The organism is Cyanobium sp. BA5m-10 (genome assembly GCF_024346255.1).
Taxonomy (GTDB): domain Bacteria; phylum Cyanobacteriota; class Cyanobacteriia; order PCC-6307; family Cyanobiaceae; genus Cyanobium_A; species Cyanobium_A usitatum.
This window is the reverse complement of record NZ_JAGQCP010000024.1, coordinates 1-43727: the sequence shown is the minus strand read 5'-3', so window position 1 is coordinate 43727 and position 43727 is coordinate 1. Positions and strand designations below refer to the sequence as shown.

Annotated in this window: 49 protein-coding genes and 1 other RNA gene; 26 read left to right on the top strand and 24 right to left on the bottom strand. The window is 64.3% G+C overall.

The window, feature by feature from the left end:
• The coding region (locus KBY85_RS09795; protein WP_254961322.1) for a peroxiredoxin at window positions 1–434 on the top strand (434 nt) is incomplete at its 5' end.
• 43 nt (window positions 435–477) lie between these two features.
• On the opposite strand, the gene csaB is transcribed toward KBY85_RS09795, so the two are convergent.
• Window positions 478–1560, bottom strand: coding sequence for a polysaccharide pyruvyl transferase CsaB (gene csaB / locus KBY85_RS09790; protein ID WP_254961321.1), 1083 nt, complete (start codon window positions 1558–1560; stop codon window positions 478–480).
• A gap of 49 nt (window positions 1561–1609) precedes the next feature.
• On the opposite strand from csaB, the gene KBY85_RS09785 reads away from it, so the two are divergent.
• The 4 genes from KBY85_RS09785 to psaK are packed head-to-tail and all read left to right on the top strand — an operon-like array spanning window position 1610 to window position 3636.
• A complete protein-coding gene (locus KBY85_RS09785) occupies window positions 1610–1915 on the top strand; it encodes a DUF2499 domain-containing protein (protein WP_254961320.1) in 306 nt (101 codons plus the stop codon).
• Window positions 1912–2241 carry a DUF3593 domain-containing protein gene (locus KBY85_RS09780; RefSeq protein WP_106501637.1) on the top strand — a complete coding sequence of 110 codons (330 nt, stop codon included), beginning with the start codon at window positions 1912–1914 and terminating at the stop codon, window positions 2239–2241. The genes KBY85_RS09785 and KBY85_RS09780 overlap by 4 nt, the downstream gene beginning before the upstream one ends.
• Window positions 2241–3323, top strand: coding sequence for a transporter substrate-binding domain-containing protein (locus tag KBY85_RS09775; RefSeq protein ID WP_254961319.1), 1083 nt, complete (start codon window positions 2241–2243; stop codon window positions 3321–3323). Before KBY85_RS09780 ends, KBY85_RS09775 begins: the two co-directional genes overlap by 1 nt.
• A gap of 55 nt (window positions 3324–3378) precedes the next feature.
• Complete coding sequence (psaK, locus tag KBY85_RS09770; RefSeq protein WP_106501635.1) at window positions 3379–3636, top strand: photosystem I reaction center subunit PsaK; 258 nt, start codon at window positions 3379–3381, stop codon at window positions 3634–3636.
• A 24-nt stretch (window positions 3637–3660) separates the two neighbouring features.
• Here the strand turns inward: psaK and KBY85_RS09765 are convergent, their stop codons facing one another.
• Together KBY85_RS09765 and dxs are read right to left on the bottom strand one after the other, a co-directional pair.
• Window positions 3661–4911, bottom strand: a complete 1251-nt coding sequence (locus KBY85_RS09765) for an NAD(P)/FAD-dependent oxidoreductase (protein ID WP_315859978.1) — start codon at window positions 4909–4911, stop codon at window positions 3661–3663.
• Complete coding sequence (gene dxs / locus KBY85_RS09760; RefSeq protein ID WP_254961315.1) at window positions 4859–6787, bottom strand: 1-deoxy-D-xylulose-5-phosphate synthase; 1929 nt, start codon at window positions 6785–6787, stop codon at window positions 4859–4861. The genes KBY85_RS09765 and dxs overlap by 53 nt, the downstream gene beginning before the upstream one ends.
• A 73-nt stretch (window positions 6788–6860) precedes the next feature.
• Here dxs and ilvA point away from each other — a divergent pair, with 73 nt between their 5' ends.
• The 3 genes from ilvA to KBY85_RS09745 are packed head-to-tail and all read left to right on the top strand — an operon-like array spanning window position 6861 to window position 9281.
• Window positions 6861–8432, top strand: coding sequence for a threonine ammonia-lyase, biosynthetic (gene ilvA, locus KBY85_RS09755; RefSeq protein ID WP_254961308.1), 1572 nt, complete (start codon window positions 6861–6863; stop codon window positions 8430–8432).
• A 28-nt stretch (window positions 8433–8460) separates the two neighbouring features.
• Entirely contained in the window at window positions 8461–8970 is a 510-nt protein-coding gene (scpB, locus tag KBY85_RS09750; RefSeq protein ID WP_254961306.1) for an SMC-Scp complex subunit ScpB, read from the top strand.
• Between the two features lie 23 nt (window positions 8971–8993).
• Window positions 8994–9281, top strand: a complete 288-nt coding sequence (locus tag KBY85_RS09745; RefSeq protein ID WP_106501631.1) for a YggT family protein — start codon at window positions 8994–8996, stop codon at window positions 9279–9281.
• Here the strand turns inward: KBY85_RS09745 and KBY85_RS09740 are convergent.
• Window positions 9275–9727: a hypothetical protein gene (locus tag KBY85_RS09740; RefSeq protein ID WP_254961304.1), complete on the bottom strand. Its 453-nt coding sequence runs from the start codon at window positions 9725–9727 to the stop codon at window positions 9275–9277. The genes KBY85_RS09745 and KBY85_RS09740 overlap by 7 nt on opposite strands.
• Window positions 9728–9783: 56 nt before the next feature.
• Window positions 9784–10113, bottom strand: a complete 330-nt coding sequence (locus tag KBY85_RS09735) for a nucleoside triphosphate pyrophosphohydrolase family protein (protein ID WP_254961303.1) — start codon at window positions 10111–10113, stop codon at window positions 9784–9786.
• A gap of 56 nt (window positions 10114–10169) precedes the next feature.
• Here KBY85_RS09735 and pyk point away from each other — a divergent pair, with 56 nt between their 5' ends.
• From pyk to ftsH, 4 genes are all read left to right on the top strand, one after another.
• On the top strand, window positions 10170–11954 hold the full coding sequence (gene pyk, locus KBY85_RS09730; protein ID WP_254961302.1) for a pyruvate kinase: 1785 nt from the start codon (window positions 10170–10172) through the stop codon (window positions 11952–11954).
• Window positions 11955–11977: 23 nt separating this feature from the next.
• Window positions 11978–13207 (top strand): ABC transporter permease, encoded by a 1230-nt coding sequence (locus tag KBY85_RS09725; protein WP_254961301.1) that lies wholly within the window; start codon window positions 11978–11980, stop codon window positions 13205–13207.
• A 130-nt stretch (window positions 13208–13337) separates the two neighbouring features.
• Window positions 13338–13616, top strand: a complete 279-nt coding sequence (locus tag KBY85_RS09720; RefSeq protein WP_254961300.1) for a DUF1830 domain-containing protein — start codon at window positions 13338–13340, stop codon at window positions 13614–13616.
• Window positions 13617–13674: 58 nt separating this feature from the next.
• A complete protein-coding gene (ftsH, locus tag KBY85_RS09715; protein WP_254961299.1) occupies window positions 13675–15591 on the top strand; it encodes an ATP-dependent zinc metalloprotease FtsH in 1917 nt (638 codons plus the stop codon).
• Here the strand turns inward: ftsH and KBY85_RS09710 are convergent, their stop codons facing one another.
• Window positions 15592–15897: a hypothetical protein gene (locus KBY85_RS09710; protein ID WP_254961298.1), complete on the bottom strand. Its 306-nt coding sequence runs from the start codon at window positions 15895–15897 to the stop codon at window positions 15592–15594.
• Between the two features lie 162 nt (window positions 15898–16059).
• Here KBY85_RS09710 and KBY85_RS09705 point away from each other — a divergent pair, with 162 nt between their 5' ends.
• Both KBY85_RS09705 and KBY85_RS09700 read left to right on the top strand, forming a co-directional pair.
• On the top strand, window positions 16060–17139 hold the full coding sequence (locus KBY85_RS09705) for an ecdysteroid 22-kinase family protein (RefSeq protein WP_254961297.1): 1080 nt from the start codon (window positions 16060–16062) through the stop codon (window positions 17137–17139).
• On the top strand, window positions 17132–17878 hold the full coding sequence (locus tag KBY85_RS09700) for an outer membrane protein (protein ID WP_254961296.1): 747 nt from the start codon (window positions 17132–17134) through the stop codon (window positions 17876–17878). Before KBY85_RS09705 ends, KBY85_RS09700 begins: the two co-directional genes overlap by 8 nt.
• A gap of 45 nt (window positions 17879–17923) precedes the next feature.
• Here the strand turns inward: KBY85_RS09700 and clpP are convergent, their stop codons facing one another.
• Window positions 17924–18514, bottom strand: coding sequence for an ATP-dependent Clp endopeptidase proteolytic subunit ClpP (clpP, locus tag KBY85_RS09695; protein ID WP_254961295.1), 591 nt, complete (start codon window positions 18512–18514; stop codon window positions 17924–17926).
• A gap of 76 nt (window positions 18515–18590) precedes the next feature.
• On the opposite strand from clpP, the gene psb29 reads away from it, so the two are divergent.
• A complete protein-coding gene (gene psb29 / locus KBY85_RS09690; protein ID WP_254961294.1) occupies window positions 18591–19307 on the top strand; it encodes a photosystem II biogenesis protein Psp29 in 717 nt (238 codons plus the stop codon).
• On the opposite strand, the gene KBY85_RS09685 is transcribed toward psb29, so the two are convergent.
• From KBY85_RS09685 to petN, 4 genes are read right to left on the bottom strand one after another with little or no spacing between them, the layout of a single operon-like run.
• Window positions 19267–20562 carry a hypothetical protein gene (locus KBY85_RS09685; RefSeq protein WP_254961293.1) on the bottom strand — a complete coding sequence of 432 codons (1296 nt, stop codon included), beginning with the start codon at window positions 20560–20562 and terminating at the stop codon, window positions 19267–19269. The two genes, psb29 and KBY85_RS09685, sit on opposite strands and share 41 nt — an antisense overlap.
• Window positions 20559–21866, bottom strand: coding sequence for a CofH family radical SAM protein (locus KBY85_RS09680; RefSeq protein ID WP_254961292.1), 1308 nt, complete (start codon window positions 21864–21866; stop codon window positions 20559–20561). Before KBY85_RS09680 ends, KBY85_RS09685 begins: the two co-directional genes overlap by 4 nt.
• The gene (locus KBY85_RS09675; protein WP_254961291.1) at window positions 21863–22015 is read right to left on the bottom strand and encodes a hypothetical protein; all 153 of its coding nucleotides are present in this window, start codon (window positions 22013–22015) and stop codon (window positions 21863–21865) included. The genes KBY85_RS09680 and KBY85_RS09675 overlap by 4 nt, the downstream gene beginning before the upstream one ends.
• Before the next feature lie 20 nt (window positions 22016–22035).
• Window positions 22036–22137 carry a cytochrome b6-f complex subunit PetN gene (gene petN / locus KBY85_RS09670; RefSeq protein ID WP_254961290.1) on the bottom strand — a complete coding sequence of 34 codons (102 nt, stop codon included), beginning with the start codon at window positions 22135–22137 and terminating at the stop codon, window positions 22036–22038.
• Window positions 22138–22207: 70 nt separating this feature from the next.
• On the opposite strand from petN, the gene clpS reads away from it, so the two are divergent.
• Together clpS and KBY85_RS09660 are read left to right on the top strand one after the other, a co-directional pair.
• Window positions 22208–22504: an ATP-dependent Clp protease adapter ClpS gene (gene clpS, locus KBY85_RS09665; RefSeq protein WP_396121843.1), complete on the top strand. Its 297-nt coding sequence runs from the start codon at window positions 22208–22210 to the stop codon at window positions 22502–22504.
• On the top strand, window positions 22504–22821 hold the full coding sequence (locus KBY85_RS09660; protein WP_106501619.1) for a DUF2103 domain-containing protein: 318 nt from the start codon (window positions 22504–22506) through the stop codon (window positions 22819–22821). The genes clpS and KBY85_RS09660 overlap by 1 nt, the downstream gene beginning before the upstream one ends.
• Here KBY85_RS09660 and KBY85_RS09655 read toward each other — a convergent pair.
• Entirely contained in the window at window positions 22776–23174 is a 399-nt protein-coding gene (locus KBY85_RS09655) for a hypothetical protein (RefSeq protein WP_254961288.1), read from the bottom strand. The genes KBY85_RS09660 and KBY85_RS09655 overlap by 46 nt on opposite strands.
• Window positions 23175–23255: 81 nt before the next feature.
• Here KBY85_RS09655 and KBY85_RS09650 point away from each other — a divergent pair, with 81 nt between their 5' ends.
• Window positions 23256–23903 (top strand): NAD(P)H-dependent oxidoreductase, encoded by a 648-nt coding sequence (locus KBY85_RS09650; protein ID WP_254961287.1) that lies wholly within the window; start codon window positions 23256–23258, stop codon window positions 23901–23903.
• A gap of 8 nt (window positions 23904–23911) precedes the next feature.
• On the opposite strand, the gene ssrS is transcribed toward KBY85_RS09650, so the two are convergent.
• From ssrS to KBY85_RS09630, 4 genes are all read right to left on the bottom strand, one after another.
• A non-coding RNA gene (ssrS, locus tag KBY85_RS09645) (6S RNA) lies at window positions 23912–24093 on the bottom strand.
• A gap of 15 nt (window positions 24094–24108) precedes the next feature.
• On the bottom strand, window positions 24109–25281 hold the full coding sequence (locus tag KBY85_RS09640; RefSeq protein WP_254961286.1) for a 5-(carboxyamino)imidazole ribonucleotide synthase: 1173 nt from the start codon (window positions 25279–25281) through the stop codon (window positions 24109–24111).
• 51 nt (window positions 25282–25332) lie between these two features.
• Window positions 25333–26328 (bottom strand): hypothetical protein, encoded by a 996-nt coding sequence (locus KBY85_RS09635; RefSeq protein WP_254961285.1) that lies wholly within the window; start codon window positions 26326–26328, stop codon window positions 25333–25335.
• 63 nt (window positions 26329–26391) lie between these two features.
• Window positions 26392–27282, bottom strand: coding sequence for a carbohydrate ABC transporter permease (locus KBY85_RS09630; protein WP_254961284.1), 891 nt, complete (start codon window positions 27280–27282; stop codon window positions 26392–26394).
• A gap of 37 nt (window positions 27283–27319) precedes the next feature.
• Between KBY85_RS09630 and aroB the strand changes: the two genes are divergently transcribed.
• Complete coding sequence (gene aroB, locus KBY85_RS09625) at window positions 27320–28423, top strand: 3-dehydroquinate synthase (RefSeq protein ID WP_254961283.1); 1104 nt, start codon at window positions 27320–27322, stop codon at window positions 28421–28423.
• On the opposite strand, the gene KBY85_RS09620 is transcribed toward aroB, so the two are convergent.
• From KBY85_RS09620 to KBY85_RS09605, 4 genes are all read right to left on the bottom strand, one after another.
• Window positions 28420–29730: a Rieske 2Fe-2S domain-containing protein gene (locus KBY85_RS09620; RefSeq protein WP_254961281.1), complete on the bottom strand. Its 1311-nt coding sequence runs from the start codon at window positions 29728–29730 to the stop codon at window positions 28420–28422. The two genes, aroB and KBY85_RS09620, sit on opposite strands and share 4 nt — an antisense overlap.
• Window positions 29731–29794: 64 nt before the next feature.
• Window positions 29795–30607, bottom strand: coding sequence for an ABC transporter permease (locus KBY85_RS09615; protein ID WP_254930771.1), 813 nt, complete (start codon window positions 30605–30607; stop codon window positions 29795–29797).
• Window positions 30604–31338, bottom strand: a complete 735-nt coding sequence (locus tag KBY85_RS09610) for an ABC-2 family transporter protein (protein WP_254930774.1) — start codon at window positions 31336–31338, stop codon at window positions 30604–30606. The genes KBY85_RS09615 and KBY85_RS09610 overlap by 4 nt, the downstream gene beginning before the upstream one ends.
• 50 nt (window positions 31339–31388) lie before the next feature.
• Window positions 31389–32381, bottom strand: coding sequence for an ATP-binding cassette domain-containing protein (locus tag KBY85_RS09605; protein WP_254961323.1), 993 nt, complete (start codon window positions 32379–32381; stop codon window positions 31389–31391).
• A 95-nt stretch (window positions 32382–32476) separates the two neighbouring features.
• Here KBY85_RS09605 and KBY85_RS09600 point away from each other — a divergent pair, with 95 nt between their 5' ends.
• Genes KBY85_RS09600 through KBY85_RS09590 form a run of 3 tightly spaced genes read left to right on the top strand, consistent with a single transcriptional unit; the run spans window position 32477 to window position 35822 of the window.
• Window positions 32477–33172 carry a DUF4079 domain-containing protein gene (locus KBY85_RS09600; protein WP_254961280.1) on the top strand — a complete coding sequence of 232 codons (696 nt, stop codon included), beginning with the start codon at window positions 32477–32479 and terminating at the stop codon, window positions 33170–33172.
• Window positions 33172–35127 carry a glycosyltransferase gene (locus KBY85_RS09595; RefSeq protein WP_254961279.1) on the top strand — a complete coding sequence of 652 codons (1956 nt, stop codon included), beginning with the start codon at window positions 33172–33174 and terminating at the stop codon, window positions 35125–35127. The genes KBY85_RS09600 and KBY85_RS09595 overlap by 1 nt, the downstream gene beginning before the upstream one ends.
• The gene (locus tag KBY85_RS09590; RefSeq protein WP_254930768.1) at window positions 35124–35822 is read left to right on the top strand and encodes an SDR family oxidoreductase; all 699 of its coding nucleotides are present in this window, start codon (window positions 35124–35126) and stop codon (window positions 35820–35822) included. Before KBY85_RS09595 ends, KBY85_RS09590 begins: the two co-directional genes overlap by 4 nt.
• On the opposite strand, the gene KBY85_RS09585 is transcribed toward KBY85_RS09590, so the two are convergent.
• On the bottom strand, window positions 35782–36960 hold the full coding sequence (locus tag KBY85_RS09585) for an SAM-dependent methyltransferase (protein ID WP_254961278.1): 1179 nt from the start codon (window positions 36958–36960) through the stop codon (window positions 35782–35784). The two genes, KBY85_RS09590 and KBY85_RS09585, sit on opposite strands and share 41 nt — an antisense overlap.
• 47 nt (window positions 36961–37007) lie before the next feature.
• On the opposite strand from KBY85_RS09585, the gene KBY85_RS09580 reads away from it, so the two are divergent.
• Entirely contained in the window at window positions 37008–37829 is an 822-nt protein-coding gene (locus KBY85_RS09580) for a TPM domain-containing protein (protein WP_254930766.1), read from the top strand.
• A gap of 5 nt (window positions 37830–37834) precedes the next feature.
• Here the strand turns inward: KBY85_RS09580 and KBY85_RS09575 are convergent, their stop codons facing one another.
• The 3 genes from KBY85_RS09575 to KBY85_RS09565 all read right to left on the bottom strand — a co-directional run bounded on the left by KBY85_RS09575 (window position 37835) and on the right by KBY85_RS09565 (window position 40804).
• A complete protein-coding gene (locus KBY85_RS09575) occupies window positions 37835–38620 on the bottom strand; it encodes a glycoside hydrolase family 104 protein (RefSeq protein ID WP_254961276.1) in 786 nt (261 codons plus the stop codon).
• A 202-nt stretch (window positions 38621–38822) separates the two neighbouring features.
• Window positions 38823–39896, bottom strand: a complete 1074-nt coding sequence (locus tag KBY85_RS09570) for a hypothetical protein (protein ID WP_254930764.1) — start codon at window positions 39894–39896, stop codon at window positions 38823–38825.
• Entirely contained in the window at window positions 39890–40804 is a 915-nt protein-coding gene (locus KBY85_RS09565) for a TIGR04168 family protein (protein ID WP_254961275.1), read from the bottom strand. Before KBY85_RS09565 ends, KBY85_RS09570 begins: the two co-directional genes overlap by 7 nt.
• A 47-nt stretch (window positions 40805–40851) precedes the next feature.
• On the opposite strand from KBY85_RS09565, the gene nadA reads away from it, so the two are divergent.
• From nadA to KBY85_RS09550, 3 genes are all read left to right on the top strand, one after another.
• Window positions 40852–41805: a quinolinate synthase NadA gene (nadA, locus tag KBY85_RS09560; protein ID WP_254961274.1), complete on the top strand. Its 954-nt coding sequence runs from the start codon at window positions 40852–40854 to the stop codon at window positions 41803–41805.
• A gap of 65 nt (window positions 41806–41870) precedes the next feature.
• The gene (locus KBY85_RS09555) at window positions 41871–42827 is read left to right on the top strand and encodes an aldo/keto reductase (protein WP_254930761.1); all 957 of its coding nucleotides are present in this window, start codon (window positions 41871–41873) and stop codon (window positions 42825–42827) included.
• 12 nt (window positions 42828–42839) lie between these two features.
• The coding region (locus KBY85_RS09550; protein ID WP_254961273.1) for a ligase-associated DNA damage response exonuclease at window positions 42840–43727 on the top strand (888 nt) is incomplete at its 3' end.

Sequence of the window (43727 nt, the reverse complement as noted above, 5' to 3'; positions counted from 1 at the left end):
TGGCTGGCATTGCTCCAGCTGCCGGTGGTGAGGCTGTAGCAACACGACTGAACCTTGCCGATTTCCAGGGCAAATGGTTGGTGCTCTACTTCTATCCCCGTGATTTCACCGGGGGCTGCACCATCGAAGCTCGTGGTTTTCAAAAAGACCTGGCCAGCTTCCGTGCCGCCAGTGCGGCCGTGGTTGGGGTGAGTGCCGACGATGCCGAATCCCACGCCGATTTCTGCAGCAGCGAGGGGCTGGCATTTCCCTTGCTGTCCGATCCAGCTGGCACGGTGAGCCGCGCCTATGGCAGCTGGATCGCTCCCTTCTCTCAGCGCCACACCTTCCTGATCGACCCCTCGGGCATATTGCGCTCCACCTGGGTGGCGGTGCGTCCCAGCGGCCACAGCGCCGAAGTGCTCACCAGCCTGCGGGAGCTTCAGGCCAGCTGATCAGGCGCTAACGCAGCCAATTGGTCATAAACCAGCCGATAGGTCATAAAACAGCCAGTGGCGCCAAACATGCAAATACTTGCTGGTGTACTTCGCTCTGCTGACGCAGCTCCAGCAGCCTTGAAGCGGGTGGCGGGATGTCGAGCGACCTATCCCAGCTGGCCAGCAGCCCAGGGCCGGGCGCAATATCCAGATTTTGACAGGGGCAGCCCAGGTTGGCGGCGGCGGCTGCCACCTTGGGGTCGTAGCTGAGGGCGGCGCAGGGCGCGCCGGAGAGGGCCGCCAGGATCAGGCCGTGCAGCCGCATCGCCACCACCAAGCCAGCGCCGCTGCATATGGCCATCGCCTCCTGGGGCCGCTCAGCCAGCACCTCCCGACTGCGGGCTGCCAGCCCTGGCGGCAGCAGCTGCTCGCGGCGCAGCTGCTCCAGCAGGCCCCGGTCCTGGTTGGCGTGGAAAGGCAGCCAGATCACCTCCCGCTCGTGGCTGGCGGCCAACTGATCCAGGGCTGCCAGATAGGGCCTCCAAGCTGAACCCTGCAACTGGCGGGTGGGGCGGAAGCAAAGCACCAAGGGGCCGCCCCTACCCCGCCATTGCTGGGGAGGTAGGCCCCAGACCGGATCGCTGCCCACGGGTCCATCACGCCCCAGGCTCCTGGCCAGGGCCGCCGACTCCGGGTCGCGCCAGCTCACAGCCGTTGCCAATCGCAGCAGGCGGCCCACCAGCAATCGGCTGCGCCTCCGCTGCAGGGGTCCCAGCCCCTGGCCCCAAAGCAGCACAGGCTTGGCCTGCAAGCGGGCGGCCCCAATCAGAGCTGCGTAATAGAGCAGGCTCTTGAAACTGGTGGAATCCTGCAACAGGCTGCCGCCGCCAAGCACCAAGGCATCACAGTGCCGCAGCGCCTTGAGCACCAGGGGCAAGCTGCGGCGCGCCACCGTATCAACCCCGAAGCGCTCCCGCACGAGGGCACCGTCGTGGGCCGTAACCGTGGCGATACAGCCAGCTGGCAACTGGGCCAGCAACACCTCCAGCAGGGCGTCGTCGCCCAAGTTGTGCTCGCCGTAATAGCCGCAAAGCAACAGCCGCTGCGCTGACTGATCCGTCTTGGCCGGCCTGATCACGCGCACCTAAACCAGGTATCAGACGCACAGCTTCTCACCCTGTCAAGATCAGTCAATGCATTCCCTCTCCCTACCCACCTGGTGGATTCACGTCACCTCGGTGCTCGAGTGGGTGGTAGCGATGGTGGCCGTGCAGCGCCTGGGTGTGGCGCGCCGGGAGGGCGGTTGGCGTTGGTTGAGCCTGGCAATGTTGCCGGCCTTGGTAAGCGCCATGGCTGCCTGCACCTGGCATCTATTTGACAACAGCCCAAACCTGCAGGGCCTGGTGGTGTTTCAGGCGGGCCTCACCACCATTGGCAACGCCGCCCTAGCCCTAGCAGCCTGGAACCTGCTGCGCCAGCAGCGGCAGACGACGCCATGAGCGGCCCCCTCGGCTGGCTTGCCGGCATCGACCCCACGCCTTTGTTCGTGTTGTCGCTACTCCCCTATCTGGCCTTCCTTTGGTGGGCAGGGCGGATTGAGGGGTTCCCAAAGCTGGCCCTGCGGGGCTTTCAATTCACCCTGGTGTTTGTGGCCGTCACGATTGCCGCCGCCATCGTGGCCCAACTGCGCTACGGCGAGCTGCTGGCCAATGTGGATTCCTTGCATGGGGGAGCTGAATCGCTGCTCACGATCTCCAACCTGCTGGTGGTGCTGGGCTTCAGCGGCATTGGCGCCGTAATCACGGCCCAACCGCCCCGATCCTGATGCTCTGGCTTCTGGCGATCGCCGTCAGCCTGGCCGCTGGGCCGAGCCAGGCTGCACCCGTATTGAGAGTCGGCGTAGCGGATGGCTCCCAGCCCTGCTCCTATCGCCAGCGGGGCAGCTGGAGTGGCATGGCCGTGGAACTGTGGCAACAGGTCGCCGACCAGGAGCAGATCCCCTATGTACTTGTGCCAGCAGACAACACAACCGAGCTCCTGGCGGCCACCAAGCGCAACGAAGTGGACGTTGCGATCGGCTGCATCACCATCTCACCAGAACGCATCCGTCAGAACCGCTTCAGCCTGCCCTTTCAGGAATCGGGCTTGGGGGTGATGGTCAAACGCAACCAGCTGGAGCTCGGCAGTTCCCTGCTGCGCAGCCTGCTGGCACCTGATCTGATCAGGCTGCTGGTGGCCTACGTGGTGCTGATAGGCCTGTTGAGCGTGGCTGTCTGGCAGGTGGAGCGCAACGGCAGCAAACCCAGCAGCTGGGAGATCGGGCCGCGACGCGCCTTCGCCCTGATCTTTCAGGTGCTAGCCACCGGCCCTGGCACAAACACCGTGGTTGTTAGTACACGGGGCCACACCTTTGTCTTTATGGCCTACTTGGTGCGGATCATCACGGCCTCGCTGCTGGTCAGCTACGTCACCTTGAACGTCGTGCGGGGCAACCAGGAATTGGCGAGCCACAACATCCGCAGCGTCAACGATCTCGCCGGCCAGCGGGTTGCCGTGCGGCGTGGCACCGTCAGCGACGACCTACTGCAAAGACTCAACGACTCCGGCCTGCAGCCACCGATTCAGCTGCGCGAGCTCGATCAGGTGATCCGTGCCGACAGCCTGCTGGCTGCTGATGCCGTGGATGCGGTGCTCGCCGACGACATCCAGCTCGACTTTTTGCTGCAGCAACTGCCCCACAAGCTCTACGGGTTGGCGCTGCGCAACCTCAACCCCCAATCCCAGGCATTCGCCCTCTCACCAGGCATCAGCGAAGACCTGGAAACCCGGATCAATGAAGCGCTTGGCAGGCTCAAGCGCGATGGCGTAGTCACCCGGCTGCGGCAGCAGGCAATGAACAAGTCTTAAGCCGGGTCATCCATAGGCGGTGCTGCCCGGAAGATGGGGCGTTGGCACCTGCTCCATGATCGCTCCCCTCCTGGCCCTTGCCCCCGCCACCATCACCTGGTCACCCAAGGTGGCGTTGGTGATGATTGTCTGCAACGTGATCGCCATCGCCATTGGCAAGGCCACGATCCAACATCAAAACGTTGGTCTGAAGCTGCCCAGCCCCGGCCTATTTGGCGGTTTCAGCCACGGCGCCATGCTCGGCACCTTGAGCCTCGGCCACATCCTCGGCATGGGCGCCATCCTTGGCATGGCCTCCCGCGGCGTGGTCTGAAAACCTGGGTTCCACCCTCAGGGCTCAGCGCCAACCCAGCAAGTAGGGCAGCGCTTTAAGCCCGTAGTGCTCAAAGCGGTAGTCAAACAACAGGGCGGAGAGATCCTCCGCCCGCCGGGTTTGCAAACCAGCCAGCAGGCGCTCCAGGCGCGCATCGGCCCTGGCATCAGCCAGTCCTAGCCAGGTGCGCCTAGCTAGGCGACCACTCAGGCTCCAGCGCCAGCCCAACTCCCGCCTTAGCAGGATCTGGTATTGGTCTAGGACGGCCAAGCCAGCTGGCTTGGCCAGGGCCTCCAGCAGCAGCGGTGCCAGCACCCTGGCACTGGCTAGGGCGTGGCGGATGCCCTCCCCACCCAGCAGGTTGGCCGTGCTCACCGCGTCACCTAGGCCGATCAACCTGCCCAGCCGGTGTGGTTCATGGCGGCGGACCGTGCTGCGAATGCGGCCCCCATGGCGATCGAGCACCTCGGTTTGGCCTAGGCCGCAGCGCTGCACCAGGGCGCCCAGCTCCAGAGCCAGCGCTGGCTGGGCACGGCTGGGATCGGCCAAGCGGCACACCCCCACCTTGAGCTGGCCAGGTGCCATCGGAAATACCCAGCCGTAACCCTGCCGCACCCAGTCGCTGCCAAGGAAAAAACTGAGCCGGTCTGCCCAGGACCGGTACTGCTCGGGATGCACCTGCAACAACCATTCCACCCCCAGGCCGGCCACCAGCGGATCGGCCAGCTTTGCCTGCTCGCCAATCAAGGCTCGGCCCTCGCCGCTGGCATCCACCAGCCAGCGGCTGCGCAGCAAGCGGCGACCAGCAGCGCCATCGCGCACCACGGTGCAAACGCCAGCGCCATCTTGATGCCAGCCAATAGCCGTAACGCCGAGCTGCAGGCGGGCGCCCCAGGCCTGGGCCTGGCCAGCTAGCCACTGGCGCAGGGCGCCAAAATCGAGCACGGCGCCGAGGGGTTGCTCTGCGCTCCACAGCCGCCGCTGCTCGCCTGGTCCCACCAGCTGCCAGCCACTCCAGCGCGCCGCCACAACGTGAGCGGGTATGCCAAAGCGATCGAGGGTCTCAAGCGGCAGGGCCGCACTACTAAAAGCCGCCTGCCCCAAATTCTTAAGCCGATCAACCAACAGCACATCAACCCCAGCCTGGGCAAGTAGGCGGGCTAGCTCAGCACCCGAAGGGCCAGCACCCACCACAAGCACCTCGCAGTCGTAGGGCTCCGGTTCAGACAGCAACGGGCGCAGCTGCAGCAGGGAGACTGCTTTGAAGGGGAGCACCAAAACGGCTGATGATCCGCTCCGCCATCTGGGGCGGGGTGAGACCGAGGCTCTGCTTGCTCTGCTCCGGGCTGGCGTGGTCCACGAGCACATCGGGGATGCCGATGCGCAACACGGGCACCAGCACGTCGTGGTCGCTGAGGGTTTCCACCACGGCGGCACCGAAGCCACCAGGGAGGGCGCCCTCCTCCATGGTCACCACCTTGCCGATGCGCTTGGCCATGGGAAGAATCAAGGCCTCATCTAGGGGCCGCAGGAAGCGGGCATTGATCACGGCCGCCCGCAGACCCTTTTCCTGCAGCAGTCCGGCCGTAGCCATCGCCGGAGCCACCATGGCGCCATAGGCCACGATCAGCAGGTCGTCGCCGTCGGTGAGCAGCTCGCCCCTGCCGATCTCTAAGGGTTCAAAACCCTCTTCTGCCAGAGGCACCCCCTCGCCTTCGCCGCGGGGAATGCGCAGGGCGCAGGGGCCGCTGTGGTGAATTGAGGTCACCAGCATGCGCTGTAGCTCAGCCTCATCCTTGGGGGCCATCACCGTGAAATTGGGGACAGCGCGGAAGTAGCTGATGTCGTATTGCCCCTGGTGGGTAGGGCCGTCGGCGCCAACGATGCCGGCCCGATCCAGCACAAAAGTGACCGGCAGGTTCTGGATGCCGACGTCGTGAATCAACTGGTCGTAGGCGCGCTGCAGGAAGGTGCTGTAAATCGCCAGCACTGGCTTGAGCCCTTCGCAGGCCATGCCAGCCGCCATGGTCACAGCGTGCTGCTCGGCGATGCCCACATCAAAATATTGATTGGGTAGGGCCTTCTCCAGCAGATCAAGGCCGGTGCCGGTGGCCATGGCAGCGGTAATACCCACCACGGTGGGGTCCTGTTCGCAGAGCTTCACCAGTGTCTGGCCAAACACCTTGCTGTAGCTGGGCGGCTTCGGCTTGCTGGAGGGATAGGCCTTGCCAGTGGCCAGATCAAAGGCGCTCTGGGCGTGATAGCCCACCTGATCGGCCTCGGCGTAGGCGTAGCCCTTGCCCTTGGTGGTGGCCACATGCACCAGCACAGGCCCCTCGGTGCGGTGGGCCTGTTCAAAGGTGCGCACCATGCCGGCGATGTCGTGGCCATCGATGGGGCCGATGTAGGTGAAGCCCAGCTCCTCAAACACCGCACCCACCTTGGGCACCGCCAAACGCTTCATGCTCTCTTTGAGCGTCTTGAGCTCGTTGGGCAGCTCACCGTGCAGGAAGGGCAGTTGCTTGATCGCCTCCTCGGCATTGCCCTGTAGAAATTGCAGGGGTGGGCTCAGCCGCATGCGGTTGAGGTAGGTGGAAAGGGCCCCCACCGGAGGGCTGATAGACATGTCGTTGTCGTTCAGCACTACCAGCAGCTTGGTTTTCGGCAGGTGGCCGGCGTGGTTAATCGCCTCTAGAGCCATGCCACCAGTGAGGGCGCCATCGCCGATCACCGCCACACATTTGAAGTCTTCCACGCGGCGATCGCGGGCCAAGGCCATGCCTAGGGCCGCCGAAATCGAGGTGCTGGCGTGTCCGGCACCGAAATGGTCAAAACGGCTCTCGCTGCGCTTGAGATAGCCGGCCACCCCGTTCTTCTGGCGCAGGCTGTCGAAATCCTTGTAACGGCCAGTTATCAACTTGTGGGGATATGCCTGGTGACCCACGTCCCACACCACTTTGTCGTGGTCGAGATCGAGGGTTTGATAGAGGGCGAGGGTCAGCTCCACCACTCCCAGCCCAGGGCCTAGGTGCCCGCCGCTGGTGCTCACCACCTCCAGATGGCGCTCACGAATCTGGCGGGCAATGGCTTCAAGCTCTGCCGTGCTCAGGCCGTGCAGCTGATTCGGGTGACTCAGCTCGCTGAGATGCATGCACAACCCTGGAGGTGGGGTGCAATCTAGGCCTTGGCTTCCGCCCAGGGGTGCGGATTGCGACACTGGTGGGATGAGCGAGGCCCCTGAGAGCTATCTGCAACGGATCCTGCGGGCGCGGGTCTACGACGTGGCCATTGAGTCGCCACTCGATCCTGCGCCAAATCTCTCGGCGCGCCTGCACAACCGGGTGCTGCTGAAGCGTGAGGATCTGCAGCCCGTGTTCAGCTTCAAGCTGCGCGGCGCCTACAACAAAATGGCCGGCCTCTCGCCTGCCGAGCTGGAGAGGGGCGTGATCGCCGCCAGCGCCGGCAACCATGCCCAGGGAGTGGCGCTAGCCGCCCAGAAGTTGGGCTGCAGGGCCGTGATTGTGATGCCTGTCACCACACCGGAGATGAAGGTGAAAGCGGTGGCGGCCCGGGGCGCCGAGGTGGTGCTGCATGGCGACAACTACGACGCCGCTTGCACGGAAGCCACGCGCCTGGGCCTTGAGCGGGGGCTCAGCTTCATCCATCCCTTTGACGATCCCGATGTGATCGCCGGTCAAGGCACGATCGGGTTGGAGATCCTGCGCCAGTGCTCCTCGCCGCCTGACGTTATTTATGTGGCCGTAGGCGGTGGCGGTTTAATCGCTGGCATTGGGGCCTACGTCAAAACCCTCTGGCCCCAAGTTCAGATCGTTGGCGTTGAGCCGGTGGACGCCGATGCCATGACCCGCTCCCTAGCCGCCGGGGAGCGGGTGCAGCTTGAGCAGGTGGGCCTTTTCGCCGATGGCGTGGCGGTGCGCCGCGTCGGTGAGCTCACTTTTGAATTGGCGAAGCAAACGGTGGATCGCATGGTGACAGTCGACACCGACGCCATCTGCGCGGCCATCAAGGACGTGTTCGAAGACACGAGATCGATCCTGGAGCCAGCCGGCGCCCTCGCCGTAGCAGGCATGAAGCGCGATGTGGTGCAACAGGGCTTGCACGGCCAAACCTTGGTGGCGGTTGCCTGCGGCGCCAACATGAACTTCGACCGGCTGCGCTTCGTGGCCGAGCGCACTGAGATCGGCGAAGACCGCGAAGCGATGCTGGCGGTGGAAATCCCCGAGCAGACCGGCAGCCTGCGGCGCTTCTGTGGCGTGCTGGGCCAGCGCAGCCTCAGCGAGTTCAGCTACCGGCTTGCCGATCCCAGGGTTGCTCACATTTTTGTAGGGGTGCAAACCAGTGGCACAGCCGACGAGCAGCAACTGATCAACGACGTGCAGAACGCCGGCTTCCCCTGCCTCGACCTCTCCAACAACGAGCTGGCCAAGCTGCACCTGCGTCACATGGTGGGCGGCCGCCTGCCCGCCAGCGCCGGCCCGGCTCTCGCTCATGGCGAAGAGCTGCTCTATCGCTTCGAGTTCCCCGAAAAACCAGGCGCCCTGATGGCGTTCGTAAACGCCTTACACGCAAACTGGAACATCAGCATCTTTCACTACCGCAACCACGGCGCCGACGTGGGGCGGATCGTGGTGGGGGTGCAGGTGCCTCGCGCTGACAGACCCGCCTGGCAGGAGTTCCTCGATGGCCTGGGCTATCAGCACTGGGACGAATCGGCCAACCCTGCCTACAAACTGTTTTTAGGCCCCAGCTCAGCGCCCCTGCCAGCCCTGGCATGAGCCAAAAAAGCTGCGGTAACCTGCGGCCATGCAAAGCACGGGGCTGATTCAGGGCCTATCCCTGCCCGCCCGGATGGAGGCGATCCTCTACTTGAAAGGCCGGCCCCTCAGCCTGGCAGAGCTGGCTGAGATCGCTGCGGTTAGCCGAGAGGAAGCGGAGCTTGGCTTGATCACCTTGATCACCGACTACGCCCACCGGGATACGGCCTTGGAAGTGCGCCAGGAGGGCAACCGCTACAGCCTGCAGCTGCGCGATGGGCTGGCCGACCTGGTTCAAAACCTCCTGCCCGTGGACCTATCCACGGCCGCCCTACGCACCCTGGCCACGATTGCCTTAAAAAAGCGGATCTTGCAATCGGATCTAGTCGAGTTGCGCGGCTCCGGCGCCTACGACCACGTCAAGGAGCTACTGGCCCAAAATTTCATCGAGCGCAAGCGCCAAAGCGAGGGCCGCTCCTACTGGCTCACCCTCAGCGAGAAGTTCCACCGCACCTTCGCCATCAAAGCTGAGGCTGACCTCTGGAAGCAAGCTGCCTAGAGTTGGCCCACTAACAAAATTCCATGGACGCCCTGAGTTTCCTGCTGCAGGTTCTGGCCCAGACCCTCAGCATCTACACCCTGGTGTTGCTAGTGCGGGTGTTGCTGAGCTGGTTTCCCAATCTCGACTGGAGCAACCCCGTGCTTTCGACGGTGAGCTCGATCACCGATCCCTACCTGAATGCCTTCCGCGGCCTGATTCCGCCCCTAGGCGGCCTGGACCTTTCGGCGATCGTGGCCTTCATTGCCCTGCAACTGGTGCAGAGCCTGCTCGAAGGCGCCAGCGTTTCGGTGCTCGGAGCTGGTTACTGATCAGCTAATGCCTGTTCAAGGGGCAGCAGCTCGTCATCCACACCAGCACGGCTGCGCACAGGAGCGCTGAAACCCCTTGCCTTGACATTGCGGAAGCTGAGTGGTCCAGGGGTGCCAGCCGGCACCGATAGGCGCAGGGCAAAGGCAGAGGTGCCAGGTGGCACATCACCGATCGAACCCACCCGGGTGCGGTTTTGCAGCACCGGCTCGCCACTTGAATCAACGATCAGGGCAAATACGTCGGTGTCAACAACGGGCTTGCGGGTGGGATTCACCACGCTGCCGCGCAGGGCGTAGCAGCTGGCACCAGCCGGGCGCCGCAATTCTGGCTGGGCACCGATGTCCTCGGCGGGGCAGGGTTCGATGCTCAGCTCAGATACCTGGAGATCTGCTGCCCAGGCAGGAGCTGGCAGCACCAGCGCACCAATGACTAGGAGAGCGAGCAACCGCGCCAGCCACTTTGCGAGCTCATGCCGTGGCCCAAGCTCAAAACCTTGCTTACTCAACGCCTGTCACCACTGCCTCCAATCACGTTACGGGCGGCGCGGCTGGCCAGTTTGTCGAGGTTGGCCTGGGCAATTTGCTCTAGCTCCAGGCCAAGTTCTGTAGCGAGCTGGGCCACGTACCAGAGCACATCACCAAGCTCGAGCTGCAGGTCTGCAATCACCTCAGGCGAAAAATTGCCCTGACGGTCGCGCAGCACTTTTTTGACCTTGTCGGCCACCTCGCCAGCCTCACCGCACAGCCCCAGGGTGGGATAGATGGGGTTGGCGCCGGCATCTGGGTAGCGGGCCGTGGCGCGGCAACCCTCTTGGTAATGCTGAAAATCCACTAACGACAGCCCATTGCAGGCCTGGATGGTAGTTTCCAGTCGTCTGTTGGCGTTTCATGCCCCAGCCCGATCTCATGCGTCGCACCAAGATCGTGGCCACGATCGGGCCTGCCACGGAATCCGCCGAACGTCTGCGCGAGTTGGTTGCCGCCGGCGCCACTACTTTCCGACTCAATTTTTCTCACGGCGACCACAGCGAGCATGCGGCTCGCATCGCCACGATTCGCCAGGTGTCAAAGGAGCTGGGCATTGAGCTCGGCATCCTTCAAGACCTACAGGGTCCCAAAATTCGTTTGGGCCGCTTTGCCGATGGGCCGATCACCCTGGCCAAGGGCGATCACTTCACCCTCACATCCAGGAATGTGGCCTGCAATCAGAAGATTGCCACCGTCACCTACGCATCTCTGGCAGATGAGGTGGTGCCAGGCAGTCGCATCCTGCTGGATGACGGTCGGGTGGAGATGGTGGTCGACAGCGTCGACAAGCCCGAGCAGACCCTGTTCTGCAGCGTCACCGTTGGTGGAGTGCTCTCAAACAACAAGGGGGTGAATTTTCCCGATGTGCAGCTCTCTATCCGTGCCCTCACCGAGAAAGACCGCATTGATCTGGCCTTTGGGCTGAAGCAGGGGGTTGATTGGGTGGCCCTCAGCTTTGTGCGCAACCCCTCAGACATGCGCGAGATCCGCGAACTGATCCGCAGCCATGGCCACGAAACCCCCGTGGTGGCCAAGATCGAAAAGTTCGAGGCCATCGATCAGATCGACGACATCCTGCCCCTCTGCGACGGGGTGATGGTGGCTCGGGGCGACCTTGGCGTTGAGATGCCCGCCGAAGAAGTTCCCCTGTTGCAGAAGGAGCTGATTCGCAAGGCCAACAGTCTCGGCATCCCGGTGATCACTGCCACCCAGATGCTCGATTCAATGGTGAGCTGCCCCAGGCCAACCCGGGCCGAGGTGAGCGACGTAGCCAACGCCATCCTTGATGGCACCGATGCCGTGATGCTCTCCAATGAGAGCGCTGTGGGCGATTTCCCCGTGGAAGCGGTGGCCACCATGGCCATAATCGCCCGGCGCATCGAGCGGGATTACCCCCGCCGGGTGCTCGATAGCCACATGGCAACCACCATCCCCAATGCCATCTGCCAGGCGGTGAGCAGCATTGCTCGCCAGCTGAATGCGGCCGCAATTTTGCCGCTCACCAAGGGGGGCTCTACGGCTCGCAATGTCAGCAAGTTCCGCCCCAGTACCCCAATTTTGGCGATCACCAGCGAGGTGAATGTGGCCCGGCAGCTGCAGCTTTGCTGGGGCGTCAACCCCTTGGTAGTGGAGGAGCAGAGCTCCTCCACCAGCACCTTCAGCCTGGCCATGGGCATGGCACGCGAGCTGGGCTTTCTTCGCGATGGTGACCTAGTCGTTCAAACAGCCGGCACCCTCTCGGGAATCAGCGGCTCCACCGACTTCATCAAGGTGGGCATCGTCTCCGCAGTGCTCTCTAAGGGAACCGGCGTCGGCACTGGATCCGTGAGCGGTCGAGTTCGCCTGGTTGATAGTCCAGAGGCAGCGGCGGCAATCCAATCTGGCGAAATACTGGTGGTGCATGAAACCTGCGCCGATTACGTCGAGGCGATTCGCAAAGCCAAAGGGGTAGTTACGGAAGCCGGTGGCCTCGAGAGCCATGCCGCCTTGATCGCCGAGCGCACTGGCGTACCAACGATTGTGGGTGTCTGTAACGCGATCGCAAACCTGCGTCAGGGGGAAATTGTGACCCTGGATCTGCAGCGCGGCGAGGTGCATCGGGGCGCCCGCAGCCACGACGCTGACGACAGACCAGCCATCGTTTAAGGCCAGCCGCCCCCACCGCAGCCATGCCAACCAAGCTCCCCATGCGGGAAACCGTCGGCATGGCCCTGAGCACCCTGCGCTCCAATCGGCTGCGCAGTTTGCTGACCATGCTCGGCATCGTCATCGGCAATGCCTCCGTGATCACCTTGGTGGGGGTGGGGCGAGGCGCCCAGAACCTGGCCGAAGGGCAGCTAAGCAATCTCGGCGCCAACGTGCTGTTTGTAGTGCCTGGCAGCAACGACACCCGGCGCCAGGGCATCGACTTCCCTAAAAACCTCGTGCTTGAAGACGCAGTCGCTATCGGCGAGCAGGTACCAAGCGTCAAGCGAATAGCCCCCCAGATCACCTTGAGCGGGGTGGTTCAGGCGGGGGGCCTGAGCAGCAGCACGTCAATTTTCGGTGTTACACCGGAGTTTCTGCCGGTTCGTCAATTTGAGATTGCCCAGGGGCGCTTCTTCACCGCCAGCGATCTCAACGGCGCTCGCAATGTCACCGTGGTGGGGCCCGACTTGGGCACAAAGATGTTTCCAGGCAAGGCGCCAGTGGGGCGCCAGCTGCGTATTCGCAACCAGCTGTTCGAAGTGATAGGCGTTCTTGAACCCAAGGGCGCCGTATTTGGTCAAAACCAAGACGAGAACGCCTATGTGCCACTCAGCACCATGGTGAGCAAGCTTTCAGGACGCGACCCCACCTACGGGGTCAGTCTTAATTTCATCAGCGTCGAAGCCCGCGACGAGCAGAGCACGGGGGCCGCGAGCTTTCAGATAACCAACCTGCTGCGCCAGCGGCACCGGATCCTGCGGGAAGACGATTTTGCCGTGCGCTCCCAGAAAGATGCCCTCACGATTGTGAGCACGATCACTGGTGGCCTCACCTTGATGCTGGCTGCCATCGGCGCCGTGTCGCTGCTGGTTGGCGGCATCGGCATCATGAACATCATGTTGGTGTCGGTAAGTGAGCGCACCGAGGAGATCGGCCTGCGCAAAGCCCTCGGCGCCCGCAGCGGCGATGTGCTGCTGCAGTTTCTGGTGGAGTCGCTGGTGCTGGCCAGCCTGGGGGGCGTGATCGGCAGCGCCGTGGGCATTGGCACGGTGGCTGTGGTCGGCGTTCTGACACCCCTACCGGCATCGATTGGGGCGGCCACGGTGCTGGTCACGGTGGGGCTATCCGGTTCGATTGGCCTTTTCTTCGGCGTAGTGCCCGCCCGCCGGGCTGCGCGCCTCGACCCAATCGTTGCCTTGCGCAGCCTTTGAACCGGTCTGGTGAGCCGGCAGCGACAGGACGAAACCAGGAAAAACCATTAAAAACCGAAAACAGTGGCGTCCGTCACTAAACCCGCACTCAAGCCAGTGGCTTTATGGGTGGAGAAATCGGGATTCAGTCGTGGCCCAATTGGCATGCAGTTACCGCAATACCAGCGATCGGATGGTGATCCTGCGCTGCATCGGTCCCGAGCAGTTCTTCCTCGAACGAGTGGTGTTTCCCTTCGAGCTGCTCAGCTTCCAGTGCCCACCAAGCAGCGTGGTGAAGATCTGGACCCACGGCCGCGGTGGGCCCGAATTGGTGGAGACCGTTAACTCCGGCGATCTGATCAACGATCCACCGTCCCTACCAGCTCAAGCGGCCCAATTCGAAGTGCTGCCCTGGGCAACGGCTAGCTGAAGCTCGGCTCGGGGAGGGGGCCTGGCGCCGTTACACTTGTCAACAAAGTGTCTCAGCTATGAACCAGCGCTGGCGTCTGATTGCCCTCTGGCTGCTGCCCCTTGCAGTGGTCGCATTCCTCGGCTGGCAGCTGCTTGGTAACGGCGGCACGGCCCGTTTCAAACCCGAAGGCGCCACGGTTGCTCCCCGCAATGCGGCCGTAGCCCGCATGAGCTACGGCCGCTTCCTCGATTACGTCGACGCGGGCCGGGTAACGGCGGTCGATATCTTCGACGGCGGTCGCAGTGCAGTTATCGAGGCTGTGGATCCTGACCTCGACAATCGGGTGCAGCGTCTGCGCGTAGACCTGCCCGGTGTTGCTCCAGAGCTGGTCAACAAGCTCAAAGAGCAGGGCATCAGCTTCGATATCCATCCACCCAAAACCGCTCCACCAGCTCTTGGATTGCTCGGCAATCTGCTCTTCCCATTGCTGCTGATCGGTTCGCTGATCTTCCTTTCACGCCGCGGCAATGGCATGCCCGGGGGCCCCGGTCAGGCGATGCAATTCGGCAAAACCAAAGCCCGTTTCGCAATGGAAGCTGAAACAGGCGTCAAATTTGACGACGTGGCTGGTGTTGAAGAGGCCAAGCAGGACCTCCAAGAGGTTGTCACCTTCCTAAAAACCCCCGAGCGCTTCACTTCAGTTGGCGCCAAGATTCCCAAAGGTGTGCTGCTGGTAGGACCTCCCGGTACCGGCAAAACCCTGCTTGCTAAGGCAATTGCTGGTGAAGCAGGAGTTCCCTTCTTCTCGCTTTCAGGATCTGAATTCGTTGAAATGTTTGTTGGCGTGGGCGCCAGCCGGGTTCGCGACCTGTTCAAGCGGGCTAAGGAAAACAGCCCTTGTTTGATCTTCATCGACGAAATCGATGCGGTGGGACGCCAGCGTGGTGCTGGTGTCGGCGGCGGTAACGACGAGAGGGAGCAAACCCTCAACCAGCTGCTCACCGAGATGGACGGCTTTGAAGGCAATAGCGGCATCATCATCATTGCCGCAACAAACCGAGCCGATGTGCTCGATTCAGCCCTGCTGCGCCCAGGTCGTTTCGATCGCCAGGTTCAAGTTGATGTGCCAGACATCAAAGGGAGGCTGTCTGTGCTCAAGGTGCACAGCCGCGATAAAAAGCTGGCCGATGATGTGAGCCTGGAAATGATTGCTCGCCGTACCCCAGGATTCTCCGGCGCCGATCTCGCCAATCTGCTCAATGAAGCGGCAATCCTCACGGCCCGGCGCCGCAAGGAGGCAACTTCACTTGCCGAAATTGATGATGCCGTCGATCGGATCATTGCCGGCATGGAGGGCAAGCCGCTCACCGATGGGCGCAGCAAGCGCCTGATCGCATATCACGAGGTTGGCCATGCCCTTGTGGGCACACTGGTCCAGGCCCATGACCCCGTTCAGAAGGTCACCCTGATCCCACGGGGGCAGGCCCAAGGACTTACCTGGTTCTCCCCCGACGAGGAGCAGATGTTGGTGAGCCGGGCCCAGCTCCGAGCTCGCATCATGGGTGCCCTCGGCGGGCGGGCTGCCGAGGATGTGGTCTTCGGCCACGCAGAGGTCACAACTGGTGCAGGTGGTGACATCCAGCAGGTCGCCTCGATTGCCCGCCAAATGGTCACCCGGTTTGGCATGAGCGATCTAGGCCAGGTCTCCTTTGAAGCAGGCAACCAGGAGGTTTTCCTGGGCCGCGACCTGATGACCCGCAGCGATGGCTCCGATCGCCTTGCCAGCAAGATCGATGATGCCGTGCGCCAGATGGTGCACAGCTGCTATGCAGACACGGTCAAGTTGGTGGCAGAGCACCGCGCCTGCATGGATCGGGTAGTGGAGCTACTGATCGAGAAAGAGAGCCTCGATGGCGAAGAATTCCGCGCCATCGTGGCCGAATTCACGGCAATTCCAGAGAAGGAGCGCTTCTCGCCCCTGCTGGCCGGCTGATCAAGCAGTAGCACTAGCCATCACAGGACCGGCATCTACGCGACTCGCCGTGGGTGCACTTTGTGGGTGCTCCGCTAGCCAGCGAGCCACCCAGCCCGCCGCCACGCGATTCGACTCCTCAGCTGCCTCACTGCTCTCAAACACGCTGAGGGAGATCATCCGGTCACCGGCCTCACCCACGTCCACGAAGTAGTAAGCAATAAAACCTGGCAGTGCTCGCATTTCAGCTAGCAGCCCATCAAGCAAGGGCTGGGTGGCCTGAGCTGGATCCTTAATTCCCTCGTATTCGCGCAGGGTGGCGTACATACGGCAGTTCTGAAGTGCGCCCCAACTTGGCCGCGCTTGTCCGATCCGTCAACCAACCCGTGTTCGAAGCTGCCTGCTCCTCTGCTGCCTGGCCGGCACTTAAGGAAAACGGCGCCAACCCAACTAAAGTTCAAAACCACGCACTCAATTGGACTTCTTGGTATGGCAGCCATCGATCCCCCTGAAATGCTGGTAAAGCAGCCCGAACCGCAGTGGATCGGCGAAGCTCTCGGCACCAATGTCAAAAGCCTGGAAGCGAAGCTGCTGGGGGAGGGCAGGGGGTTTCAATCGACCACTTGGCGCCTGGAGCTGAGCTGTGATCCACCTGAAGAAGGGCCAGCAAGCGTAATTCTCAAAAGTGAAACCTCCAATAAGGACTTCAATGAGTTCAGCCGACTGAATAATGCCTTTGGTCGTGAGGTGGGTGTTTACACTCACTGCACGCCAAGATTAGAAAATCACAAACCCTCAGTCTTTGCAAGCAATTCCTCTGAGCCATATTGGTTGCTGATCGAAGATCTAACCCACCTACGTTCAGGTGATCAAGTCATCGGCCTCAGCTACCAGGAAACTTTGGCCACGATTCAACGCATGGCAGCTATCCACGCTGAATTCTGGCTTGATCCTTCCTTGAACCAACACAGCTGGTTACCAAACCATGGCTTCTGGTTTGCAGACCCCAAAGCCGAAATCGTTGATGATTTCTTTGCCACCTACGGCGTACGCTTCGGCACGGATGTTTGCCGGTTATATCGCGCGGTACTGGAGCAAAGCTCTGACATTGACAAGGCTCTCAATGACAGACCTTGGACCCTCGTCCATGGTGATCTGCGCGCCGACAATTTGCTATTCGGCAATACTGTAGAAGATCCAGAGTCAGTGATAATTGATTGGTCCTGGGCGAGCCGTAGTTTAGCCGCTATTGATATCGCCTTTTTGATTGGCGGCAGCACGCCCCAGGCTCAGCGGCTTGGACGTCATGAAGACCTGCTGCTTGCTTGGCACCAAGAACTACTCAAGATTGGAGTTTGCGATTACTCGCTTGAAGAGGCCAGGTACGACCTGCAATTGGCAGCTCTACGGACCATCACTGCCGGCATAGCCATGCATTCATTCACGGGCCCAGACATTCCGATCCGGGCAGCCTTGTTCATGGATGACGCGATCCAGCGTCATGCGGCCTACGCCTTGGAAATTGACGCCTGGCAAGCTCTGCCCGATTCGAGTGACTGGAATGCCTGATATTGATGTAAATCTCGCCAACCCACCGCTGGCTTCCGGCCCCTATGTGCGCCTGGGGGCAGGCAGCGATTGGCCAAAGGCAAACGGTTTCAGTGACGACAACTGTTCCAGCCAGCAGCCACCTGCCCTGTTTGGGTGCGGCACTGGCAATAACGGGCAAGCCCTTGGAGCTTCAGGCAGCTTCGAGCCAGCAGCAGTGATCGATGCAGCGGCGGGATATCGCTTCAACAGCTGGTTGCGGGCCGAAGCCCTGCTCAGCTGGCGGCCAGAGCTTGAGTTCAGCGGCCAAAGCAACTTCTTGGGCCGTGCTGGGGCCAACCAGCCGGTGACTGGCTCAGCCTCCTCAGTGGCCGGTTTTGGGGTTGCCTATGTGGATCTACCCAAAGTGGGCCGGGTTCGCCCTTTCCTTGGCGCCGGCCTGGGTGTCGCCCGCAACAGACTTAGCTCCGTTAGCTATAGCTTCCCTGGCATCGCTGCCAATGCTGCAACGGTCACACCCGATGGCAGCTCCAGCGATCTGGCCTACCTACTCACCGCCGGCATCAGCATTCCCCTTAATACTCGGCTAGATCTCGACTTGGCCTATCGCTTTAGCGACCTTGGGGATGTGCGCACCAGCAGTGGTCAGGCTGGCTTGTCGCGACCGACTCTGCCAGCAGGCACCACGATCCCTATCGGAGGAACCCAGGCGGCCTTGCAAGCCCATGGGGTGCAGCTGAGTTTGCGCTACTCGTTTTAATAAAACCTATTAATCAGATATAGCCCAGGAACGCCAGCCAGTCCCTCAAACGGGACGCACTGGTCGCTTTTCAATGACCTTGTCAATTAAGCCGTACTCAACAGCCTCCGCGGGTGACATGAAAAAGTCGCGGTCGGTGTCTTCCTCGATGCGGGGCAGGGCTTGGCCCGTGCGATCGCTGAGCTCCTGGTTGAGCTTCTGCTTCAAGTAGAGGATTTCGTTTGCCTGAATGCGGATGTCGCTGGCCTGGCCGCGGGCGCCGCCCAAGGGCTGGTGGATCATGATCCGCGAGTGGGTGAGGCTGCTGCGCTTGCCCTTGGTGCCAGCGCAAAGCAGGAAGGCACCCATCGAAGCGGCCAGACCCACGCAGACGGTTTGCACATCTGGCTTGATGTGCTGCATGGTGTCAAATATTCCCAGACCGTCGTATACCGATCCGCCCGGAGAATTGATGTACATGAAAACATCCTTCTCGGGATCTTCTGCCTCTAGGAAAAGCAACTGGGCCACAACCCGGTTGGCCGACTCAGCAGTGACCGGTTCACCCAAGAAGATGATGCGCTCCCGCAGTAGCCGGGAATAGATGTCAAATGCGCGCTCACCCCGGCCCGACTCTTCAATCACGATCGGGATCATGGAGCTGCATTCGCAAGTGGTCCCGATCCTACTGAGCCTGGGCGGCTAAGGTCGACCAACCTTGGCCTAATCCAGCGTGAGTGCAGCCCTCACCGTTGCCGACAGCAAGCGGGAGTTTCATCGCGCCTTCCCCTACGTGATCGCGCCCCTCTATCGCCGCATGGTGGATGAGCTGCTTGTGGAGCTGCACCTGCTCAGCCGTCAAACCGGCTTTCGCAGTGATGCCCTGTTTGCCTGCGGCCTGATCCAGGTGTTCGACAGTTTTGCCCGGGGCTATCGCCCTGACGCCCAGCGTCTCCCCCTGCTCCAGGCCCTTTGTTCCGCTTCCGGCTTCGATGCCGACCAGTTGCGCCAGCAGCGTGACAGCGCCATGGCAGCCATGGGCAGCCACAGCGTCGAGCAGGTGAAGCAGTGGATCGAACAGGAGGGTTCGGGCGCACCCGAACCCCTTGCGGCAGCTCTTGCTGGCATCCGCCGCCCCGATTTCCACTATTCACGGTTGATGGCCGTAGGCCTGCTGAGCTTGTTGGAGCAGGCGCAGGGCGCAGACGCCTTGGATGCCTCCGTCATGCGCAGCTATGCCCACGATCTGGGCGGCGCCATGGGCTTGCTGCGCGAGCGACTCGACAAGGACCTAAGTCTCTATGCCACCAACCTCGAGAAAATGGCCCAGGCCGTTGAGCTAATGGCGGAAACCGTTGCTGCTGAACGCCGTAAACGGGAACGGCAGCAACAGGAAGCCACCGAGGCACCTACCGAGATTGCAGCTGAAGCCGCCCAGTCAGCTGGCTGAGGGCTGAGCCATGAGCAGCTGGCACTGCCGTCAGGCTGAGCTGGCTTGCTAGTTGGACGGGCTTGGGCAATTCGGGCGGCAGCAAGCCACGCTCTGCAAGCGCTGCAGGCCGCAGCCGCAACTGCATCGAAGCGCCGAGGCCGGGCTGGCTCAGCACAGGCGTGGCTGCTGCAGGAGATCCGGCAGGTGGTTCGGGGCCAAGGAACAGCAGCAGCTGGGGGCTGCCTGAACCAGCCAGCACCCAGCGCCAACCTCCCACGACTCGCCCATCCTGCTGGCGCCAAAGCGTCGCGGCTAAGGCCTTGGAGCCAGATTGAGTCGCCTCGAGTCCCTGGGTCTCCAGCGGTTCAACCAGCCCGGCAAGCATCTGGTTCCAGGGACGCCGATCCCCTGAGACCGCCAACTGCAGCTCCAGACCTGTCTGGAAGGGCCCCTGGGCCAGCGGGCGCAGTCGCAAGACAAAGGGCACACGACGCAGCATGGTTATTTGGGCATCACCGATGCCGTAGCGAGCCGACAGCGGTTCCCGGATCAGCTGGCGGCTCAACAGCCCCTGCAATAAGCCCTCAAGGCCAGGACCGCGCCACTCCAGCAGCAACTCTGAAGGCAGGGGGGGAGGGACAACAGCTCGCGCCGCACGACCTGGGGCGGCCAGCAGGCCGCTGGCGGCAGCTGCTTCTCCAGCGAGCCCCAGGTTGGCCCCCTCGAGCTCGAGACTCAAACATCCCTCCTGGAAGCGTTGCAGCAAAGGGGCTGCAGGGCCCGCCATCACGCCGAGGCCAAGGGGGGCCCAGAAAACCGCTTGCTCCTGCTGCAACCGCTGCAGACAGCGCTGCTCCAGACCGCGGCGCTGACGTTGGGCCAACTTGAGCTGGTCTTGCAGTAGCCGCTTGGCAAGGGGATCGGCTGCCACGACCACGAGGTCATCAACCCGAATTCCATGGGGAGGCAGGGGGCTTCCTGCTTGAAACTGATAGGCCAAAAAGGCGCCACCATCGCCATCGCGCCCCCAGAACTGCCACCAGAAGCGGCGCTGCTGACGCCAAATCTGACGCGCCTGAGCAGCGCCGAGGCGCTGGCTCCACAGGGCTGGCACCGGTCGCTCCGGGGCGGCGGGAAAGCTCTGCAGCAGGGCAGCCTGGCCAATCAACCGCTCCAGGCCCTCGGCCCGGGGCCGGGGGGATCGCAGCAGCAAGCCAGCGGGAAGCAGCAGCAGCAGAACAGTCAGGGTGAGGGTCCAGCGCAAGCGGGTCACGCCACAGCTCCGTAGAGGGTGGTGCGGCGCCGCACCGGACGGCCAAGCCGCTGGGCAGCCGCCTCAAGCGCCTGGGGGGACTGGCGGGTGCCGCCGCTGGCACCCGCCATCGTGGTGATGTGTTCCTCCATCAAGGTGCCGCCCAGGTCATTGCATCCCCAGCGCAGGGCCTCGGTGGCTCCAGGGAGGGTGAGCTTCACCCAGCTGGGCTGGTGGAAGCGAAACCAGGGCCCCAGTAACAGCCGGGCCTGGGCCGTGAGCCGCAACATCGCTGCAGGGTCGGGCTGGTCCCGTTGCACCCGGGAGCGCAGGGCAGCTGGCGCCGAGGCGCCCACAAAAGGCAGCAGCACAAACTCAGTGAAACCCTGGCGCTGATGCTGCAAGGCGTAGCGCTGCACCGCCACCAGGGTGAGCAGGTGAGCCACCAGGTCTGCCGGGGACTCGATGTGGCCTGCCATAAGGGTGCTGGTGGCAGGCAAGCCGTGCTGGTGCACCTGAAGCATCACCGCCACCCACTCCCTGGCCGTGAGTTTCTCCGGACAGAGCACCTGCCGCACCTGCTCACTAAGCACCTCGGCCGCCGTACCCGGCACCGATCCCAGACCAGCCGCTTGCAGCCGCGCCAGCACCTGATCGAGGGGCAGCCTGTCGTGCTGGGCGAAATAAAGCAGCTCCTGGGGCGAAAAGGCATGAAGGTGCAACCCCGGTGCTGCCTGCTGCAACAGGCCAAGCAACCGTTCGGCATAGGCCAGCTGACTGCCTGCCACCGTGGCGGCTGGGTTGAGTCCACCCTGGATGCAGAGCTCTGTGGCTCCAGCCTCAAGCGCCTCGGCGGCTTTTTGCTGCAGGTCGGCTTCGCTAAGCCAGTAGGCGCCGGGGTCGCCAGCATCGCGGCGGAAGGCGCAGAAGCTGCAGTGCTTGACGCAGTGGTTTGAAACGTTGAGGTTGCGGTTCACCACGTAGGTGACGATGTTGCCCGCTAGTTGTTGGCGCAGGCCGTCTGCAGCGCGGCGCAGCAATTCATCCTGCTCGGCATCAGCGGTGCGGCTGAGCAGGGTCAGACCGAGGGAGGCAAGCAAAGCCGGATCCCAGCTGCCCGGTTCGTGCTTATCGCTATCACCACTGAGCGGCAGCTTCGGCTGGGCCGAGTCAATGGCCTCAACAAGTACCTCTAGGTCGGGGGCTGCCGAAGGGCTAGAGGGTCCAGCTGGGGGTGGCACCAGCAGCTCTGCGGCGCTCTGCCAGGCCCAATCCGCTAACCCAGAGGGAGTGGGGGATGGTGGCGAAGAGCCGGCTTGGCTCACTTGCGACGCTTGGTTTGAAGGGCGTTGCGACGGCGACGATCGCTCCACTCGATGATGGAGAGATAGATCACGCCTCCGCTGACAAACATCAGAAGCAACACCGCGATTGCGGAAAGCACCTGGGAGGCGGAGAGGTTCAGCTCAGGCACAGAGGATCGTCAAAGCCAGGTCAGAACTTGATGCTGTTGTCGCCGTGACGACCCCAAATCACCATGGCGATGGAAAAGCTGAAAAGAGCAGCCAATGAGGCCCAACCCGCAGAGATCAACATGGTGCAGCTTGCAGTCGTTGAAGGCACTTTACCTAGGCTGGAGCCCTAAAGGTGTTCGTCGTTGCAGTCCGTGGTTGTGGTCCTTTCCTCCGCCAGCCCCGTTCAGGAGCGACTGCGCCTGCGCCAGCCATACCCCGATTTCAAGGTGGTGGTGCTTGACGACGACTTCAACACCTTTCAGCACGTGGTGGAATCACTGATGCGCATCATCCCGGGCATGCTCGCTGATAAGGCCTGGGAGCTGGCCCACCGCATAGACGGGGAGGGTTCGGCGGTGGTGTGGTGCGGCCCCCAGGAGCAGGCTGAGCTCTACCACCAGCAGCTGGGAGCAGCCGGCCTGACCATGGCTCCTTTGGAGCGGGCCTGATGGGCCGGGTGGTCATCACCCACAGCACCTACGTGGAGGGGCTGATTCCGCTGCTCAAGCAACTTGCGCTCTGCCCTGGCATCGACACCGTCACCCCGGCGGTTATCAGCCGCGTGCGTGGCCGCAGCAGTCAGATGCGGCTGCGGGTTTCAGCGCCCATCACCGGGGGCCACAAGCTGGTCGCCCGCCGCGGCAGCAGCGTGCAGGAGGTGTTTGTAGTCACCGGCTGGAGCCGCGAGCAACTGCAGCAGTGCCTAGATCGCTTGCTGGGTCAGACACCACCCAACAGCAACTCACCGGAAGGGGAACGCTCGTAGGACGCCGTTGCCTGAAACAGGGCAAAGGCGCCTCCCTCCCGAAACCAGGGCTCAAGCTCAAGGCTGAGCCCTTCGGGCTGCAGCTGCCAGCGCTGCTGAAGGTAGGCGGCATATTCCTGAGGGGTGCTCTGGGCTGCCTGCCAATGCACCACCGCGAAGCTCAGGGCGCTTACCCGCACGGTGCCCCCTTCTGATTCCTGAATCTCCTCTTCAAACAGGAAGGTGCGGAAGCGATCCTGGGCGTCGCGTCCCTCGAGGCAGTATTTGCGCAAGTAGAGCTCCCGAGCGCGAGGAAAAACCGGGCCAGGGGCGAGGGCCAGAAGGGCTTCAAAGGCCTGCTGAAAGGACTCCATCGAGGCTGGCGGCCGAACCCGACCACGGCAGTAACAAGGTCCAGAATGGCCCCTGATCTCCACCGTTGTCGCCACCCCACCATGCCGATCTCCCCCCAGCAGCTCAATGGGGCCATGGCCTGGCGCTACGCCACCAAGGTGTTTGACCCCAGTCGCCGCATTGACGACACCACCTGGGCCGCCCTGGAGGACGCCCTCGTGCAGAGCCCATCGAGCTATGGCCTGCAGCCCTGGAAATTTCTGGAGATAAACGACCCCGCCCTGCGCGAGCAGCTGCGCCCCGAGTCGTGGAACCAGAGCCAGATCACCGACTGCTCTCACCTGGTGGTGTTCCTGGTGCAACGCCAGATCGGCGCCGCCGAAGCCGATCGCCTAATCGAAACGATGGCAGCCGTTCGCGGCCTCGATTCAGCCGCCCTGGCCACCTACCGCCAGATGATCGATGTCGACCTGATCAATGGGCCTCGCAGCCAGCAGATCGACCGCTGGGCCAGCAACCAGGTGTACATCGCCCTGGGCACCTTCATGACAGCTGCAGCCCTGCTCGAAGTGGACACCTGTGCCATCGAAGGCTTCGATCCCCTTGCTTACGACCGCATTCTCAACTTGGCGGACTCGCCCTACCGCAGCTGTGTGGTGTGTGCGGCTGGCTATCGCGACAGCAGCGATAAGTACGCCTCACTGGCGAAGGTTCGCTACGCCCCCGCCGAACTCATCGAGAGGCGTTGATTTGAAAGGGGTGGACCGCCGTGCCGTTTTGCCCCAGTGTTCGACCTGGTGGAACCAGAAGAGGGTCAAGGACGGGGCGCCGTTTCCGGCTACGAGGCCGGTTTACGTTGCTTCCGCTGCAGACCCCCATGTCGAAAAGGGAGTCAGATCAGAAAACTGTAAAAGGCAGTCACCAACAAGGCAGTCCTCTGGAAGTGTAGGCCGATTACGGGTTTTGCGGGGGCAGGGGCCAGATGGATCTGACCCGCTCTAAAAGCTGCTCCGCCTGGCCAGCCCGTTCCCCAGCTGTGACCCCGTGCAGCAGCAGGGTGACATGACCAAGCTTGCGTCCTGGGCTGGAGCCCTCCTTGCCGTACCAGTGCACCGTGGCCTCCGGTATGCCAGCTAGATCATCCCGCTGAGCCTGGTAGTCGGCTTCCGAACTTTCAAAGCCCAACAGATTCACCATCAGTGCCCCCGGCACCTGGAACTCGACAGACCCCATCGGCAGGCCAGCAACGATCCTCACCTGCTGCTCGAACTGGCTGGTATGGGCTGCCTCGATCGTGAAATGGCCGGAATTGTGGGTGCGGGGGGCGATTTCATTAACCTGCAGACCGCTCGGCCCATAAAAAAGCTCAATGGAGATCACGCCCACGTAATTGATTGCCGTGAGCAGGGAAGCGGCGATATTGCGGGCATAGGCCTGCACCGCATGGGGCACTGAGGCCGGCGCCAGCACCCAGTCGCATACCTGCTGGTGCTGGTGGGTCTGCACCAAGGGATAACAGCGCACGTTGCCAGCCCGGTCGCGGCAGGCGAGCTGGGAGAGCTCCTGCTCAAAGTTGACAAACTCCTCAAGAATCCAGTCGCCTAGGGGCACCCTTGCCAGCAGGGCCGTGAGATCTTCAGGGCTGCGCAACACGGCTGTCCCCTTGCCGTCGTAGCCGCCGGTGGAGGCCTTGGCCATCACTGGGTAGTTGAAGCCTTCAGGCAACAGGCCACTGGTGGGCAGATCGCACCAGCACGGGCATGGCAACCCCTGATCCTGCAGCAACTGCCGCTGGCCCCGCTTACTGACTAGGGGAGCGAGGGCCTCCAGACTTGGCAGAAAGACGACTCCGTCAAAACTGAGCGGCGCCAGGGCCGGCAGGTCTACCCATTCGTTTTCAAAGGTGATCGCGCCACTGCGGCGCGCCAGCTCCCGGGTGGCCGCCACATCGTCGAGTTCAGCCAGCACCACACTGCTGGCAAGGGCAGTGGCTGGATCCTGAGCCACTGGTGTCAAAACATGCAGGGGCACATTGAGCTTGCGGGCAGCGGCGGCAAGCATCAAGGCCAATTGGCCGCCACCAACTACACCGATAGCAACTGCAGCGCTAGCAACTGGCTCAGTCACAGGGTTGGCACCAGCCACGGATCTTGGAACTCGCAGCTTGCAGCGTATGAATCAGGACGCCCCGTTGAACTCGTACCAGGCCACAAGCAGCTGATAGGCAGCATTGCGGCGGACCCAAAGACTGGAGTCACCACCCTGATCTGGATGCCAATCGACCACTTTACGGCGCCAGGTAGTGCGCACGTCCTGCCAACCACTGCCTGGTAGTACTCCCAGCTCTTCGCAAGCCTCTCGGTAGCAACTCAGGAAGGCATCGGAACCGGTAGCGGCTGTTGGGGCGGCAGCCACAAAAGCTGGGGCGCCCTGCTCCAAACGGTCCACCACTTCCTGGGCCTCCTGGTCGCCGCGAAGTCGGTCTAGAGCCGCCTGGGCTTGGCTTGCCTCGCTGCGTAGCTGGGCCAGCTGCTGCTCCTGACTGGCAATCAACCCATCGAGCTGACGCCGAACCGCTGCCAATTGATCATTGAAGCCACCGGCGAAGGCATCCAGGTTGCCCTCCACCAACTGGACGGCCGCCAAAGCACCGCTGGTGTCGGCTGTTTGGGTAACCAGATCGCGGCGCAGGTTGGCCTCTAATTGAACGTGAGCCTGCTGGGCGGCAGAGAGCTCAGCCTGCAAAGCCCTAATTTTTGCGCCCGCCTGGGCTGCGGTTCGGTCCTGTTCGCCCTGGAGCGACTCCAACGCTGCCAGTGCCGCCGCCGCCTCGGCGCGAGCCTGGGCCAGCTGCTGGCTAGCTCCCTCATCAACCCTGGATAGGGCGGCCTGGGCCGACTGGGTGGTGCGCTGCGACTGCTCCAGCGCCCGTCCCCGGGCGCCAGCCCCAGCCTTAGGGGAGCGCAACAACACCACGCCAAAAGCTGAAAACACCAGTGGCGAAACCAGCACCCTGTAGGTGTCGTTGCTGAACTCCTGGTTTCCCTCGCGGGCGGCCTGCTGGCCCCGCATCAGGATCAGTAGAAACAGCACCACGCCCATCCCTAGGCTAAACAGGCCCACCATCTGGCGCTCGCTGAGGCTGGAGCGGGGTTTGCCACCGGAGGAAGTCATGGCCTTCATCTCAGGCGGCTGAACCCTAGGCAGGCTTCCGGGACTGGTCTAGTAACAGGCTCTTCAAGTGAGGCCGCGATCACCGGCGAAGAGATAGCGCACCAAACTCAGCATCAACACGATTAAAAACAGTGCCAAACCAATCGTGCAGGCGTAGCTGATCTCCAGCTCAGCAAAAGCCTGGTCGTAGACGTAGTAAACGAGGGTGCGGGTCGAATCGGCAGGGCCACCTTGAGTCATTAAATACACCTCTTCGAACACCTTGGTGGCCGCAATTGCGGAAATAACCGCCACCAGGGTGATGTAGGGCCGCAGCAGCGGCAGGGTGATGTCTAGGTGCTTGCGCAAGCCCTCACTGCCATCGAGGGCCGCCGCCTCGTAGAGATCGGGGGAGATGCCCTGGAGCCCGGCCAGAAAGATCACCATGTAGTAGCCGAGGCCCTTCCAGAGGGTCACGAGCATCACCGACGGCAGGGCCAGCAGCGGCGAGGTGAGGAAACCGATGGGATCGAAGCGGCTGCCCAACAGGGCGGTGAGCCAGCCGTTTATCAGGCCGTTTTCGGCATAGATCCAGCGAAAGGCAATGGCCGCCACCACGATCGACACCAGCACCGGGGTGTACAGAGCACCGCGAAACCAGTGGATCCCAGGCAACTGGCGGTTGACCAGCACGGCCAGGGCCAGGGCGCCGACCACGATTGGGGGCACCACTCCCAGCAAATACAAAAGGGTGGTGCCGGTGACCCGGAAAAACATCGGGTCGGCCAGCAGGCGCCGGATATTTGCCAGGCCAACGAAGCGCAGCGGCTCGCTGACATCGAGGCCGGCCTGGCTGAAGCTCATCACCAAGGCCATCGCTGCCGGAATCAGCACCGACAGGCCGATCAGCACCAGGGCAGGCGTCAAAAAGCCCCAGGCTGTGGCGGTGCGCTTGCGGAGATTGGCCTCGCTCATGCAAGGCAAAGTACCTGGGCTGGAGGATGATCGCCCTATGGATCTGCAAACGATCAGGGTGGAGCTGCAGGCTTCCCCTTACCCGGTGATCATCGGCTCGGCAGCCTTGCTGAGTCTGGGCGACCAGATTCGGGGCCTGGGATTTAAAGCCGGCACCAAGGTGCTGCTGGTGACCAACGCTGTGGTGGAAGCCCATTACGGCGCCACTGCCCTGCAAAGCCTCAGCGCGGCTGGCCTCGATGCCAGCACCCTCGTGATCGAGGCGGGAGAAGATCAGAAAACCCCAGCCACCGTGGGCCTGATCCATGACGCAGCCTTTGCCCGCCGGCTGGAGCGGGGCTCGCTGATCGTTGCCCTTGGCGGTGGCGTAGTTGGCGACATGGCGGGATTTGCGGCAGCCACCTGGCTGCGAGGCATTGCCGTGGTTCAGGTGCCCACCACCCTGCTGGCGATGGTGGATGCGGCGATCGGCGGCAAGACCGGCGTCAATCACCCCGGCGGCAAAAACCTGATCGGCGCTTTTCACCAGCCGCGCCTGGTGCTGATCGACCCCAGCAGCCTTGGCACCCTGCCGGAGCGCGAATTTCGAGCTGGCATGGCCGAGGTGATCAAATACGGCGTGATCGGCGACTCCGAGCTGCTGGCCGAGCTAGAGGCGAGCGGCCCCCAGCTAGCCAGCTTGAACACATTGTCAGCCGAGCTGCTGCAGCGAATTCTGGTGCGCTCCGCCGCCGCCAAGGCGAAGGTGGTGGCCGCCGACGAACACGAAGGGGGCCTGCGGGCGATCCTCAACTACGGCCACACCCTGGGCCACGTGGTGGAGACCCTCTGCGGCTATGGCACCTACCTCCATGGCGAAGCCGTTGGCTTGGGCATGCTGGCGGCTGGCGAAATCTCCCTGGCCATGGGCCTGTGGAGCGCTAGCGACCAGGCCCGCCAGCGAACCGTGATCGCCGCCGCAGGTCTGCCGCTGGCCTGGCCAGCCCTCGACCCCGACGCCGTGCTGGCCTGCCTGCAGGGCGACAAGAAGGTGAGGGAGGGTCAGGTGCGCTTCGTGCTGCCCACAGGCATCGGCAGGGTTGAGATCCGCAGCGACGTCAGCGAAGCAACCATCCGCAGCGCGCTCGCCAGCTGCGCCTAAAGGGCGTTGCGGGGTGGGTGGCCGTCGCCGCGCAATAGCTGGCGCTCCCAGCGGTTTAGCTGCCGCAGTAGCAGGGCGCTGCCGCCAAGCAGCACCAGCAGGGTCAACCGCGCCGGCAGCCCGGGCAGCCAGGCCGCCACTAGCAGCTCCACCCCCAGGGCCACCAGCACTAGCGGCCGCCAGCGGCGTATCTGCCGCAGAGCACCGGAGCAGGCACGGCAGTGCCGGGTGTGGCTGTCGTAGCGATCCATCAGGGCTACCCGACCCAGCCGGGGCGGCAGGGCGGAGCCTGGGCATGGCTGGCCAGCAACATCTTTGACCCATCTATGCAACGCCCGCACGTAGATGTCGGCGCTGGTGGGCAGAAAGCTCGCCTGGCTTTGAACCCGTTCCTGCCAGTGCAGAAACACCTGGTCGTCTTCGAGCACCGTGTGGTTACCGATGTGCTGCAACCACACCGGCCGAGCCCGCAGCAGGAGCCTGGGCAACAGCGAGCGGAACTGAAACGGAAAGCGGGCAAACAAGCGGCATTCCCCAGCCCGGATCGGCGTGGCATACACAACCGTGAGAAAGCGGGCAAATCCCTTCGCCGTGAGGTCGTGCCACATCAGGCCCGGCGCCTGAAAGGTGGTGAACTGGCTGCCCAGGCGCCCCCGGCGCGGGCCCTCGGGCCAAGTGGCGGTGAACCCCTCCGGCCCGAAGCTTGTGAGCTCGGCCACCACCGGAGCAGCGTTCTGGCGCTTACCCACCGTGCGGTGGTGGGTGAAGGGCACATGGCTCACATCGAGCACGTTCTCCAGCAGGGTGAGGGCATCCATCGGCAGGTCGCGGAAGGTGTCCTGCACCAGCCAGCCGGGTTCCTCGAGCACGGGCACCAGCGGCAGGGGCACCGCCACAGCCGCGGCATGGTCGCCGGCGAACACAAACAGCAGCCCCTGGGCGCTGGCTGTGGCGTAGCGGCGGCAGGAGCTGCGGGGGTTGGCGTCGATTGCGACTTCGGCCTGGGGGATCGCGGTGCAGCTGCCTTGGGCGTTGAAACTCCAACCGTGATATGGGCACTCCAGCTCACCCCTTTCGTTGAGGCGGCCTTCGCTCAAGGGCACGAGCCGGTGGGGGCAGACGTCGGCAAAGGCGCACCACTGCTGGCCAGCAGCGTCCCACCACAGCACCAGATCCATCTCCAGCAGGGTGAAGGCCGTGGGGCGGCGAGGGTCGAGGTCCTGCAGATAGGCCACCGGATACCAACGCTGCAACCAGTGCTCCTCCCTGATGCTGGAGGTGGGATTGGCAGGAGCGGGGATCACCATGGGGTGCGGCAGCAACTGGGGAGAGCCGGTGGATCGATGATGGCGCGCTGACCCGCAGCTCCGCTCAACTAGAAGCAGAGGTGTAGAAGCGCTGGGCGTAGCGCCACAGCAGGCGACTGCCAGCCAGGCAAAGCCCGGCGGCCAGCAAAGAACCGAAAGCCCAGATGGCCGAACCCCGCCCCAGCAGCGCCTCGGCGGGCACGGTGGTGAGGAAGGCCACCGGCAGCACAAAGGTGAACAGCAACCGCAGCGCCGGCGGATAGGCACTCACTGGGTAGCGACCCGCCACCAGGGTGTAGCGCAACACCTCGGTGGCATTCCACACCTTCACAAACCAGATGCTGAGGGCAGCCAACACAAACCAGAGGCTGTAAAGAATCACCAGGGCTGCAAGCAGCAGCGCCAGGGAGAGCAGCACGGGCCCTGCCGCCGGCAGGCCGGATGGAGCCCCAGGACCCTTGTTCAGCAGGGCCCAGGCGATCAAGCCAAGGCCAGCCAATATTCCTGGCAACCCCCAGGGCGACACGGTGCGGGCCGACAGCCAGAACTGGCTATCAATCGGCTTGAGCAGCACGTAGTCGAGGGTGCCGGTCTGCACGTGGTTAACGATGCGGCTGAGATTGGGCTGCAACACGCAGGTGGTGAACCCATCCAGCACGGTGTAGAGGCCCAGCACCACCAAAGCGCCGCTCCAACTCCAGCCCCCCAGCTGGGGCCCGCCACCAAACAGCAGTTGCAGCACAAAGACGCTGCCTGCCAGGTTGCCCAGCACCGACAGCAACTCGATCCAGGCATTGAGCGGGTATTCGAGTTCGGCCGCCAGGGAGGTGCCCCAGAAGCGGCGCAGGCTGCGCCAGTAGCGCGCAAACTCCCTCACGCGCCCATCGCCGAGTAGCGGCGCAGGCCCGCCCGCCACAGCCAGTGGCCGATCGGCAGCAGCAGCAGGCACCAGGCGGCGATCGCCCCAAAACCCAAAGCCACATTCACCGGTTCGCCGGCCAGCAGCCGGGCGGGGAAGTCGACCATCCAGGGGAAGGGCGTGGCCAGGGCCAGCCGCCGCACCGCTGGAGGAAAGGTGTCAAGGGGTGCAACTATGCCCGATAAAAACAGATAAGGAATCATCAACAGCCGGTCGAGGGCCGCTGCCCGCTCACTCCAAAAACAGAGGGTGGTAACGAGCACCTGCAGCAGAAAGCGCAGCAGAAAGGCCGCCACAATCGCCAGGATTCCCAGCAGCAAAGCCCCCGCTGACGGCAGCCACAGCAAGCCGGGCGCCGCCAGCCCCACCACCAGCACCATCACGGCCACAAACGGGATTCGCGACGCCTGTTCACTAAAATGGGCCGCCAGGTATCGCCAGAGCGGCGAAAGCGGCTGCAGCAGGAAGGGCGACAGGCGGCCCTGCAGGGCGTCGTCTTCGAACACCTGAATCAGCCAAACCACCGTGAACTGGCGCACCACAAAGGCAGCAAGAAAGTAGTGGCTGAGCTGCTGGGGTGAGAGGCCAGCCGCCGCCGCCGCGCCCGAGCCGCTCCAGACGCCGAGCATGATCAAGGGCAACACCCCAGATAGGGCCCAGAGGGCGATCTCGGCCCGGTATTCGAGCATCAGCGCGTACTGACTGCCCAGCAGCGCCCGCGCCACCCGCCATGCCCAGCTCACTGGGAAGCCCCGGAGTTTGAATCACGCTGGCGGAACAAACCGCCGATCAGCTCCTCCACCGGCGGATCACTCACCTCCAGATCCACCACCGCAAAGCGCTCCAGCAGCGCCGCCACCTTCTCTGCGAGCTGGGCCCGCGGCACCAGCAGCCGCACCAGGTGGCCCTGATGGGCCTCGAGCTGGCCGAAACCGGCAAAGGCATCCGGTGGGTGGAGGTCGGCAAGCTCCAGCCGCACCTGGCGGCAGGGGGCCAACCGCTGGGTGAGATCGGCCAGGGAACCGTCGTGGAAGAGCTGGCCTTGGTGGATCAGCAGCACCCGCGGGCAGAGGGCGGTGATGTCACCCATGTAATGGCTGGTGAGCAGCACGGTGGCGCCGGTGCGGCGGTTGTAGTCGGCGAGGAAATCCCGCACCCGCGCCTGGGCATTCACATCCAGACCCAGGGTGGGCTCATCGAGAAACAACACCGCCGGCTCGTGCAGCAGGGCCGCCAGCAGTTCGGCCTTCATCCGCTGGCCCAGGGAAAGCTTGCGCATCGGTCGCCGCAGCTCCTGGCCCAGCTCCAGCATCTCGGCGAGTTGGCCAATACGCCGCTGGGCCTCCGCCTCCGCAATGCCATAGACAGCGGCATTAACCCGCAGCGAATCGAGGGCGGGCAGGTCCCAGATCAGCTGCTGGCGGTTGCCCATCACCAGGGTGATCTGGCGCAAGAAGCGGGCCTGACGCCGAAATGGCTGGTGACCTGCCACCTCCAGCTCGCCGCCGCTGGGGTGGATCAGGCCGGTGAGCATCTTCAAGGTTGTGGTCTTACCGGCGCCATTGGGGCCCAGGAAGCCAACGATCTCCCCCGGCTCGATCGTGAAGCTGATTCCATTCACCGCCAGCACATCGCGATGGCGTCGCCGCAGCAGATGTTGGATTGTGCCGGCCAGGCCAGGCTGCTTCTCGCTGATTCGGTAGGTCTTGCTCAACCCGCTGGCGCGAATGATTGGCCCTGCCACAACGTTTTGCAATCCAGCGCACCGTAGGCAGCCAGCTGGGCTAATTAGGGTTTAGGCACCGCACACCTACAGCCTCCAAGACGATGAGCAGCGTTGACTGGCTCTGGCTGCTCCATCCCGCCCTGGCGGTAGCCCTGGTTTTTCCGCTGCTGGGCGCTGTCTTGCAGCTGGCCCTCCAGACCCGCCGGCGCCGCCTCAGCCTGGGCAAGGCGCCGGCAAGCTCCGGCAGCGAACACACCGCCCTGGGGCGCTGGCTCACCAGCTCGGTGGTGGCCATCCAGTTGATTGCCTACGCGGTGGTGATCCTCACCCAGAAGCCCAGCCAGCTCGACGCCATGCGCAGCTCCCTGCTGCTGCTCGTGCTGGCTGGCAGCGTGCTGGCCCTGGTAGCTCTGTGGCGGGTGCGGCAAGCCAGCTACCGGGCCAGCTTTGCCCTGCTCTGCTGGATAGGGGTGATCGGCCTGGGCATGCAACCTGAAATCTGGCGGCTCAGCGACAACCCCCTCGATCCAGCCTTCTGGCAATCCCATTTCTGGGGCGGTATGGGGCTCACCGGCTTGCTGCTCTTCTCCCTAGCGGCCCGTCCGGAGATCCAGCGCCAACTGCGCTGGCGGCGCCTGCACCTAAGTGCCAACGCCCTGGCGGCCCTGATCTTTCTGGACCAGGGGATCACGGGACCTAGGGACCTGCTGGAAATTCCCTTGAGCTGGCAAAAGGCCACCATCTGGAGCTGTGACTTCAGCTTGCGCGTCTGCCCACCCCCGGCTCCACCCGGCTGATGGCCCTGCCCTGGGCCGTACTGCTGTTGGCCCTGCTGGCTGGTCGCTACGTCTTTTGGCGCTGCACAGCCACCCTCAACCTCGATAGCCCCCTGGCTGCAGCGCTGAGCCTGCTGCTGCTGGCAGCCGAGCTCTGGCTGCTGGCCCACGGCTTCCTGCAGCTGCTGTTCACCCTGGCACCGGCCCAAAGACAAGCCCCGGCTAGCGCAGACCCCAAGCAGGCCGCCAGCTTGCCCTGGGTGGATGTGCTGGTGCCGAGCTACGGCGAGCCGATCGAGGTGGTGGAGCGCTGCCTGCGCGGCTGCCGCGCCCTCAACTACGGCCGCTTCCGCCTCTGGCTACTCGACGATTCCGGCAGGCCGGAGCTGGCGGAGCTGTGCAAGGGCTTGGGCTGTCACTACCGCAGCCGCGAGCGGCGGGAGCATGCCAAGGCCGGCAACCTCAACCATGTACTGCCGGAGCTGCAGGGCGAGCTGATCGCCGTATTCGACGCGGACGTTGTGCCGGTGCGGGGCTTCCTGGAGCGAACGGTTGGGCTATTTGATAGCCCCGAGGTGGGCCTGGTGCAGACACCCCAGACCTATATGAATGCCGATCCGGTGATCCGCAACCTGGCTCTGGAGCGTTGGTTGTTACCGGATGAGGAGAGCTTCTACCGCTGGATTGAGCCGGTGCGCCAACGGCTCCGGGCGGTGGTGTGTGCGGGGACGTCGTTTGTGGTGCGCCGCTCCGCCCTGCTGGCGGTGGGTGGCTTCGAGACGGGCACCCCCTCGGAAGACCTAGCCACCGGCATTCGGCTCACAGCCGCCGGCTGGCGTTTGCTATTCGTGCCGGAGAAGCTCAGCGCTGGCCTGGCGCCCCTCACCGCCGCCGCCTTTGCCCGCCAACGCTGCCGCTGGGCCAGCGGCACCCTGCAGACCCTGCGCACCGGTGCCAACCCCCTGCTGATCAAGGGCCTTAATCCGATCCAGCGGCTTGCCTTTCTCGAGGGAATCCTGCACTGGCTCAACGCGCTGCCCCAGCTGCTGCTGCTGCTGATGCCCCTTAGCCTGGGGGTGCTGGGCATCGCGCCGCTGCGCGTCAGCGGTGCCGGACTGCTGCAGATGGCCCTGCCCCTCTACGGCGCCCAGCTTGTGCTGGCTCGCTGGCTTACGGCCCACAGCCGCACCGCACTCACCAGCGAGCTCTACCGCCTGGTGGTGCTGCTGCCGCTGGTGGGAGCGGTGCTGGGCACCCTGCTGGGCAGGCCCCTACCCTTCCGGGTCACACCCAAGGCCCTGGCCAGCGGCCGCCAAACCAACCCCGAACCGCGTCTGCTGTTGCCCCTGCTGGCCCTGCTCAGCCTGCAGCTGGTGGCCTTGCTGAATCTGCTCCCCATCGCCAGCGGTATCCGGCTAGACCTATTGCCCGAGAGCAAGGCCACCCTGGCCCTCGGGGTGGGCTGGGCCCTAGTGAATGTGCTGCTGCTGCTGGCCGCCCTGCGCTGCTGCTGGGATCGGCCCCGCAGCGATGCCGTGCCCTGGCTGGCCTGGCGAGAGTCGGTGCAGCTAGCTGGCCAGCCCGCCCAACTGGTGGCCTTAAGCGAAGCGGGCCTCGAGCTTGAATTGGAGCAGGCATCGCCGCAGCCGGGGCAAGCACTCGAACTCACCACCAGCGACGGCCGTCGCTGGCTCCTGAGAATCGAGGCCTGCCGCGGCAGGCGCCTGGGCTGCAGCTGGGCACCGATTTCAAACGAGCTTGCGGAGGAGCGCCAAGAGTGGCTGCAACAACGGCTATACCGCCGCGATGGCCAGTGGCCGACGCGGCGGGCGCCAGCCGAACCGCTTGCCCTGGCTGTGATCCTGAGCCGGCTGCTGCGGCCGCTAGCAGCTGAAACCTGGCTGATGCGCAGCCTGCTGCCAGCTAATCCCCCAAACGAGCAACATGGAGCTGTGGTGGCGGAGATGCAGCGATGAGCCTGGTGGCAGTGACGGGAGCATCCGGAAAAACCGGCTGGCGTGTGGTGGATGAAGCCTTGAAGCGGGGCCTGGCGGTGCGGGCGATCGTGCGGCCCGGCTCGGTGCTGCCAGCGGCCCTGGCTGAAGCAGAGCAGCAAGGGCGGCTCGATGTGCGGCGCCTGGATCTCAGTGCCACCGAGGCCTTGCATGCCGCCCTGAGCGGCTGTGACTCCCTGGTGATCGCCACTGGCGCCCGGCCATCAGTGGATCTGGCCGGCCCCCTCAAGGTGGATGCCTTCGGGGTGCGCGATCAGATCCGCGCCTGTCAGGCGGTGGGCATGAAGCGGGTGGTGCTGGTGAGTTCGCTCTGCGCCGGTCGCTGGCAGCACCCCCTAAACCTGTTTGGCTTGATCCTGGTGTGGAAACGCCTAGGCGAGCGCTGGCTTGAAGAAAGCGGACTCGACTGGACCGTGGTGCGCCCCGGCGGCCTCAGCGAGGACGACAGCCGCAGCGAAAGGGAGGGGGTGGTTTATTCCGGCCCCAACCAGCAGGAGAGCAGCAGCCTGCCCCGCCGCCTGGTGGCCCGGGTGTGCCTAGAGGCCCTGGAAACCCCGGCCGCCAGCGGGCGGATCATCGAAATCACCAGCAGTCCCACCCAGCAGCCCCAAGCCCTCAACCAATGGCTGGAGGCAGCGATCCCGGCTCCCGGCTGAAGCGGGGCAGCACTGGGGCCACACCCCGGCCGTAGGCCAGCCAGCGGAAATCTCCCAGAGCCACGGGGTCTACCAGCCGCAGCAGGGCCTCGCGCCGGGCCAGCACGGTGGCCAGGGCAGCCGGGGCCTCCTGCTGCAGCCCGTGCAGCCGCTCGGCCAAGCCCAGAGCGAGCAGGGCCTGGCCCTGGCGGCACTGGCCCAGGGGCAGCCAGCCGCTGGAGGAGGCGGCGGCATCGACGCTCTCAACACACAAATGGGCTGTGAGATCCCAGGCGCCTGGCTCCAGCAGCGGATCGCCGCTGGCCTGCTGGCCCCGGTATGCCATCAAGGTGCCGCCAGAGCGCTGGGGGGCGTAGTAGCGCCAGGCCTCTAAGGCGTAGTCGATCACCAGCAGCTGGCCCTCGGCCACGGCTGCGGCGCATTCAGCCAGCCAGGGGGCCAGGCCCGGGTGCAGCTCGCTGCACCAGCCGGAAGGGCGCTGGGGCGCTGGGGGCAGGAGTCCGAGGGGCTCGAGTTGGGCGGCCGCTGCCGGCTCCAGGGGCTCGCCGGGCTCCAGCCGCAGCGAGAGCTCCGCCCCAGGGCCCTCGTGCAGCGCCACCACTTGCTGGCGCCAGAGAGCCCCGTCCCACTCGATCCGCTCCACCGCCAGGGCATCGAGCACCTCATGGGCGAGCACCACGCCGCGCAGCGGTGATGCCGCCAGCTCGGCGAAGCTGGCCCAGCGACAGGGCAAGGGGCAGTCCTGCAGCAGGGCTCGCTGACGGGCCGCCATGCCCTCGTTGGGCTCCACCAGCACGAGCTCCAGGCGCTGGGCCAGCTGGGGCCAACCAGCCACCAGGGCCTGGGCCAATTGCAGGGCCAAGCTGCCCTCCCCTGGCCCTGCCTCGACCAGGGCCAGGGGCCCGGGACCGGCCGCCAGGGCAGTGAGCCACTCGGCCAGCTGGGGTGCCAGCAGGGCCGCGAAATCAGGGCCGAGGGAGGGGGCGGTGGCGAAATCCCCCGCCGGGCCGATGCGCAGCCGGCCAGCCCCATAGGCGCCGTGCAACGGATCGTGCAACACCCATTCCATGTAGGTGCGGAAAGGGACCGCTGCGCCGACGGCCTCGAGGCGCTGCAGCAGCCAGGGGGGCAAGCTCACGTTCAGACGCCTGCTCAGGGAGAATGTATCTTCGCTGAGGCTGGTGAATGGGTCGCGCTTGGAACGCCGTGCTGCCTGCGCTGGTGTCGCTGTTGCTGGTGTTGGCCTGCTGGCTGGGTGTGGGTATCGCTCCGGCCCAGGCCTACGACAACCCCGACCTCCTACCGGACCACCCCACCCCGGTGATCGACCTGGCCAAGGCCCTCACCGATGGTCAGCGCATCAGCCTGGAAGAAAATCTCACCCGCTTCGAGGCCGATACCGGCTGGAAACTGCGGGTGCTCACCCAGTACGACCGCACCCCAGGCCAGGCGGTGAAGGACTTCTGGAACCTGGACGAACGCAGCCTGCTGCTGGTGGCCGATGAGCGCGGCGGCAACCTGCTCAACTTCAACGTCGGCGATGCCTTATTCGCCCTGATGCCCCGCACCTACTGGGTGGAGCTGCAGACCCGCTTCGGCAACCAGTACTACGTGCGCGACAACGGCCAGGACGCCGCCATTGTCGATGCCCTAGCAGCGGTGGAAATGTGTTTGGAGCGGGGTGGTTGCCAGGTGGTGCCGGGCCTGCCACGCGAGCAGTGGCTGCTCACCCTCTCCACTTCCATGCTCGGCGGCCTGGTGGCGGGCTTCGCTTCCTACCCGCGCAAAGAGGGTCGCAAGGTGGAGTGGGCCTGGGTGCTGCTGCTCTCACCTTTGTGGCTGATCCTGTTTGGCGCACTAGGCCTGGGCCCGATCCTGACCCGCACCAACGACCTGCTGCCGGTTGCCCGCAACACCCTGGCCTTCCTCGGCGCAGCTCTTGGCGCTTACCTAATCGCCGGAGCCACCGTAGGTAAGGCCAGGCTCAAGGATGCCGATCAGGGTTAGAAGCTTCAGCCGGGGTTTTGGCTGCGGCTGCGCGGTCCCAGCTTTTCAAGCCCCTCGAGCTGACAGCGCAAGGAGCCCGCAGGCGCACAGGCGGGCTTGATTTCAGCCCTGGCTATGGACTGGGGCTGCTGATCGCGCAGACGGCTGAGGTTGTCGTCGTAGAAGCGCTTGAGGTCGTGGAAGCGCTTCACCGGCTGGCCGTAGAAGCTGCGGCCAGCGAGGGTGGGAAAGCTGGCCCACTCGGGGGCCAATTTGGCAGCCAGCAAGGGCGAGAACACGCCTTGATCAGCCAGGGCCAGGGCACCACGACGCTGAATTAGGTAGACGGCGCCCTGGTCTTGGACCTGGGGGCCAAAGGCCTCGATTCCCAAGGAGCGCGTAACCATGGTCCAGGTGAAGGGCATGAACTGGTAAGCACCCGCCGCGGCACTGGCATAGCGGGCAGTGCGAACCACCCGGTCGGGATGGCGCTCCAGGGAGGGCATCAGGCCGCCACCAAACATGATCCGGTAGCCGATGTCGTCGCCATCGGCCCAGGTGCCTTCGGCGTAGCGAATGGTGTTGAGCAGGGCGCGGCGCTCAGCCGTGATCGCGAAGATCCGCACCGGTGGTGGGGGCAGGGGCAGGGCCAGAGCCGTGGGGAAGCTGGGCTGAGTGGGCCCGGATGCTTGGAGCAGCTCGGATGCTTGGAGCAGCTCAGATGCCTGGGCTACCGGAGCAGTCAGGGAAAGGGTGCCCAGGCCTACGGCCAAGGCAAGGGCGGATCGAAAACAGGTGCTGGGCAAGGTCATACCGGAGCGGATCAAACGGCAGACCGCCTGCAGGCGGCCAAATCTGAAATGCGAAGAAAAGATTTGTTTGTGCCAATTTGCCTATCAATCCACCCAGACAGGATGGAGTTAGTGCCAATCACATAAGTGTCTACCGGTGTCAACAACTACAGCAAACAGTTCAGATCACTGTGACCCAGGTAAATTGCGCCTGAATTTTTGACTAAAACGAACGGCCCGCTACAAAAGCTGCCAGCGCCTCGGCCGCCTGGACCGCGCCATCGCTAGCCAGTGGCTCACCATTGGGGGGCTGCAAGGGCTGGTCGAGCTGCCAATCCCCCTGGCGGGCCTGCTCCTGGCTGAGCAGCCGGTGCCAGCCGTGGCGCAGCAAAGCCGCCTCCAGCACGGGCGCTTCGGCAAAACCCTCGCGATGCACCAAATGCACCCCCACGCCGGCGCTCAAGGCCTCGCAAAAGGAGCTATACCCGGGCTTGGTGATTAGGCGGGCGCAGTACCCCAAAACCTCCAGCGGTCTCACCCCAGCAGGCAGCAGGCGGCAGTTGGCAGCTGAGGCCAGGCGGGGATCCGGGCTAATAAACACGTGATCGGGCCAGAGCTGCAGCAACTCCGGATCCAGGTCGTAGCCCAGCCCCCCAAAACTCACCAGCACGCAACGATCACGCTCTTCCGGCAACTGCAGCTGGCGGGCCAGGCTGCCTGGCTCAAGCCGGGGGCTGCCGGCGGTGAGCCCAATCGCCAGCTCGGGGATGCCCCAGTCGATCGGCATCGCCAGGGGACAGCGCAGCAACAGGTCGCCCTGGCGGTAGGCCGCCAGGCAAAGGTCGGCCCAGGGGCTGAAAGCGGCACCCATCGCCCCGTAGATAGCCTCCCAGCCAAAGCTGGCCAGCCAGATCAGAGGCGCCCCGAGGCCTCGAGCCAAGGCCGCCGCCGCTGGGGGCACGTCTGCAAGCACAAGCAGCGGCATCGCTTGGGCCGCCAGCCAGGCCTGCTCAGCCGCCAGCTGGGCGGGCAGCTCAGCTTCCAGGGCCGATAGGGCGGCCAGGGTTGCCCCAGCGTCCGCTCCAAGGGCATCGGCCTGCACCACGCCCACGTCCCAACGACAGGGGCGGTGTTCAAAGGGCACGGGCCCCAGGGCAGAGCGCAGAAAGGCCTCAGGTAGGGCCGTGGACAACACCAAGCGCCAGTGGGGCCGCAGCCCATGCAGGGCTGTTAAAACGGAAGCGGTGCGGGAGCCATGGCCAAAACCATGGGCACTGACGCAGGCATAAATCAGCACGGCGCCAGTTCGGGAGCTGGGTTGGGGGCCGGGTTAGGGGCCGGGTTGGGAGCAGTCCAGAGGCGCTCTTCGTAGAGCAGCTCACCACCCAGGCCAAACCAGCGATGGCTGGCACTCACGACCTCCTGGCCCACCAGCTCCACCCAGCTGAAGTGCCGCAGGGCCTGGCCGGCGCCATCGGTGCCATGGCGGGGAACGCAGGCGGTGTTGAGGTAGGAGGTACCGGCCCGGTCGCGGCAGAAGCTTTGGCGATCCCCCTGGCCGCGCCTAAGGGCGTGGTGCATATGCCCAAACACCACCAACGGCACCGGGCGATTGAGGCGGATCTGGCGGATGGCCAGGGCTAGGTCGAGATCACCCCAGTCGCAGGCGGGTGGCTTCCAGTCGCGGCCGCAGGGGGAGGTGGCATCGCTGCCGAGTCCGCAGGGTCCGCTATGGCTCAGCAACACCAGGGGCCAGTCGGTGGGTGCGGTGGCGGCGGCGGCCGTGATCCGATCGGCCGACTCCTGCAAGCTCACCGGACCGAAGGCAGCCAGCGCCGCCCGAGAAAGCTTGAAGCCACCGCCGGCGGTTGCCGGCCGCCCCCCCACCACCGCCAGATCCGGCGGGCTCAGGGCTCGCATTTTCCAGCCGCAGTGAACCTCTCCCAGCAGGTCGATCTGGTGCTGCAGCGTGCGCCCAGAAGCGTCCTTGCCGGTGTCGTGGTTGCCAAGGATGCAGGCCACTGGCATGGGCAGTTGGCGCAGCAGGGCCGGAATTCGCTGCTGACCATCGCTTAGGTCGCCCACGACGAGCAGTGCATCGGGGGCCAGGCAGTCCAGCAGCGCATGGTCGCTGTGGTCCCATTCACCATGCAGATCTCCGGCGATGGCAATGCGGAGCGTTTTACCCCCGCCGGATACCGCCATCACTGCTGCCTAGGCTCATGCCATCCTGCATCAGCTGAGGCCCCCGGTTGGTTTTCACCGCCACCAATAACCACGCACCGCAAGATCTGCCCGCCGCTATCAGCGCCCTGAAGCAGGAGCGCAAGGCCGTGATCCTGGCGCACTATTACCAAGACGAAGCCGTTCAGGACATCGCCGACTTCATCGGCGACTCGCTAGAGCTCTCGCGCAAGGCCGCCGCCACCGACGCCGAGGTGATCGTGTTCTGCGGCGTTCACTTCATGGCGGAGACCGCCAAGATCCTCAGCCCGGACAAAACCGTGCTGCTGCCAGATCTGGAGGCCGGCTGCTCGTTGGCGGATGCCTGCCCGGCAGAGGAGTTTGCCGCCTTCCGCGCCGAGCATCCAGACCACATCGCCGTGAGCTACATCAACTGCTCGGCGGCAGTGAAAGCCCTCAGCGACCTGATCTGCACCAGCAGTAACGCGGTGGATCTGGTGAAGCAGCTGCCAGCCGACCGGCCGATCCTGTTTGCCCCCGACCAAAACCTGGGCCGCTGGGTACAGCGCCAGAGCGGCCGCCAGCTCACCCTCTGGCCAGGCAGCTGCATCGTGCATGAGACCTTCAGCGAACAAGCCCTGCTGCAGCTGAAGCTCGAGCACCCAGCGGCTGAGGTGCTGGCCCATCCCGAGTGCCAGCAACACCTGCTGGACCTGGCCGACTTCATCGGCTCCACCAGCGCCCTTTTGCGTCAAGCAGAGCAGAGCCCCGCCACCAGCTTCATCGTGCTCACCGAGCCGGGGATCTTGCACCAGATGCGGCTGAAGCTGCCCCAAAAGACCTTTTTCGAGGTGCCCGGCGCCGACGGCTGCAGCTGCAACGCCTGCCCCTACATGCGGCTCAACACCCTGGAAAAGGTGTGGCAGTGCCTCGATCGAATGGAACCAGAAATCTTGATGGATGAGGCGCTGCGGCTAAGGGCCCTGGCACCGATCGAAAAAATGTTGGACATGAGCCGCTGAGCCGCCGCCAGGGCAGATACCTAAACAGAGAGTTCGCCTTAGGCAAGGCTCCCTAAGGTGCCCCCATGCGCACTGTCACCTTCGCCAATAGCGACTCCATGCCCCTGCTGGGGCTTGGCACCTGGAAATCGGCTCCGGGTGAAGTGGGGGCCGCGGTGCGAGAGGCCATCCGGCTGGGCTACCGCCACATCGACTGTGCCAGCGTTTACGGCAACGAGCCAGAGGTGGGCGAGGCGATCCGCGGCGCCATCGATGCCGGCGAGGTGAAGCGGGAGGAGCTATGGATCACCTCCAAGCTCTGGTGCAATGCCCATGGACGGGACAACGTCGCAGCGGCGCTGCGCCACACCCTCACTGATCTCGGCCTGGCGTGGCTGGATCTCTATTTGATCCACTGGCCTGTGCCGATCAAGCAAGGCGTGGCCTTTCCCACCAGCGGCGATGACCTGCTGCCACCGGCGCAGGTGCCGCTCGAATCCACCTGGGAGGGAATGGAAGCGGCCCTGGAGGCGGGCCTCACGCGCCATATCGGCGTGAGCAATTTCTCCAGCCGCAAGCTCCACGATCTACTCGCCCACTGCCGGATCCGGCCGGAGGTGAATCAGGTGGAACGGCACCCCCTACTGCAACAGCCAGCCCTGGTGGCTGACTGCGCAGCCGAGGGCGTTCACCTCACCGCCTACTCGCCGCTCGGCTCCCAGGACCGGCCCGCCGCCCTCAAGGGCGCCGATGAACCGGTGCTGCTGGAAAACCCATTGATCGGCGCGATCGCCGCGGAACATGGCTGCAGCCCCGCCCAGGTGCTGATCGCCTGGCAGCTGCAGAGCGGCATCTCCACCATTCCCAAATCGGTGCGCCCGGCGCGGCTGCTGGAAAACCTGGCGGCAGCGGAGATCACACTCACACCGGCCGATCTCGAGCGGATCGCCTCGCTGGATCAGCACCTCCGCCTGGTGGATGGATCGTTCTGGCTGCTGGAGGGCGGCCCCTGGTCGCTGCAGACCCTTTGGGACGAAACCTGAGAACCTCTTCCCATGCCCCTCCCCACCGGCAGCCTGCTGGAGCACACCCCCCAGGGGCTCTATTGCCGGGCGGCGGCGGCCTGGATAGACCCCGTGGGGCCGGTGCCCCGGGCCCTGATCACCCACGCCCACGCCGACCACGCCCGGCCCGGCTGCGGCGAATATTGGGCGGTGGGCGCCAGCGAAGCGATCCTGCGGCAACGCCTGGGGGCCACGATCAACCTGATCCCGGTCGACTACGGCGCCGCCCATCGCATTGGGGAGGCCCGGGTGTCGTTTCACAGCGCCGGGCATGTGCTGGGCAGCGCCCAGATCCGACTCGAGGCGGGCGGTGAAAGCTGGCTGGTGAGCGGCGATTACAAGCGCTGCGCCGACCCCAGCTGCTCCCCGTTTGAGCCGGTGCAGGCAAACGTATTTATTACTGAAGCCACCTTCGGCCTGCCGATTTACCGCTGGCAGAGCGGCGCCGAGGTGGCAGGCGAGATCCTGAGCTGGTGGCAGGCGGCGCCGGAGCGCCCTTCGATCCTGTTTGCCTATGCGTTCGGCAAGGCCCAGAGGCTGCTGGCGGAGCTAGCCGCCATCGGCGTCAAAGACGAGATCCTGCTGCACGGCGCCGTGGAAGCGCTGATGCCGGCCTACCGGGAGGCGGGGGTGCGGCTGCCGCCCACCCTGGCGGTGAGCGCAATCGCTAAGGGGGAATCGCTGGCGGGCCGCCTTGTGATCGCGCCGCCGTCGGCCCACCGCTCGGTGTGGATGAAGCGCTTCAAGTTGCCGCAAACGGCGTTCGTGAGCGGCTGGATGGCGGTGCGTGGCGCTCGCCGCCGCCGCGGCTATGAGCGCGGCTTCGTGATGAGCGACCACGCCGACTGGCCCGGCCTGATCCAGAGCGTGCAGCAGAGC

What these genes read in the sequence shown, in the direction of transcription:
- KBY85_RS09785 (WP_254961320.1), top strand. Translation starts at nt 1,610, where the DNA reads ATGCATTCCCTCTCCCTACCCACCTGGTGGATTCACGTCACCTCGGTG.
- KBY85_RS09780 (WP_106501637.1), top strand. Translation starts at nt 1,912, where the DNA reads ATGAGCGGCCCCCTCGGCTGGCTTGCCGGCATCGACCCCACGCCTTTG.
- KBY85_RS09775 (WP_254961319.1), top strand. Translation starts at nt 2,241, where the DNA reads ATGCTCTGGCTTCTGGCGATCGCCGTCAGCCTGGCCGCTGGGCCGAGC.
- psaK (WP_106501635.1), top strand. Translation starts at nt 3,379, where the DNA reads ATGATCGCTCCCCTCCTGGCCCTTGCCCCCGCCACCATCACCTGGTCA.
- dxs (WP_254961315.1), bottom strand. Translation starts at nt 6,787, where the DNA reads ATGCATCTCAGCGAGCTGAGTCACCCGAATCAGCTGCACGGCCTGAGC.
- ilvA (WP_254961308.1), top strand. Translation starts at nt 6,861, where the DNA reads ATGAGCGAGGCCCCTGAGAGCTATCTGCAACGGATCCTGCGGGCGCGG.
- scpB (WP_254961306.1), top strand. Translation starts at nt 8,461, where the DNA reads ATGCAAAGCACGGGGCTGATTCAGGGCCTATCCCTGCCCGCCCGGATG.
- KBY85_RS09745 (WP_106501631.1), top strand. Translation starts at nt 8,994, where the DNA reads ATGGACGCCCTGAGTTTCCTGCTGCAGGTTCTGGCCCAGACCCTCAGC.
- pyk (WP_254961302.1), top strand. Translation starts at nt 10,170, where the DNA reads ATGCCCCAGCCCGATCTCATGCGTCGCACCAAGATCGTGGCCACGATC.
- KBY85_RS09725 (WP_254961301.1), top strand. Translation starts at nt 11,978, where the DNA reads ATGCCAACCAAGCTCCCCATGCGGGAAACCGTCGGCATGGCCCTGAGC.
- ftsH (WP_254961299.1), top strand. Translation starts at nt 13,675, where the DNA reads ATGAACCAGCGCTGGCGTCTGATTGCCCTCTGGCTGCTGCCCCTTGCA.
- KBY85_RS09710 (WP_254961298.1), bottom strand. Translation starts at nt 15,897, where the DNA reads ATGTACGCCACCCTGCGCGAATACGAGGGAATTAAGGATCCAGCTCAG.
- KBY85_RS09705 (WP_254961297.1), top strand. Translation starts at nt 16,060, where the DNA reads ATGGCAGCCATCGATCCCCCTGAAATGCTGGTAAAGCAGCCCGAACCG.
- KBY85_RS09700 (WP_254961296.1), top strand. Translation starts at nt 17,132, where the DNA reads ATGCCTGATATTGATGTAAATCTCGCCAACCCACCGCTGGCTTCCGGC.
- clpP (WP_254961295.1), bottom strand. Translation starts at nt 18,514, where the DNA reads ATGATCCCGATCGTGATTGAAGAGTCGGGCCGGGGTGAGCGCGCATTT.
- petN (WP_254961290.1), bottom strand. Translation starts at nt 22,137, where the DNA reads ATGTTGATCTCTGCGGGTTGGGCCTCATTGGCTGCTCTTTTCAGCTTT.
- KBY85_RS09660 (WP_106501619.1), top strand. Translation starts at nt 22,504, where the DNA reads ATGGGCCGGGTGGTCATCACCCACAGCACCTACGTGGAGGGGCTGATT.
- KBY85_RS09655 (WP_254961288.1), bottom strand. Translation starts at nt 23,174, where the DNA reads ATGGAGTCCTTTCAGCAGGCCTTTGAAGCCCTTCTGGCCCTCGCCCCT.
- KBY85_RS09650 (WP_254961287.1), top strand. Translation starts at nt 23,256, where the DNA reads ATGCCGATCTCCCCCCAGCAGCTCAATGGGGCCATGGCCTGGCGCTAC.
- KBY85_RS09635 (WP_254961285.1), bottom strand. Translation starts at nt 26,328, where the DNA reads ATGACTTCCTCCGGTGGCAAACCCCGCTCCAGCCTCAGCGAGCGCCAG.
- KBY85_RS09630 (WP_254961284.1), bottom strand. Translation starts at nt 27,282, where the DNA reads ATGAGCGAGGCCAATCTCCGCAAGCGCACCGCCACAGCCTGGGGCTTT.
- aroB (WP_254961283.1), top strand. Translation starts at nt 27,320, where the DNA reads ATGGATCTGCAAACGATCAGGGTGGAGCTGCAGGCTTCCCCTTACCCG.
- KBY85_RS09620 (WP_254961281.1), bottom strand. Translation starts at nt 29,730, where the DNA reads ATGGTGATCCCCGCTCCTGCCAATCCCACCTCCAGCATCAGGGAGGAG.
- KBY85_RS09610 (WP_254930774.1), bottom strand. Translation starts at nt 31,338, where the DNA reads ATGCTCGAATACCGGGCCGAGATCGCCCTCTGGGCCCTATCTGGGGTG.
- KBY85_RS09600 (WP_254961280.1), top strand. Translation starts at nt 32,477, where the DNA reads ATGAGCAGCGTTGACTGGCTCTGGCTGCTCCATCCCGCCCTGGCGGTA.
- KBY85_RS09595 (WP_254961279.1), top strand. Translation starts at nt 33,172, where the DNA reads ATGGCCCTGCCCTGGGCCGTACTGCTGTTGGCCCTGCTGGCTGGTCGC.
- KBY85_RS09590 (WP_254930768.1), top strand. Translation starts at nt 35,124, where the DNA reads ATGAGCCTGGTGGCAGTGACGGGAGCATCCGGAAAAACCGGCTGGCGT.
- KBY85_RS09580 (WP_254930766.1), top strand. Translation starts at nt 37,008, where the DNA reads ATGGGTCGCGCTTGGAACGCCGTGCTGCCTGCGCTGGTGTCGCTGTTG.
- KBY85_RS09575 (WP_254961276.1), bottom strand. Translation starts at nt 38,620, where the DNA reads ATGACCTTGCCCAGCACCTGTTTTCGATCCGCCCTTGCCTTGGCCGTA.
- KBY85_RS09565 (WP_254961275.1), bottom strand. Translation starts at nt 40,804, where the DNA reads ATGGCGGTATCCGGCGGGGGTAAAACGCTCCGCATTGCCATCGCCGGA.
- KBY85_RS09555 (WP_254930761.1), top strand. Translation starts at nt 41,871, where the DNA reads ATGCGCACTGTCACCTTCGCCAATAGCGACTCCATGCCCCTGCTGGGG.